This is a genomic window from Streptomyces fructofermentans, from assembly GCF_014651055.1.
Taxonomy (GTDB): domain Bacteria; phylum Actinomycetota; class Actinomycetes; order Streptomycetales; family Streptomycetaceae; genus Streptomyces; species Streptomyces fructofermentans.
Window position 1 is genome coordinate 115,343 of the sequence record NZ_BMWD01000015.1, and the last position, 57,671, is coordinate 173,013.

Genomic DNA, 57,671 nt, shown 5'->3' on the forward strand with positions numbered 1-57,671 from the left:
CTTGGTGGCCTCTCGACCGATGACAGCGAAGCTGCCGTCGCTGAGCTCAAAGATGTCGGGGCACGACTGACCAGTAGCGCTCCCGCGCTCGCGTGGTGAAGCCCCGACACGTCGCACGATCTTCACGGATAGTTTCCAACCTTATAGCTCGATGAATGGCTTTTCTCCGAGCTGTGCAGGTTCCTCGGAGCGTGCGGACTCCGAGATTCGTGGTCGTCGGAGGCGATCTCCGAGCGCGTTGGGTGGTCGTCGGAGTGCCCGACCACACAGGGAGGGCAGCGAAGGCAACAATAGCCATCCGGTTGCTCGTGGTGTGTGAGAAACGGCATGTGGCCCAGTGAACTTTTCCGGCCTTCCTTGACGTCAGGTGGCGTTGGGATGATTAGCGCCCATTGGGGCCGTTGACCGTTGCAAGGAAGCGCGGACGCTGTGCACCGAGACGTGAACGGCGAGCGTGGGGAGTGGAGCGTTCGGGACGTTACGAGGGCTCGTCGGGCGGCTCACCGACGACCCACCACTCGTCGGTGTCGGAGTCGGCCTGTTCCTGTATCAAGTCGTCCATCATCTGCCCGAGTTCGGCTTCCTCGGAAGCGTCCGGGAGGCTCTCCCGATGGTGCCGGGTCGCGGACCAGTACTCCTGGAAGATCCGGTTCTGGCACATGATGCGGAAGTGCCCGTGGAGCTCGCGCCGCGTCAGGGCGCCTATGCGATGGAAGTACAGGGCGTTCACATAGAGGGCGTTGGCGAAGAGGTACTGCCGTTGCTTCTCCGGCGTGACGTCGCTCTCGTAGGTGTTCAGCACGGCGGCGAGAGCGGGGTCGTCCATGGCCTTGCACAGCAGGTCGAAGTGGAGTCGGTGCTGTTCGGTGAGGGCGGCGCGCCTTCGGTGCCGGCTGCCCGCCACCGCGACGGAGTCGCTCGCGGACGCGAACCTGGACCGAGCGGCCGCGAGCCGCCCCTTCCACAAACTCTGTCTGGCCATGTCAACCCCCGAGTCAGGCGACCGTCCGGCAGTCGTCGGGTGCGGGCGACACGGAGCGGTGGGCGGCGCGCTTGCCGTCTCCCAAGGGTGCCGAGCGGCTCTGATCGGCGGGGAGGCGGAGAGGAGGCGCACGGGGGGAAGCGCGGGTCGCGCAACTCGGCGCCATGTCAGACGTGTGCCCCGCGAGCGCCGCTAACAATCGTTCACTTCGTGGCGTTTCCACCGTCTCGTATCCTGGATCGGCATTCGTTTCCCGTCGTGAGAGCCGGTTCGTGAGCCGGTGCACGCAATGGTGTGAGAGAGGTCGCGCGTTGAGTCAGGCGAGCCCCCAACAGATTCCGGTCCTCGTTCTCGCCGGCTTCCTGGGCTCCGGGAAGACCACCTTGCTCAACCACCTCCTGCACCGCAGCGGAGGCAGCCGGATCGGCGCGATCGTCAACGACTTCGGGGCGATCGAGATCGACGCCATGGCGGTGGCGGGTGCCCTCGGCGACTCCACCGTCTCCCTGGGGAACGGGTGCCTGTGCTGCGCCGTGGACGCCAGTGAACTCGACGTCTACCTGGACCGGCTCGCCCAGCCCTCGGCGCGTATCGACGTCATCGTCATCGAGGCGAGCGGCCTCGCCGAACCGCAGGAGCTGGTGAAGATGCTCCTGGCCAGTGAGAACCCGCGCATCGTCTACGGCGGTCTCGTCGAGGTCGTCGACGCCGCCGAGTTCGACGCCACGCGCGAGCGGCATCCCGAGATCGACCGGCACCTGGCCATCGCCGATCTCGTCGTGGTCAACAAGGCGGACCGCGCCGCGGACCTGGAGCGCGTGACCGGGCTGGTCCGCACGCTCAGCGACCGCGCGGCCGTCGTGCCCGCCTCGTACGGGCGCGTCGACCCCGAGTTCCTCTTCGACTGCCGTCCGTCGGAGGAGCGCATCGGGCAGCTCTCCTTCGACGACCTTCCGCACGACCGGGAGGAGGCCGAGGCCGAGGACGAGGCGGAGGGCGGGGCCGAGTCGGGAATCGGGACGGCCGGCGGGGAGGGGGACGCGCACCGCGGCCATCTGCACTCCGCCTACACGTCGCTCTCGTTCGTCTCGGAAGTACCGCTGGGGCCGCGGCGGTTGATGGAGTTCCTCGACAGCAGACCGGAGGGCCTCTACCGGATCAAGGGGTACGTCGACCTCGGTCCCGCCGACCCCCGCAACCGGTACGCGGTGCACGCGGTGGGCCGCTTCCTGCGCTTCTACCCGGAGCCGTGGCCCTCGGGCGAACGCCTCACCCAACTCGTCCTCATCGGCTCGGGCATCGACACCCCGGCCCTCGCCAAGGAGCTGGAGGGATGCAAGGACGACGCCCCACACGCCGACGAGCACAGCATGTGGGGCGTCCTCCGCTACGTGCAGGAGCGGGACCCGGAGGTGGGCCCGCACCCGGAACCGGACCTGGACCTGGCCCCGGACGCTCAGGCGTCGGGCGACGCGGACGCCTGAGCCGGGGGTCCGTCAGGCCTGGACGGGGCCCGCCACCACCGAGACGGTCTTCGCCAGCGAGACACCCGAGCCGTCCCGGCGCGGGTCCATCTCCGGCAGTTGCGCGGGCGTGCCGTCCTTCTGCGCGGCCCGCGCGGGAGAGGGGCCGGCCCATCCGAGGCTCAGGCAGTCCTCGCCCTTGAGGAAGCGCTGGCAGCGCACTCCACCCGTGGCCCGGCCCTTGCGCGGGTACTGGTCGAAGGGTGTCAGCTTCGCCGTCGTCTGGACCGAGTCGTCGAGCGTGCCGCGCGAACCCGCGACGGTGAACACGATCGCGTCCACGGCGGGGTCCACCGCGGTGAACGAGATCACCTTGGCGCCCTCCGTGAGCTTGACGCCCGTCATGCCGCCGGCGGGACGGCCCTGCGGGCGCACCTGGGAGGCCTGGTAGCGCAGCAGTTGGGCGTCGTCGGTGATGAAGACCAGGTCCTCCTCGCCGGTGCGCAACTCGGTCGCGCCGACGATCCGGTCACCGTCCTTGAGCGTGATGACCTCCAGCTCCTCCTTGTTGGAGGGATAGTCGGGCACCACGCGCTTCACGACACCCTGCTGCGTGCCGAGGGCCAGCCCGGGCGACGACTCGTCGAGCGTCGTCAGGCAGACGATGCCCTCGTCGCCCTCCAGGGTCAGGAACTCGGAGACCGGGGCGCCGCCGGAGAGGGTGGGCGCCGCCGCCGTCTCGGGCAGCTGAGGCAGGTCGATGACGTTGATCCGCAGGAGGCGTCCGGCGGACGTCACAGCGCCGATCTCGCCCTGCGCCGTCGCCGGGACGGCGGAGACGATCAGGTCGTGCTTGGCCCGCTTGCCGTCGCCCTCGCCGAAGGGGTCGCCGTTGGCGGTGCGCGCGAGCAGTCCGGTCGACGACAGCAGCACACGGCACGGATCGTCGGCCACCTGGAGCGGCACGGCAGTGGCGGCGGTGCCCGCGGACTGCAGCAGCACCGTGCGCCGCTCGGTCCCGAACTTCTTGGCCACGGCGGCCAGTTCGGTCGACACCAGTTTGCGCAGCTCGGCGTCCGAATCCAGGATGCCGGTCAGCTCGTCGATCTCGCCGTTGAGCCGGTCGCGCTCGGTCTCCAGCTCGATCCGGTCGAACCGGGTCAGCCGGCGCAGCGGCGTGTCCAGGATGTACTGCGTCTGGATCTCGCTCAGCGAGAAGTGCTCGATCAGGCGCTCCTTGGCCTGCGCCGAGTTCTCGCTGGAGCGGATGAGGCGGATGACCTCGTCGATGTCGAGCAGGGCCACGAGCAGGCCCTCGACCAGGTGCAGCCGGTCGCGCTTCTTGGTGCGGCGGAACTCGCTGCGGCGGCGCACGACCTCGAAGCGGTGGTCCAGGTACACCTCCAGCAGTTCCTTCAGCCCCAGCGTGAGCGGCTGGCCGTCCACCAGCGCCACGTTGTTGATGCCGAAGGACTCCTCCATCGGCGTCAGCTTGTAGAGCTGCTCAAGGACGGCTTCGGGCACGAAACCGTTCTTGACCTCGATGACCAGACGCAGGCCGTGCGCGCGGTCGGTGAGGTCCTTCACGTCGGCGATGCCCTGGAGCTTCTTCGAGCCGACCAGGTCCTTGATCTTGGCGATCACCTTCTCCGGGCCGACGGTGAAGGGCAGTTCGGTGACGACGAGGCCCTTGCGGCGGGCCGTCACGTTCTCCACGGACACCGTGGCGCGGATCTTGAAGGTGCCCCGGCCCGACTCGTACGCGTCCCTGATGCCGGAGAGGCCGACGATGCGGCCGCCCGTCGGCAGGTCGGGGCCCGGCACGTACCTCATGAGCGTCTCGAGGTCGGCGCCCGGGTGGCGGATCAGGTGCCGGGCCGCCGCGATGACCTCGCCGAGGTTGTGCGGCGCCATGTTGGTCGCCATGCCGACCGCGATGCCCGACGCGCCGTTCACCAGGAGGTTCGGGTAGGCGGCCGGAAGGACCTGGGGCTCCTGCTCCTGGCCGTCGTAGTTCGGCGCGAAGTCGACGGTGTTCTCGTCGATCGACTCCGTCATCAGGGAGGTCGCGTCGGCCATCCTGGCCTCGGTGTACCGCATGGCGGCCGGCGGGTCGTCGTTGCCCAGGGAACCGAAGTTGCCGTGGCCGTCCACCAGGGGCAGGCGCATGGAGAACGGCTGCGCGAGTCGCACCAGGGCGTCGTAGATCGACGCGTCGCCGTGGGGGTGGAGCTTACCCATGACCTCGCCGACGACCCGGGCGCACTTCACGTAGCCGCGATCGGGGCGCAGACCCATCTCGTTCATCTGGTAGACGATGCGGCGGTGCACGGGCTTGAGGCCGTCGCGGGCGTCCGGCAGGGCTCGGGAGTAGATGACCGAGTACGCGTACTCGAGGAAGGAGCCCTGCATCTCGTCGACGACGTCGATGTCGAGGATGCGCTCCTCGAAGTCGTCGGGCGGCGGGGTCTTCGTGCTGCGGCGGGCCATCGCTGCTGCGGCTCCTTCACAGTCTCTGCCGGGGCATGAACGGGTGTCTGACGCGGTCCATTGTGGACCGGCGTACTGACAACGTGGACCACGACCCGTCCGTTGGCGTCCCGCGGGCCCCCCGCCCGACCTCCGGAAGCGGCCCGGAAGTGGCCTTGTCGCACCTCCGGAAGCGGTCCGGGAGTCGCCTCGTCACACCTCCGGAAGCGGTCCTGGGGACGTGCTGCCCCACATCCCGAAGCGGTTCTGGAGACGTCCTTCCGGGTCGGTGGCGGGAGTCCCCGACTCCGCACCCCCGTGGCACGCGAGCCCACGGGACCGGGCCGCGGAGGACGCCGCGCCACCCGCCCGGTCACGGTGCGCCACACTCACCGGGGGCACCACACTCACCACACTCACCGGAGGCACCGGAGGCACCGGAGGCACCGGAGGGTCACTCGCGCAGGCGCCCCGCACCACCCGCCCCGGGCACGGCGGACCGCCCGGCCGTACGGGTGTGCGGACCACGGGCCCGGTGCGCGTTCTCGCTCTCGGCGTACCCGACGCGGGAACTTCGCCGACTGTCCGCGCGCTTGCATACAGTGGCACGACCAGTAGCAATCCAGCAGTTCTCCGCGATCGAAGGGACGTACATGCCCATGGGTCACACGGCCACAGCCGAGGCCGGTTCCGGCGGCCTGACAGCGACCGAGCACCGCCTGGCCAACGGGCTGCGTGTGGTGCTCTCCGAGGACCACCTGACCCCGGTCGCGGCGGTGTGCCTCTGGTACGACGTCGGATCGCGCCACGAGGTCAAGGGCCGCACCGGGCTCGCCCACCTCTTCGAGCACCTGATGTTCCAGGGTTCGGGCCAGGTGAAGGGCAACGGCCACTTCGAACTGGTCCAGGGCGCAGGCGGCTCGCTCAACGGCACCACCAGCTTCGAGCGCACCAACTACTTCGAGACCATGCCCACGCACCAGCTGGAGCTCGCGCTCTGGCTGGAGGCCGACCGCATGGGCTCGCTGCTCGCCGCGCTCGACGACGAGTCGATGGAGAACCAGCGGGACGTCGTCAAGAACGAGCGGCGCCAGCGGTACGACAACGTCCCGTACGGCACCGCGTTCGAGAAGCTGACAGCCCTCGCGTACCCGGAGGGCCACCCGTACCACCACACGCCGATCGGTTCGATGGCGGACCTGGACGCGGCCACCCTGGAGGACGCGCGCGCCTTCTTCAGGACCTACTACGCGCCCAACAACGCGGTCCTGTCCGTCGTCGGGGACATCGACCCCGAGCAGACCCTCGCCTGGGTGGAGAAGTACTTCGGCTCCATCGCGGGCCACGACGGCAAGCCCGCCCCGCGTGACGGCGCGCTGCCGGAGACCATGGGCGGGCAACTGCGCGAGGTCGTCGAGGAGGAGGTCCCGGCGCGTGCGCTGATGGCCGCCTACCGGCTGCCCGAGGACGGCACGCGCGCGTGCGACGCGGCCGACCTCGCCCTGACCGTGCTCGGCGGCGGCGAGTCGTCCCGGCTCTACAACCGGCTCGTACGCCGGGACCGTACGGCCGTCGCGGCCGGGTTCGGGCTGCTGCGCCTCGCGGGAGCGCCCTCCCTGGGGTGGCTCGACGTGAAGACGTCCGGTGACGTCGAGGTGCCGGTGATCGAGACGGCCGTCGACGAGGAGCTAGCCCGGTTCGCCGAGGAGGGCCCCACGGCCGAGGAGATGGAGCGCGCCCAGGCCCAGTTGGAGCGCGAGTGGCTGGACCGGCTGGGCACCGTCGCCGGCCGTGCCGACGAACTGTGCCGGTACGCGGTCCTGTTCGGCGACCCGCAGCTCGCGCTGACGGCCGTCCAGCGCGTCCTGGACATCACGGCCGAGGAGGTCCAGGAGGTCGCCAAGGCCCGCCTGCGCCCCGACAACCGCGCGGTGCTGGTGTACGAGCCGATCGCCCCCGACGAGGCCGACACGGAAGCAGCCACCGACGCCACCGACGCAACCGATGAGGAGGCGGCCAAGTGACCGAGCTCGCCACGATGGAGTTCCACCCGCAGCCCCAGGCCGGCGAGGCCAGGCCCTGGGCGTTCCCGGAGCCCGGGCGCGGCACGCTCGACAACGGCCTGACGGTCCTGCGCTGCCACCGGCCCGGCCAGCAGGTCGTGGCCGTCGAGGTCCTCCTGGCGGCGCCGCTGGACGCCGAGCCGCAGGGTCTCGACGGCATCGCCACGATCATGGCGCGCGCGTTCTCCGAGGGCACCGACAAGCACTCCGCCGAGGACTTCGCCGCCGAGCTGGAGCGCTGCGGCGCCACCCTCGACGCGTATGCCGACCACCCCGGCGTGCGGCTCAGCCTCGAAGTCCCGGTCTCCCGGCTGCCGAAGGCCCTGGGACTGCTCGCCGACGCCCTGAGGGCGCCCGCGTTCGAGGACAGCGAGGTCGAACGGCTGGTGCGCAACCGGCTCGACGAGATCCCGCACGAGACCGCGAACCCGGCCCGCCGTGCCGCCAAGGAGCTGTCCAGGCAGCTCTTCCCGGCGTCCGCGCGCATGTCGCGCCCGCGCCAGGGCACCGAGAAGACGGTCTCGGCGATCGACTCGGCCGCGGTACGCGCCTTCTACGACAGCCACGTACGGCCCGCCACCGCGACGGCCGTGGTCGTCGGCGACCTCTCCGACGTCGACCTCGACGCCCTGCTCGGCGAGACGCTCGGCGCCTGGACCGGTTCGCAGGCGCAGGCCCGTCCGGTGCCGCCGGTGACCGCCGACGACACGGGCCGCGTGGTCATCGTCGACCGTCCGGGAGCGGTCCAGACGCAGTTGCTCATCGGCCGTGTCGGCGCGGACCGGCACGACCGCGTGTGGCCCGCCCAGGTGCTCGGCACGTACTGCCTCGGCGGCACCCTCACCTCCCGCCTGGACCGCGTTCTGCGCGAGGAGAAGGGATACACCTACGGTGTGCGGGCGTTCGGCCAGGTGCTGCGCTCGGCTCCGGACGGCACGGGTGCCGCGATGCTCGCCATCAGCGGGTCCGTGGACACCCCGAACACGGGGCCGGCGCTGGACGACCTCTGGAAGGTGCTGCGCACCCTCGCGGCCGAGGGGCTGACGGACGCGGAGCGCGATGTCGCCGTGCAGAACCTCGTCGGTGTGGCGCCCCTGAAGTTCGAGACCGCGGCCGCCGTCGCGGGCACGCTCGCCGACCAGGTCGAGCAGTACCTGCCGGACGACTACCAGGCGACGCTGTACCAGCAGCTCGCCGCCACCGGCACCGTGGAGGCCACGGCCGCCGCGGTGAGCGCCTTCCCCGTGGACCGTCTGGTGACCGTGCTCGTCGGTGACGCCGCGCAGATCGAGGAGCCGGTACGGGCCCTCGGAATCGGTGAAGTCACCGTCGTGACCGCCGAGTAGACGCGGCGCGGGCGCGGTCGGGACACCGGCTGGACCCCGCGTGGACGCGGGGGAGCGCGGACGTTTCCCCGGGGGCCCGGGTGACTGAAGAGTCACCCGGGCCCCCGTTTGTCCGTATTGCCACGGAGGTTGCCTTTCTGCCCTGTGGCGTGCGCTACAAAAGCCCTGTTCCGTTTGTCGATTGAAAGAGGGTCCGTCTAGCGTCGATCCGGCTGTTCGTCAGGCAGTGCGCCGCGCCCGCGGCACCGGACAGTCATCGCCGAGTCCCCGTACGGCGCGAGCCAGGGGAGCCGGGGACCCGTACGCAGTCCCTGGGGTGAATCGGACGCCCTTCCCGAAGGGGGTCCGTAGGAGACCTTCCTGCTCCGAACCCGTCAGCTAACCCGGTAGGCGAGAAGGAAGGAAAGGACCAGCCACTTCATGGCGTTCACCCGCGCCACCGGGAAGCACCGTCGTCCCAGCCGCATGAACCGCACCACCAGCAGGACGATGGGCGTCGCCGCACTCGCCACCAGCGGCGTCGTGGGCACCCTGGCCGCTCCGGCGTTCGCCGCCGAGAGCGCGGTCGAGACGACCGGTCTCACCCAGGCCATCACCATCGGCGACTCGGTCGCCGAGCAGATCGACGCACAGGCCGCGGCCCAGCAGCACGCCGCGGACGAGACCGCCGCACGCGAGAGGGCCGAGGCCGCCGCGAAGCAGCGCGCCAAGGAGGCCGCGGCCAAGGCCGAGAAGGAGCGCGAGGCCAAGGTCCGCGCCGCCCGGGAGGCCGAGCGCAAGCGCCTGAACGCGTTCACCTCCCCGATCAGCGGCTCCTATGTCTCCATCGGTTACCAGGCGGGCGGGGCGGTCTGGTCCTCCGGGAGCCACACCGGCATCGACTTCCACGCCGCGAGCGGCACGGCGGTGCACTCCGTCGGCGCGGGCACCGTCGTGGAGGCCGGCTGGGGCGGCGCCTACGGCAACCAGATCGTCGTCAGGATGAACGACGGCACGTACACCCAGTACGGGCACCTGTCGTCGATCGGCGTCTCCGTCGGCCAGACGGTCGCCCCGGGCGCGCAGATCGGCCTCTCCGGTGCCACGGGCAACGTCACCGGAGCGCACCTGCACTTCGAGGCGCGGACTAGCGCGGAGTACGGCTCGGACATCGACCCCATCGGCTACCTCCGTTCGCACGGTGTGAGCCTCTGACGCGTACGGCGTCCCCCCCGGCGGCCCCCCGAGGCCGCGTCGGACGTCCAAGGCCCCGGCTCACCGAGCCGGGGCCTTCGCGCGTCCGCGTTCGGACCGGTGTCCGCCCCCCGTCCGCCGCCACCTCCCTTCCTCTCCAGCCCCCACCCTTCCTCCCCAGCACCCTCCTCTGCCGCCCGCTCTTCCGGCTCCGATCCTCCTCCGTCGGCATAAGTCCCATTCCGTCCGGCGCCGCACTCCCGCGCGTGCATCCGTACCGGAGGACTGCCTGTTCAGAGGTGGGGTGTGTCCAAAAAATAGCCATGGATTCCAGCCCGGCATCGGAATTTCCCGCCCACTGCAATAGAGTCACCGAACAGGCGTCAATCGACCGCGTTTCGCGGGGGTTAAGGCGGAGGTCCGGTCATGCGTATTCCCGCGCACTCGGTATGCACGGCGATCCGTGACGACATCGTCTCGGGTGTCTACGAGCGCGGCGGTCGGCTCACCGAGGAACTGCTCGCGCGTCGCTACGGCGTCTCGCGCGTCCCCGTGCGCGAGGCGCTGCGCACCCTGGAGGCGGAGGGCTTCGTCGTCACCCGCAGGCACGCCGGCGCGTGCGTGGCGGAACCCAGCGAGCAGGAGGCCGGGGATCTGCTGGAGATGCGGATGCTGCTGGAGCCCCTCGGGGCCGCGCGCGCCGCGCAGCGCCGCACGGAGGCTCATCTGAAGGTCCTGCGGGGCCTGGTCAGGCTGGGGCAGGAGCGGGCGAGGCGGGGCAACAGCGAGGATCTGCGCTCGCTGGGCGGCTGGTTCCACGAGACGCTCGCCCAGGCCTCCGGCAGCGCCTCGCTGACCTCGATGCTCACGCAGTTGCGGCACAAGATCGCCTGGATGTACTCGGTCGAGGCGCCGCTCGACCCGGCCGAGTCCTGGGTCGAGCACGGCGCCATCGTGGACGCCGTGGCGCGCGGCGACAGCGACCGGGCGCGCAGTGCCACGGCGCTGCACGCCGAGCGGTCGGCGACGGCGCACCGACTGCGCTTTCCCGGCACCGGCGATCGCGCGGAGCGTGTGAGGACCTCGCAACATCCTGTAAACACGGCGGGCCTGCGGAATTAACAGTGGAGCCGTATACAAAGAGAGATATTCGGCAGGAGCGCATTTCTGCTGCCTATTTCTCCGCGTGCCCGGAATTTCCGGGCGCGTCATTTCCGTACGCTGTGAAGAGCGGTGGCGGCGACCACGGGGAAATGGCTCGGAGCCTTCGGGAAACCCGGTTCACCCCGGCTCCCGCGGGGATCTCCGCCACCCGCGGTGAGGAATGCGCCGCGGTGGGCAGCGCGGCGCGGTGAGCAACGCGGCGGCGGTCCGGGCCGCGCGACGGCCCGCCGCCGGCCGCGGTGGACCGTCCGGGGTCCGTCCCGCTGCCGAGCCCGCGCGCGGAGTCGTGCGCGGACCGCCGGGAGCCCGTACGCGGACCGCGCGGAGCCCGTTCACGGACAGGGGGCGTGAACGGGCCGGCGACGCGGGGCGTACGACGGCGGAGGGGCGGCACCCGGACCGGGTGCCGCCCCTCCGCCGTCGTACGGCCGTGAATCAGACGGTCTCGGGGAGCTCGTCGAGACCCTCGGCGACCAGCTTGGCCAGGCGGTCGAGCGCGGCGTCGGCACCCTCGGCCTCGGAGGCCAGCACGATCTCCTCGCCGCCCTGGGCGCCCAGGCCGAGGACCGCGAGCATCGAGGCGGCGTTGACGGGGTCGCCGTCGGCCTTGGCGATCGTCACGGGGACGCCGGAGGCCGTGGTGGCCCGGACGAAGATGGAGGCGGGGCGGGCATGGAGGCCCTCGGCCCAGCCGACGTTGACGCGGCGCTCAGCCATGTGATGCTGCCCTTCAGGTGGCTCAAGGTTGTCTAGACCAGTGTTTCACACCGCGGGGCGTGCCCCAGGGGTGCGGGGGCCGTGCCCGGGACCGCCCCGGCCCCCAAGACTGCCTCGGGCCGCTGCCGTACGCGAGCCCTCCGGCGTCCCGCGCGCGGCGGCGGTCGGCGTGCACGGGCCCGCCGTTGTCGCATCAGAGCCGTACTCTGGGGGCCATGGAGACCGAGCCCGACCGGCACGAGTACCCCGCTCACTGGGAGGCCGACGTCGTGCTGCGCGACGGTGGCACCGCACGCGTGCGGCCCATCGAGGCCGACGACGCCGAGCGCCTGGTCAGCTTCTACGAGCAGGTCTCCGACGAGTCGAAGTACTACCGCTTCTTCGCGCCCTACCCGCGCCTGTCCGCGAAGGACGTCCACCGCTTCACGCACCACGACTTCGTGGACCGGGTGGGCCTCGCGGTCACCGTCGGCGGCGAGTTCATCGCCACCGTGCGCTTCGACCGCATCGACGCCGACGGCCGGCCCGCCTCCGCCCCGGCCGACGAGGCCGAGGTCGCCTTCCTCGTGCAGGACGCCCACCAGGGCCGCGGTGTCGCCTCGGCCCTCCTCGAACACATCGCCGCCGTCGCCCGCGAGCGCGGCATCCGGCGCTTCGCCGCCGAGGTGCTGCCCGCCAACAACAAGATGATCAAGGTGTTCACGGACGCCGGGTACCAGCAGAAGCGCAGCTTCGAGGACGGAGTCGTACGCCTGGAGTTCGACCTCGAACCCACCGACCGGTCGGTGGCGGTGCAGCGCGCCCGCGAGCAGCGCGCCGAGGCGCGGTCGGTGGCCCGGCTCCTCGCCCCCGGCTCGGTCGCCGTCATCGGTGCAGGCCGCAACCCCGGCGGGGTGGGCCGCAGCATCCTGGACAACCTGCGGGACGCCGGGTTCACCGGCCGCCTGTACGCGGTGAACGGCGCCCTCCAGGAGGAGGAGCTGGCCGGCGTGACGGCCCACCGCTCCGTGCGCGACATCGCCGAGCCCGTCGACCTGGCCGTCGTCGCCGTCCCCGCGGACCGGGTCCCCGACGTCGTCGACGAGTGCGGCGAGCACGGGGTGCAGGGCCTCGTGGTGGTCTCCGCCGGGTACGCCGAGAGCGGCCCCGAGGGCAGGGAGCGCCAGCGCGCCCTGGTGCGCCGGGCGCGCACGTACGGGATGCGCATCATCGGACCGAACGCGTTCGGCGTCATCAACACCTCCCCGGCCGTGCGGCTCAACGCCTCCCTCGCGCCGGAGATGCCGCGCCCCGGGCGGATCGGCCTCTTCGCCCAGTCCGGTGCCATCGGGATCGCGCTGCTCTCCCGGCTGCACCGCCGCGGCGGCGGGGTCACGGGTGTGACGGGCGTGTCGACGTTCATCTCCTCGGGCAACCGCGCGGACGTGTCCGGAAACGACGTCCTGCAGTACTGGTACGACGACCCGGACACCGACGTCGCGCTGATGTACCTCGAATCGATCGGGAACCCCCGCAAGTTCACCCGCCTCGCGCGCCGCACGGCGGCGGCGAAGCCACTGGTCGTCGTGCAGGGCGCGCGCCACGGCGGGGCCGCCCCGCAGGGGCACGCCGTACGGGCCACGCGGCTGCCGCACGCCACGGTCTCCGAGCTGCTGCGGCAGGCCGGGGTGATCCGGGTCGACACGATCACCGAGCTGGTCGACGCGGGTCTGCTGCTGGCACGCCAGCCGCTGCCCGCCGGACCGCGGGTCGCCATCCTCGGCAACTCCGAGTCGCTCGGGCTGCTGACCTACGACGCGTGCCTCGCCCAGGGGCTGCGCCCGCTGCCGCCGCGCGACCTGACGACCGCCGCCTCGGCCGAGGACTTCAGGGCCGCGCTGTCGAAGGCGCTGGCCGACGACGGCTGCGACGCCGTCGTGGTCACCGCGATCCCGGCGGTCGGCGAGACCTCGGCGGGAGACGCGGCGCTCGCCGAGGCGCTCCGGTCTGCCTCCGCGTCGGCCCCCGCCAAGCCGGTCCTCGTCGTCCACGTGGAACTGGGCGGACTGGCCGCCGCACTCTCCGCGGCCACCAGCACCGCACCCCCCGCGGGCCGCCCCGCGGCCATGCCCGGCACCGGCACCGGCGCAACCCCGCCCGGCACCGCCTCAGGCGGCACCGGCACCGCCACGACCGGCACCACGCGCGACGGCACCGGCACCACCGGAGCCCCCGCGCCCGACGACGACCGGTCCGGCCGCGCCCTAGAGCGCCCCGCCGACCGCGCGGCCGAGGGACGGGCCGCAGCCGGCAGCCTCACCGCCGCCGCCGACGGACCGGCCGCCGCCGAGGCCGAACCGGTGGCCGACACCCGCCTCATCCCGGCCTACCCAGCCGCCGAGCGGGCGGTCCGCGCGCTCGCCGAGGCCGTCAGGTACGGCCAGTGGCGGCGCGAGGCCGCCAACCCGGCACGCGTGCCCGAGTACGAGGACATCGACGAGAGGGGTGCAGTCGAGCAGATCCACCGGCTCCTCGGCCCCGACGACGGCCCGGCCGACACGGCGGGTCCGGCCGTGGGGGAGGGCGGCGGCACCACCCTCGGCCAGGACGACGCCTGCGCCCTGCTCGCGCGCTACGGCATCGACGTCCGCCGAGCCCGCCCCGCCCCCACCCCCGACGAGGCCGCCGCCGCAGCCGCGAACCTCGGCTACCCGGTGGCGCTCAAGACCACCGCCCCGCACCTGCGGCACCGCGCGGACCTTGGCGGCGTACGGCTCGATCTCGCGGACGAGGAGCAACTGCGCCGGGCGTACGCCGAGTTGACGAACCTCTTCGGGAAGCCGGAGGAGCTCCGCCCGGTCGTGCAGGCGATGGCCCCGCGCGGCGTCGACACCGTCGTGCGCGCGGTCATCGACCCGGCGGCCGGAGCGGTGCTCTCGTTCGGGCTCGCGGGAGCCGCGTCCGAGCTGCTCGGGGACACCGCGCACCGGCTGGTCCCCGTCACCGACCGGGACGCGGCCTCGCTGGTCCGGTCGATCAGGACCGCGCCCCTGCTGTTCGGCTGGCGGGGCTCGGCACCGGCCGACACCGCGGCCCTGGAAGAGCTGCTGCTGCGTGTGTCCCGGCTCGTCGACGACCACCCGGAGGTCGCCTCGGTGTCCCTGGAGCCCGTCGTGGTCGCCCCGCACGGCCTGAGCGTCCTCGGCGCGGCCGTGCGGCTCGCGCCGCCGCCCGCGCGCGACGACCTCGGCCCGCGCACCCTTCCTGTGTACTGAGCGGTGCCTCGCAGTCAGTGCGCCCCCGTAGGATGGACGTCATGGCCAAGACCAGTACGACGACCCAGGGGCTGCGAGCGGCGATCGAGCGCAGCGGCTACTACCCGGCCCTCGTGGCCGAGGCTGTGGAGGCCGCTGTGGGCGGCGAGCCCATCCGGTCGTATCTGGTCCACCAGGAGACGACGTTCGACGCGAACGAGGTGCGCCGCCATGTGACGGTGCTCGTCCTCACGGGCAACCGCTTCATCGTGAGTCACACCGACGAGCAGGCGGCGGACAGCACGTCCCCGACGCCGTACGCGACCACCTCCACCGAATCCGTGAAGCTCGGCCGCATCTCCTCGGTCGTCCTCAGCCGGGTCGTCGCGAACCCGGAGAAGTACGTTCCGGGGACGCTGCCCCGCGAGGTCGTCCTCACGATCGGCTGGGGCGCGGTCGCCCGCATCGACCTGGAGCCCGCCGCGTGCGGCGACCCCAACTGCGAGGCGGACCACGGCTACACGGGCAATTCGACGGCCGACGACCTGAGCCTGCGGGTCAGTGAGGCGGGCGACGGGCCGGACGCCGTGCGGCAGACACTCGCCTTCGCCCAGTCCCTCTCCGAGGCGACCGCGGACGTCACGCGCTGATGGCACAGCCATTCTGGGACCACCCGGAACCGCTCGCCGTCGAGTCGGCCCCCGTGCCCGAATACGGGTCGGGCTCCCTGGCGGACCTGCTGCCCACCCTGGCCGCGGGCATGGGCGTGCCGGGCATGGCCGCCCCGCTGGCCGAGCTGGGCCCGGCCGACCGGAACTGCGTCTTCCTGATCGACGGCCTCGGCTGGGAGCAGCTCAAGGCGCACCCGGACGAGGCGCCCTTCATGAGCTCTCTTTTGTCCGGTTCCCGCGGCGGCACCGGCCGGCCCATCACGGCCGGGTACCCCGCGACCACCGCCACCTCACTGGCCTCGGTCGGCACCGGACTGCCGCCGGGCGCCCACGGCCTGCCCGGCTACACGGCACGCAACCCGGAGACCGGCGAGCTGATGAACCAGCTCCGCTGGAACCCGTGGACGGCGCCCCAGGTGTGGCAGCCGTACCCCACGGTGTTCCAGCTCGCCGACGCGGCCGGAGTGCACACCGCCCAGGTCTCCTCGCCGACCTTCCAGAACACCCCGCTCACCAAGATCGCCCTCAGCGGCGGGACGTTCCACGGCCGGCTCTCCGGCGAGGAGCGCATGGACCTCGCCGCCGGGCAACTGGCCGCGGGGGACCGCTCCCTGGTCTACACGTACTACGCCGAGGTCGACGGCAAGGGCCACCGCTTCGGCGTCGACTCGGACGCCTGGCGCGGCCAGCTCATGTACGTGGACCGGCTGGTCCAGCGGCTCGCGGAGCAGCTCCCGCCGCGCGCGGCCCTCTACGTCACCGCCGACCACGGCATGATCGACATCCCGTTCGACGAGCAGCACCGCATCGACTTCGACGAGGACTGGGAGCTGCGCGCGGGTGTCGCCCTGCTCGGCGGCGAGGGGCGCGCGCGGCACGTCTACGCGGTGCCGGGAGCCCAGTCGGACGTGCTGACCTGCTGGCGCGAGGTGCTCGGCGAGCAGTTCTGGGTGGCCTCCCGGGACGAGGCGATCGCCGCGGGCTGGTTCGGCCCGCAGGTCGACGACCGGGTGTACGGCCGGATCGGAGACGTGGTCGCGGCCGCCCGCGACGATGTCCTGATCACCGCCTCGGAGCGCGAGCCGAAGGAGTCGCTGATGGTCGGCAACCACGGTTCGATGACGCCGGCCGAGCAGCACGTCCCGCTCCTCGAAGTGCGGTCCTGAGCCCCTTGTCAGCCTTGTCCCTCTCGTCCCTGTCGTCCCCCTTGCATCGCTTGCCTTCGTTTCCTTCCTTGCCCCTGTCGTCCCCCCGCGTCACTCACACCGAAAGGTGCTCACTCCACCATGCCCGAGCTGGTGTTCTTCTCCGGAACCATGGACTGCGGGAAGTCGACGCTGGCTCTGCAGATCGAGCACAACCGTTCGGCGCGCGGCCTCCAGGGGATCATCTTCACGCGTGACGACCGCGCGGGCGAGGGCAAGCTGTCCTCCCGCCTGGGCCTGGTCACCGACGCGGTGGAGGTCGAGGACGACCAGGACATGTACGCGTACCTCGTCGACCACCTCTCGCAGGGCGGCCGGGCGGACTACGTGATCGCGGACGAGGCCCAGTTCCTCGCCCCCGAGCAGATCGACCAGCTCGCACGGGTCGTCGACGACCTGGGCGTCGACGTCTTCGCCTTCGGCATCACGACGGACTTCCGCTCCAAGCTCTTCCCCGGCTCCCAGCGCCTCGTCGAACTCGCGGACCGGGTCGAGGTCCTCCAGGTCGAGGCCCTGTGCTGGTGCGGCGCCCGCGCCACGCACAACGCCCGTACCGTGGGCGGGCACATGGTCGTGGAGGGCGCCCAGGTCGTGGTCGGCGACGTCAACCAGGCGGAGGACATCGGGTACGAGGTGCTGTGCCGGCGCCACCACCGCAAGCAGGTGACCTCGTCGACCGCCAGGGCCGGTGCGCTCTCGCCCGACGTGCTGCCGGTGGACGCGCTGTCCCGGCGCTGAGGCACTGGCCCGTTCGGAGTACCGGCCCCGCGCGCGCGGGACTCGCCGGCCGGCCCGCGGGGTGTCGCTGCGCGGCCGGGTCAGTCGCTGTGCCGGCTCGTGCGCACGATCGAGAACACCGCGCCCTCCGGGTCCGCAACCGTGGCGATGCGGCCGTGCGGGGTGTTCCGGGGCTGCTTGAGCGTGTGCCCTCCGAGGTCGGCGACGTGCGCGACCGCCGCGTCCACGTCCGCGACCTCGAAGTACGTCATCCAGTGGGGTCCGCGGTCGCGGGGGAGCGCGTTGCCGACACCGTGGATGCCGGCCACCGGACGTCCCTTGATGTGCAGGGTGATGTAGTCGAAGTCGGCCGAGATGACGGGCTCCTGTTCGAAGCCGAAGACGGTCTCGTAGAACTTGACCACGCCCGAGGAGTCCCGGGTGATCAGCTCGTTCCAGTTGGGCGTGCCGGGGACGCCGGTGATGGCGGTGCCCAGGTGGCGCGCTGCCTGCCAGACGCCGAAGACGGCGCCCGAGGGGTCCGAGGCGATGGCCAGGCGGCCCGCCTCCGCCACGTCCAGCGGACCGACGCCGACGGTGCCGCCGCACTGCCGGACCGAGGCGGCCGTCTCGTCCACGTCGTCCGAGGCGAAGTACGGCGTCCACGCGATGGGCAGATGCAGGTCGGGCGGCAGCTGTCCGATGCCCGCGACCTCCTGGCCGTCGAGCTGCGCCCGCAGGTAGGAGCCCAGTTGGTGCGGTCCCGGCTGGAACTCCCAGCCGAACAGTTCCCCGTAGAACTCCTGGGTCGCGGCCATCCCGTGCACCATCAGGCTCACCCAGCAGGGTGTGCCGGGCGCGTACGCAGTGTCGTCCGGGCCGGCCGATCCCCATGCCTCGGTCATCGTCACCCTCTCCTCGGCGCCTCGTGGGGCCGTCTGACTTCCGCTTCCGAAACGCGCGTACCGCCGACGCGCGCGCTGCCGACACGTACTGGTGCACCCGGTGCCGATGGTCGCACCAACGGGCCCGTGGCGCGCTCCGGCCGAACGGCCCACCGGCGCACGGATGCCCGCATTGCTGTTTCCCGTCCGTTTCCCGATGATTGCCCGCCGATGTCGGTTCGGCAGCACGGCGCGTGGTCGTTCCCGCACGCCTCGTGTTCGGGGCGGCCCGGCCGAGCAGAGTAGCCCGACATGGACGATGCGGCCACCCCGTGCGCGAGGATGGTGGCCATGAACGCCATCATCTCCGCCACCGAACTCGCCGGCGACCTGGCTGGTCCGACCCCTCCCGTGGTGCTGGACATCCGCTGGCAACTGGGGGGTCCCAACCTGCGTACCGCCTACGAGGAGGCGCACATCCCGGGTGCCGTCTACGTGGACCTGGACTCGGAACTCGCTGCTCCGGCGGGTGCCGGGGGCCGGCACCCGCTGCCCGATCCGCAGGTGTTCGGCGCCGCCGTGCGTGCGGCGGGGGTGTCCGTGGACCGGGACGTCGTCGTGTACGACGGAGGGCTCGGCTGGGCCGCCGCACGGGCCTGGTGGCTGCTGCGCTGGACGGGTCATCCCTCGGTGCGCGTGCTTGACGGCGGCCTCGCTGCCTGGAGCGGTCCGGTCGAGTCCGGCCCGGCGGCTCCGGCCGCGGGGACCTTCGTGCCGGTGCCCGGAGGGATGCCGCTCCTGGACGCCGACGGGGCCGCGGCACTGGCCCGTACCGGTCTGCTCCTCGACGCGCGGGCCGCCGAGCGCTACCGGGGGGACGTGGAGCCCATCGACCGCGTGGGCGGGCACATTCCCGGCGCGGTCTCGGCGCCGACCACCGGGAACGTGACCGAATCCGGCCTGCTCCTGCCCGCCGCCGAGCTGGCGGAGCGCTTCACTTCGCTGGGCGCGGCCGACGCGTCCGGGGTCGGCGTCTACTGCGGTTCCGGAGTCTCCGGCGCGCACGAGGTCCTGGCGCTGGCGGTCGCGGGAATCCCGGCGGCGCTGTACGCGGGTTCCTGGTCGGAGTGGTCGCTGGACGAGAAGCGCCCCGTAGCGACGGGACCCGACCCGCAGTGACGGCGGCGCCCGGCGGGCGGCGCGACCGGGGGGCACGGGACCTGGGGGCACGTGACCTGGTGCCGCGAGGGGCGTCCGTCCGGGGGCGGTGACGGCGGAGAGGGCCCGCACCACGGGGGTGCGGGCCCTCTCCACGTCCTGGTTCCTAGTCCTGCTTCTTGCGGCGGGTCCCGAAGACGATCTCGTCCCAGCTCGGCACGGCCGCCCTGCGTCCGGGGCGCACCCCGTCCGCCTCGGCCTGCCGGTCGGTGGAGCCGACCAGCCGGTCCCGGTGGCTGCCCACCGAGCGCGGCATCAGCACGTCCGCGTAGGCGGAGCCCGCCGAGGCCGCGGGAGCCGGGGGCTCCTCCGCCTCGGGCTCCTGTACGGGCTGCTCCTCGCCCGGGAGTTCCGTCGCGGACGCGGCGGAGGCCGTGGAGCCGACGGCGGGCCGCTCGGGCACCACCATGTCGCCGCGGAAGCTCGGCACCGCCTCCAGGAGGCTGGTGAGCGAGTCGCGTTCGGCGGCTCTGTCGTCGAGGTCCGACTCGGACGCCTGCGAGGGCAGGGCGGGCCGCTCGGTCTGCCGGTCCAGGGCGCGGTCCAGCGGACGGTCGCGGGGCAGCCGGGCGATACGCGGCACGAAGGGGAAGCTGGGCTCGGCCGCCGCGAGGTCGTCGGACTCGCCGATCAGCGAGCGCGCCTCGTCGTCGACGGCCTGGACGAGCCGCCGCGGCGGGTCGTAGGTCCAGCTCGCCGAATGGGGTTCGCCGGCCACCAGGTAGACCAGCAGGACTTCCCAGGTGCCGTCGTCCCGGCGCCAGGAGTCCCACTGGACGGTCTCCTTGTCGGCGCCGCGCAGCAGGAGCCTCTCCTGCACCGCCTCGCCGAGCTGGGGACCGGTCGTCTCGCCTGGGCGGCGGACAGGAGTCTTCCGGGCTCGCTCCGCCATGAAGGCGCGCTCGGCGAGAACCGGACCCTCGAAACGGCGCACACGGTCGACGGGGATACCGGCGAGCTGGGCGACCTCTTCGGCGGACGCTCCCGCACGTATGCGCGCCTGGATGTCCCTGGGGCGGAGGTGGCTCTCCACCTCGATCTCGATCTGGCCGAGGCGGGGACGGTCGCCGCGGACGGCGGCGCGCAGACGCTCATCGATCGGAAGCGTGTACTCCGTGCTGTCCGCAGCCTTCAGCACCAGCCGTGTGCCGTCATTGGAGACGGCCACGACACGCAGTTCGGGCATGGGGACCTCCCGGGTGGTGCCTGCCGACGTCACGTGCGTCGCTGCTTCCGCTAGTCGAGTGTGGCCTGCCCGGGTGCAGCCTGCCACAACCTTGCCGAGTTGCCCGGCGTGTCGGGCATGGGCCCGGGATCGCCGTTATGGCACGGTTACCATTTCGCAACGCTAAGTGACGAACCTCATCACCCTGTGCAACGAGCCCCCTCCCGGCGGTCCTGGAAGGCCCCGGACGCCCTGGCGAGTGTCCGGACCCAGGGCTCGCAACAGTACTCCATTCGGGCCACTTGCGTGGATCAGCACGCCGCCGAACTTCTGTCCGGGGGCGGGAGTTGGCCACCCGGGGCGACGTTTCGATGACCATGGCGCGCGGTGCGCCGCACGGAATCACCGTAAATGCAGCTGAATCGAACCGATTGCTCTCGCCCGCGCGTCCCTCGCTGGTCTCTCCGGCTTCTCCGGCCCCGGGTGCGAACGCCCGCGCGTCCTCCACCGGCCGGGTGAACTCCCTTGCTGCGTCACACGCGAGGGTCCGCGCGAGCGGACCCCCCGCGGTCAGGCTCCGAGCACCCGGCGCAAGTAGTCGTTCCCGAAACGCCGTTCCGGGTCGAGCCGGTCCCTCAGTTCGGTGAACTCCCCGAAGCGCGGGTAGGCCCCGGCCAAGTACTCCGCGTCGCGCGTGTGCACCTTGCCCCAGTGCGGCCGGCCCTCGTGCGCGGTGAAGATGTGCTCGGCGGCGCTGAAGTAGGCCTGGTACGGCGTCCCGCGGAACATATGGACGGCGATGTACGCGCTGTCCCGGCCCGATGCCGTGGAGAGGGTGATGTCGTCCGCCGGCGCCGTGCGCACCTCGACCGGGAAGCTGACGCGCAGCCGGGAACGGTCGACCATCGCCTTGAGTTCGCGCAGTGTCTCCACGAGCGCGGCGCGGGGGACCGCGTACTCCATCTCCGTGAAGCGCACCCGGCGCGGGGACGTGAAGACCTTGTACGGAATGTCCGTGTACGTGCGCGCGGAGAGCGCGCGGCTGGATATCCGGGCGATGGCGGGGATCGTCGCGGGTACGGCCCGGCCCACCTGACTGGCCACCTGGAACACGCCGTTGGAGAGGAACTCGTCCTCGAAGAAGCCGCGCAGGGCGCCGACCGGCCGCTCGGGACCGGCGCTGCGATTGTTGCGCTTGGTGTTGCAGTTCCCGGTGTGGGGGAACCAGTAGAACTCGAAGTGCTCGTTCTCCGTGACGAGTTCGTCGAAGGAGCTCGTGACCTCGTCGAAGCTCATCGGCTCCTCGCGGGCCGACAGCAGGAAGATCGGCTCCACCGCGAACGTGATCGCGCTGATGACGCCCAGGGCGCCGAGACCGGTCCGCGCCGCCGCGAAGACCTCGGGGTTCTCCTTCTCCGAGCAGGTGAGCACCGAGCCGTCGGCCGTCACCAGTTCAAGACCCTTGATCTGGGCGGCTATCGAGGCGGAGTCGCGGCCGGTGCCGTGGGTGCCCGTGCTGGTCGCGCCGGAGACCGTCTGCTCCATGATGTCGCCCATGTTCGTGAGCGACAGCCCCTCGCGGGCCAGGGCCACGTTGAGGCGCTTCAGCGGGGTGCCGGCCTCCACGGTGACCGTGCCCCCCTCGCGGTCGATCCGCCGGATGCCGGTGAGCAGGTCGGGGCGGACCAGGACGCCGTCGGTCGCGGCCACCGCCGTGAAGGAGTGGCCGGTCCCCACGGGCTTCACCCGCAGTCCGTCCTCGGCCGCCCGGCGCACGACGTCGGAGAGTTCCTCGACGGAGGCCGGAGAGACCTCGCGGGCCGGCCGGGCGGTGACGTTCCCCGCCCAGTTACGCCAGGTGCCGCTCTTCCCGCTCACTGTGCTGCTCATGGGTCCCTCCCCGCTCCGGAACCGGCCTGCTCAGCCGGCGATACCCCAGGAAACCGACCGCGACCGCGACGGCCCCGGCCGCGACCGGAACCCCGTACCCGGCCCGCGCCCCGGCGGTGTCGATCACCCAGCCGGACAGTGAGGACCCGAGCGCCACCCCGACCGCGAGTCCGGTGCTCACCCACGTCATGCCCTCGGTCAGTTTCGCGCGCGGTACGTGCTGCTCGACGAGGGCCATCGTCGTGATCATCGTCGGCGCGATGGACAGGCCCGCAAGGAACAGCGCCACGGCCAGGAACAGCAAGTTTCCGACCAGTAGGAGGGGGATCATACTCACGGCCATCGCGCAGACGCCCAGCACCCACCTGCGGGCGGGCGCCCCCTTCGGGCGCAGCAGCCCGAACACGGCTCCCGCCGCGCAGGAGCCCGCCGCGTACACGGCCAGCACGACGCTCGCGGCGCCCTTGTGGCCCTCCTCGTCGGCGAAGGCCACGGTGACCACGTCGACCGCGCCGAAGATCGCTCCCGTCGCCACGAACGTGGCCACCAGGACCTGCAGCCCGGCCGAGCGCAGCGCCGAGCCGCCCGTGTGGTGCTCACGCGGGTGCGGCGGCGGCTCGGTGGCGCGCTGGGACGTCAGCCAGAACACGCCCGCGGCCAGGAAGCAGGCCGCGAGCAGCGGCCCCGCCTCGGGGAACCAGACCGTGGAAAGGCCGATGGAGATGATCGGCCCGAAGATGAAGCAGACCTCGTCGACGACCGACTCGAAGGCGTACGCGGTGTGCAGTTCCGGACGGTCCCGGTAGAGGAACGCCCAGCGGGCCCGGGTCATCGCGCCGACGCTCGGCACGCAGCCGATGCCCGCCGAGCAGAGGAACAGCACCCAGTCCGGCCAGTCGAAGTGCGCCGCCAGGAGCAGTCCGCCGGACGCGGCCAGCGCGAACAGCGTCGCGGGCCGCAGGACGCGGCGCTGCCCGTGCCGGTCCACCAGGCGTGAGATCTGCGGGCCGAGCACCGCGGCGGACAGCGCGATGGTCGCCGACAGCGCCCCCGCGAGTCCGTACCGGCCGGTGAGCTGGGAGATCATCGTGACCACGCCGATGCCCATCATCGACAGCGGCATCCGGCCGAGAAGGCCCGCGGTGGTGAAGCCCCTGGAGCCGGGGGCGGCGAACAGGGCGCGGTAGGGGCTGGGCACGAGGTCTCCGGTCGGATCCGGTAAGGCGTGAATAGGGCTGATACAGCTTACGAGTTAGGTGACCCTAACGCATTCACGGCCTCCGGGCGCCTCCCCGTCCGCCTGCCGTCCGGCCCCCCGCCGTTGTCCCTCCGCCGGAGCCGGGTGGCAGGATCGAGACATGCGAGACGCGCTCGATGCAACCCCCTACGACGCCCTGCTCCTGCTCTCGTTCGGCGGCCCCGAGGGTCCCGACGACGTGGTCCCGTTCCTGGAGAACGTGACGCGCGGAAGGGGCATCCCCAAGGAACGCCTCAAGGAAGTCGGACAGCACTACTTCCTGTTCGGCGGGGTCAGCCCCATCAACGCCCAGAACCGCGCCCTGCTGGAGGCCCTCCGCAAGGACTTCGCCGACCACGGGCTGGACCTCCCGGTCTACTGGGGCAACCGCAACTGGGACCCGTACCTCACGGACACCCTGCGCGAGATGGCCGCCGACGGCCGCCGCCGGATCCTGGTGCTCGCCACGAGCGCGTACGCCTCGTACTCGGGCTGCCGGCAGTACCGGGAGGACCTCGGGGCCGCCCTGACGACCCTGGAGGGCGAGGGCCTGGAGCCGCCGCGTGTCGACAAGCTGCGGCACTACTTCAACCACCCGGGATTCCTGGAGCCGATGATCGAGGGAGTCCTGGCGTCGCTCGCCGAGCTTCCCGAGGACGTCCGCGCGGGCGCGCACATCGCCTTCACGACCCACTCGATCCCGGACGTGTCCGCGGACACCTCGGGGCCCGTGGAGGGCCACGGCGAAGGCGGCGCGTACGTACGCCAGCACCTGGACGTCGCCACGACCGTCGCCGACGCCGTGCGTGAGCGGACCGGCACCCCGCACGAGTGGCGGCTCGTCTACCAGTCGCGCTCCGGAGCCCCGCACGTCCCGTGGCTGGAGCCCGACATCTGCGACCACCTCGAGGCGCTGCACGGCGAGGGCGTGCCCGCCGTCGTCATGGCGCCCATCGGGTTCGTCTCGGACCACATGGAGGTCCTCTACGACCTCGACACCGAGGCCACCGCCAAGGCCGCGGAGCTGGGTCTGCCGGTGCGCCGCTCGGCGACCGTAGGGGACGACCCCCGGTTCGCCGCCGCGATCCGCGAGCTGGTCCTGGAGCGGGCCGCCACCGAGAGCGGCACGGCCGTGAAGCCCTGCGCCCTCGGCGCGCTGGGCGCGAGCCACGACCTGTGCCCCGCGGGCTGCTGCCCGGCCCGGACCCCCAGGCCCGCCGCCGCGGGCGCCGACAGCCCGTACGCGTGAGGAGCGACATGACCGCCACAGCGGACGACCGCCTGAAGGCCGAACTCCTGGAGACGGCTCTCGACGCGGCGCTTCGCGCGGGAGCCTTCCTGCGCGACGGCCGCCCCGACGACCTCGGCGTGGCCGCCACCAAGTCCAGTGACGTCGACGTCGTCACCGAGATGGACATCGCCTCCGAGAAACTGATCACCGGACTGCTCGCCGAGCGCAGGCCGCACGACGGAGTGCTGGGCGAGGAGGGCGCCGACACCGAGGGCACCAGCGGCGTCCAGTGGGTCATCGACCCGCTCGACGGCACGGTCAACTACCTCTACGGGCTGCCCGCCTGGGCCGTGTCCATCGCCGCCCGCAAGGACGGCGAGACGCTGGTCGGGGTGGTGCACGCGCCGATGCGCGGGGAGACGTGCCGGGCCGTGCTGGGGCAGGGCGCCTTCGTGAACGACCGCCCCGCGCGCGTGCGGCCCGCCCCAGCCTTCGGGCTGGCCCTCGTCGGCACCGGCTTCGGCTACCTCGCCGCGCGCCGGGCGCGCCAGGCGGAGGTCGTCGGCCGCCTGATCCCGCAGGTCCGCGACATCCGCCGCGGCGGCTCGGCCGCGATCGACCTGTGCGACGTCGCCACGGGCCGCCTGGACGCCTACTACGAGCGGGGCCTCAACCCGTGGGACTACGCGGCCGGTGACCTGATCGCCAGGGAGGCGGGCGCGCTGACCGGCGGGCGCCCCGGGGACCCGGTCTCCACCGGGCTGACCGTCGCGGCCCCTCCAGGCCTCTTCGAGCCGCTCCAGGCCCGCCTGGAGGAACTCGGCGCCTGGCACGACTGACGCCGCCCGCCGGGCCGCCGCTCACGGGGACGACCGGGCCGCGGGGCCGTCCCGCACGGTTCGGGGACCCCGGGCACGAGAGGCCGCGGCCCGGCCCCACGCACGAGAGCGGGGCCCCGTCCGGATCCGCCGGGGCCCCGCTCTCGTACGAACCGGTCAGACGTGTGACACGCCGACCTGAACACCGTGCTCGGCTGCGAGGCGGTGCAGGTCGTCGAGCTCCGCCTGCTCGACCTCGGCGAGGAAGTCGTCGCCGGTCTCGCGCGCCATCGTCAGGTCGGACTCGGTCGCCCTTATGCGCTGCAGAAGTCCTGCGGTGAAAGCGTCCATGCTGCGCCCCCTCGTCCTGGGTCGTGGGTCGGTGGCACGGGGGTGTGCCGTCAAGAAGGGGCGATCACGTCTCGGGGTGCCCAGCGCAGCCCGGCCGGGCGGCGACGGTGCCGGACACCCACGCCCGCCCTGCGGAAGCGGACCGTTGCGTACCGCATGGTGGTGCGGCAAAAGCAGAGCGTGATCGCGGGGTGTAAAGCCGTCCTCCCCCCGCTCCCTTCCGCGGAAACCTCAACCCCGCGAGAAAATCTCCCATTCCCGGCCCCCGCGGCCGCCTTACAGCCGACTTATGGCCGAAAAGGGCAGGATGGGGTCCCACCCTCCCCACCCTCGGCTGCACTCGGGCGCGGGGACCCCCAAGTCAGACCCCGCCGGCGGGCGCGCGAGGCGCTACGCGGGTGGACAGAGGAAGGACAAGCGACGTGCGCGTACTCGTCGTCGAGGACGAGCAACTGCTCGCCGATGCCGTGGCCACCGGGCTGCGCCGCGAGGCCATGGCCGTCGACGTCGTGTACGACGGCGCGGCCGCCCTGGAGCGCGTCGGCGTCAACGACTACGACGTGGTCGTCCTCGACCGGGACCTCCCGCTGGTGCACGGCGACGACGTGTGCCGCAGGATCGTCGAACTCGGCATGCCCACGCGCGTACTGATGCTCACGGCCTCCGGAGACGTCAGCGATCGTGTGGAGGGTCTGGAGATCGGGGCCGACGACTACCTCCCGAAGCCCTTCGCGTTCAGCGAGCTGACGGCACGCGTGCGTGCACTCGGCCGGCGTACGAGCATGCCGCTGCCGCCCGTCCTGGAGCGCGCCGGCATCAAGCTCGACCCCAACCGCCGCGAGGTCTTCCGCGAGGGCAAGGAGGTCCAGCTCGCGCCCAAGGAGTTCGCCGTCCTGGAGGTGCTGCTGCGCAGTGAGGGCGCCGTCGTCTCCGCGGAGCAGCTCCTGGAGAAGGCCTGGGACGAGAACACGGACCCGTTCACCAACGTCGTGCGCGTCACGGTCATGACCCTGCGCCGCAAGCTCGGGGAGCCGCCGGTCATCGTCACCGTGCCCGGCTCCGGCTACCGGATCTGATGGTGGTGGCCACGACGCCCGCGCCCCCGAAGGCGCCCCCGAAGCCGACCTGGGACCCGAGACGGCCGGAAGCCCCGTTCCCCTGGCTGCGCCCGACGATCCGGATACGGCTCACGCTGCTGTACGGCGGCATGTTCCTGATCGCCGGCATCCTGCTGCTGTCGATCATCTACCTGCTGGCGGCCCAGGCGATCAACACCGGGAGCGAACCGCTCTTCAAGATCGTCGGCGGCGAGGAGATCAAGGTCACCAGCGAGACCTGCCGCGCGGCCAACGCCAGCCAGCAGCTCAACGAGTTCAACGAGGCGATCGCCAACTGCATCGACCACCAGCGCCAGGTCGCCCTCGACAACCTGCTCAGCCGCTCCCTGCTCGCGCTCCTCGGCCTCGCCGTGATCGCGTTCGCCTTCGGCTACGCGATGGCGGGCAGGGTCCTCTCCCCGCTCGGGCGGATCACCCGCACCGCGCGCGCGGTGGCGGGCTCCGACCTGTCGCGGCGCATCGAGCTGGACGGCCCCGACGACGAGCTCAAGGAACTGGCGGACACCTTCGACGACATGCTGGAGCGGCTGCAGCGCGCCTTCACCGCCCAGCAGAGGTTCGTCGGCAACGCCTCGCACGAGCTGCGCACGCCCCTGGCCATCAACCGCACGCTCCTCGAAGTGCACCTGTCCGACCCGGCGGCCCCCGTCGAGCTCCAGCAGCTCGGCAGGACGCTGCTCGCCACGAACGAGCGCAGCGAGCAGCTCGTCGAAGGGCTTCTGCTGCTCGCCCGCAGCGACAACCAGATCGTCGAGCGCAAGCCGGTCGACCTCGCCGAGGTCGCCTCGCAGGCGGTCGACCAGGTGCGCGGCGAGGCCGAGGCGAAGGGCGTGGAGGTCCGCGGGGAGCGTGCCGCGGCCGTCGTCCAGGGCAACGGCGTCCTCCTGGAGAGGATCGCCCTGAACCTGGTTCAGAACGCAGTCCGGTACAACGTGGCGCAGGATGGATGGGTCGAGGTCACCACGGAGATCAGGAACGCACAGGCGGTCCTGACCGTCTCCAATACGGGACCCGTGGTCCCCGCGTACGAGGTCGACAATCTGTTCGAGCCGTTCAGGCGGCTGCGGACGGAGCGGACGGGCAGTGACAAGGGCGTGGGCCTCGGCCTCTCGATCGCCCGGTCGGTGGCCCGTGCGCACGGCGGCCACATCGTCGCGGAACCGCGCGAAGGAGGTGGACTGGTGATGCGAGTCACCCTGCCTGTCTGAGAGCATGTCGCCGACATACGGGGATGTTCGCTTTGCGCGGAATTTTCTGGGCGGGCGACTACCACCCCCGTGTGTGATCGATCACAAGGGCGATTTTCCGCTCATCCACTCTCCGTGATCAAGGTTGTCCCCGGAAAGCCCGGAAAATCCGGGTTTTCGAGGGTCCAGATCACGGGAAGTACACGGTGAGGCGCCTTTGAAGTGCGGCATTCGGACCGTGTACGGTCCCGTTCGCCATCCAAGCCGATCACTCTTCGCGAGTCCGGTTGGGTGTCGATTGAGTAACAGACCTTGATGTGAGGCAAAATCTCCGCCTCAGGTCGGGCACAAGTCCGGCCTCTCACGCGTTACGTGCGCTGGAGACACCGCAGACACCCAGAGGGGGAGAGCGACATGGCAACGGATTACGACACTCCACGCAAGACCGACGACGACGTCGATTCGGACAGCCTTGAGGAACTGAAGGCCCGCAGGAACGACAAGTCGACGTCGGCTGTCGACGTGGACGAGTTCGAGGCCGCCGAAGGCCTGGAACTGCCCGGTGCGGACCTCTCGAACGAAGAGCTGGCCGTCCGGGTCCTGCCGAAGCAGCAGGACGAGTTCACCTGCATGAGCTGCTTCCTGGTCCACCACCGCAGCCAGCTGGCCCGCGAGAAGAACGGCCAGCCGATCTGCCGCGACTGCGACTGAGGCAGGGTCGGCCGTGACTGGCTCGACCCCGCCCTGGAAGCGCCGCTTCCGCGACCAGGGAGCGGCCGGTCCGTCTTCGGACGGCGTACGTGATGACGAGCGGGGCCACCCGGCCTCGCTCGAACCAGTGGACGCGACAGGCGCCTCCGGTGCCCTTGAGGTGCCGGTTCCCGAGGCGTCTGTCGCCAAACGCCGGGTGGCCGCCGTGGGCCACGGGGTGAGGGAAGGCGTCCGCAAGGGCGGCAGCCGGGCCAGAGCGGCTCTGGCGTACCTCACCGACCGGATCATCGAGAACGCCCCGCGTATCCCCGTACGGGACCTCGAGGCGCTCCGCAGGCAGTTCCCGGGCCTGGGGCCCGAGCAGCTCGCCGACAAGCTCGTCGCGGGCGCGTGCAACGCCACGTCCACCGTGGGCGCCGGCGTCGGCGCCGCCGCGATGCTGCCCGTTCCGCCCGCCATGCCCACGGAGCTGGCCGCGGAGATCACCGGCGTCGCCGCGATCGAGATGAAACTGATCGCCGAGTTGTACGAGGTCTACGGCCTGCGGCCGCCGGGCAACCTCAAGCAGCGCACCACCACCTACCTGAGTTCGTGGTCGGAGGAGCGCGGCATCGACGTGACCAAGCCGTCGACGCTCAACGCGGCCCTCGGGGGCCAGATGAAGCGCGAACTGCGCCAGCAGATCATGAAGCGCATGGTCCGGAACCTGCCGAACCTGATGCCGTTCATGGTCGGGGCCGCGGTGGGGGCGCTCATGAACCGACGTGACACGAGGAAGCTCGCCGAGCGCATCCGCAAGGACCTCCGCAAGGCGCAGGTCCCGTGGGACGCCCTGCCCGCCCAGCCGCGTCTGGAGCGGCCGGAGCATCCGCTCACGATGGACGACATCAACCGGGAATTCGATCGCTGAGCCGCCCGGGCGCCCCTGCCCGCCGCATCCGGCAAAGATCCGGTCCGTGAAAGGGAAAATCTCCGTTCGGACCGACGCCGCGGGGACCGGCTCCGCGAAGGGCTGGACGGACCGGTTCCGGAACCTGTTCCAGCTACGGACTTCTCCTGCGACCGGCGATTCGGCGACCGGCGACGGATGTGCGGCGTCGGCTCGGCGTTCGACCTCCGGTCGGACCGACTCGCGACCTCTCGAACGGGCTGTCGATCGCCCGGCCGCCCGGCGAGGGGCACATCCGTGCGGGCGCGTCCGGACCGATCCGGGACCGATCGGGACCGATCCGGTTCGAGGCCGGTTCCCGTCCGGGCGCCGGACGGGGCTACGCGGAGGCGCGGGCGGTCTCCAGCGCCGCGGCGAGACCCTCCGGGTCGCGCGTCGACAGATACGCGTACGGAGTCGGGTCGGCGGGGTCCGTGATCTCCACGCGCACGGCCGTCGGGACGTAGGCGCGCAGCAGCATGAACGCACGCCCGTCGGCCTTCACCGTGCGCCAGGCGCGGGCCTCCTCGGGGTCGAGGACATGGCACTCGCCCAAGGCGGAGACGGGGATCCGGGCATCGCCCGCGATCAGGGAGCCCGCCACCACGCGGATCCGCGCGGAGCCGTACGAACTGGCGACCACCGCCGCGGCCGCGGTGCCGCCGACCAGGCCGCCCAGCAGCGGCAGCGTGCCGAACGGCAGCAGGATCAGGGCCATCGAGACACCCACCATGAGGCAGATGAGCCACCAGGAGCGGGGGGCTGTCAGACGTTCTTCGTACGGCGGGGCGGAAGGCTGCATACGGCCTAGCCTGCCACGGTGCGTACCGTCCGCTGACGCGGAGGTAAGGTCTGCGCCTGTGAGTGGTACATCTTCAGCTCTGCGGCCCCCGGCCGACGCCGTGGCGCCGGTGCGCCATCCCGACGCGCCCGCCCCCGGGGAGTTGCTCGGCGCGCACTACGACCAGTGCTTCGGCTGCGGCGGCGGGCAGCCGCACGGCCTGCACCTGGAGGCACGCGCCGGCGACGGGGTGAGGATCACCGCCGAGTTCACCGTCAAGGCCGCCCACCAGGGCGCGCCGGGCCTCGCGCACGGCGGGGTGCTCGCGAGCGCCCTCGACGAGACCCTCGGTTCGCTGAACTGGCTGCTGCGCACCATCGCGGTGACCGGACGGCTGGAGACCGACTTCGTGCGGCCCGTGCCTGTGGGGACGGTGCTGCACCTGGAGGCCGAGGTCACGGCCGTGGCCGGACGCAAGATCTACTCGTCGGCCACGGGGCGCATCGGCGGCCCCGACGGCCCGGTGGCCGTCCGCGCGGACGCCCTCTTCATCGAGGTCAAGGTCGACCACTTCATCGACAACGGCCGCCAGGAGGAGATCCGGGCGGCCATGGACGATCCCGACCAGGTACGGCGTGCCCGCGCCTTCGAGGTGAACCCGTGACCGGGGCTCCCGTGGGCGTGCTGATCAAGCGCGTCGATCCGGACGTACCGCTTCCGGAATACGCGCACCCCGGTGACGCCGGAGCGGATCTGCGGACGACGGAGAGCCGGGTGCTGGAGCCCGGTGAGCGGGCCGTACTGCCGACGGGCGTGTGCATCGCGCTCCCCGAGGGCTACGCGGCCTTCGTGCACCCCCGGTCCGGGCTGGCCGCCCGCTGCGGTGTCGCTCTCGTGAATGCCCCGGGGACGGTGGATGCCGGGTACCGTGGAGAGATCAAGGTGATCGTGGTGAATCTCGACCCGCGCGAGTCCGTGCGGTTCGAGCGCTTCGACCGGATTGCCCAACTGGTCGTTCAGCAGGTCGAGAAGGTGCGCTTCCAGGAGGTTGCGGAACTTCCCGACTCGGCGCGGGCCGCAGGGGGCCTCGGGTCCACTGGCGGGCATGCCGCCGTGGGCGGCACAGCGGGTGGGAATCGATACGCTTCGGTCGTATCCGACCGGGAAGGACAGTGACGTGTTCGGACGTCGCAAGAAGGGCAGTGCCGCCGAGGACGCGGCGGGCGAGGCCGAGCAGGTCGTCGACGGCGTCGACAGTGCGGACGGGGCGGAGCGCGAGCGCGTGAGGCTCGAGCCGGAGCCGCGCCCCGACGGACCCTGGGACAGCACCGAGGTCCGCGAGCCGGCCGAGGGCCGGGTCGACCTGGGCGGACTTTTCGTGCCCGGGGTCGACGGCATGGAGCTGCGTGTGGAGGTCGCGGGCGACGCGATCGTCGCGGCCACCGTGGTCCTGCGGGACAGTGCCGTACAGCTCCAGGCCTTCGCCGCTCCCAAGCGCGAGGGCATCTGGGGCGAGGTGCGCGAGGAGATCGCCACCGGAATCACCCAGCAGGGCGGTGTCATCGACGAGGTCGAGGGCCCGCTCGGCTGGGAGCTGCGCGCCCAGGTGCCGGTGCAGCTGCCGGACGGAACGGGCGGCTTCCAGGTCGTCCGGTTCGTGGGCGTCGACGGCCCCCGCTGGTTCCTGCGCGGAGTGATCTCCGGGCAGGGCGCGGTGCAGCCGCAGGCCGCCGGTCTCCTGGAGCAGATCTTCCGGGACACCGTCGTGGTGCGCGGCGAGGGTCCGATGGCCCCGCGCGACCCCATCGTCCTGAAGCTCCCGGACGACGCGCAGATGGTCGCCGAGGGCGTCCAGCAGGAGGAGCAGGCCGGGTCCCGCTTCTCCGGCGGCATGGGTCAGCTCCAGCGCGGACCGGAGACCACCGAGGTCCGCTAGCCGCGGCGGAATCCGCAGCACGGAAGTGCGCGACGGGCCGCACTCCCTCCGGGGAGTGCGGCCCGTCGCCGTTCCCCCGGCCGGTTCCTGATCGGTGACTGCCCCCTGACCGGTGACCGTCCGTGCACTCGGGGCACTCGGGGCACTCGGGGCCCTCAGTCTCCTGGCGTTCGCGGGGCCCTTGGGGTTCGCGGGCTCGTAGGGCCCTCGGAGCTCAGAGGCGCCTCGGGCGGGCGGCACGGGGCACCGAACCCTCCTGCCCTCGCGGGATGCCGCTCGCCGTGCAGGTCCGGCGCGCCGGACTCCTTCGCACCGGCCCTCTTCGCACCGGCCCCCTTCGCACCGGACCCTTCGTGCCACCGGCGCCGGCGGCGGGACCTGGAGTCCGTGACCGGGTCCAGGTGCCGGCGCGGGCCCGCCCGGTGGCCGGGGTTCACGTTGGAGTGAACATTCGCCGGATCCGGACGCGCGACGACTACGCCCCGTCACCCTGGGAATCGGTGGGGCGACGGCGTCTTTCGGCCATCAACTCGTTCGCCCCCACCAGGACTTGATGACCTGTGCACACGCCATGGGGGACTGAATGAGCACGATCTGGATCGAGAAGGCGCAGCGCCTGGGGGACGGGACCATCGGAGGCGCGATGGACCACGCGTCGGTCCCGGGCCGCGTCGTCTGGCACACCACCGAGAGCGGCACGGGCGACGACGCCTTCCGTGCCGTCGCGGCGCATCTCATCCGCGTCACCGCCGAGCCCCACCTGCTCTACGACCCGACGACCGACCGGCTCGGCCAGTTCGGCCCGTTGAACGCGAGCGCCCGGGCGTTGCGCAACGACGGCGCGACCCGGTCCAACCGCGTCGGGAAGGTCTGCATCCAGATCGAGGTGCTCGGGCGGGCGGCCAAGCCGTTCACGGACACCTGGAAGCCGGGACCGAAGTACAGGGCGATGATGGCCGCCATCCGCTCCTGGGGGATCCCGGACACGTTCCCGGCGGGCCGGCTCGCCGCGACGGCCGCCGAGGCGAACAACCGCCCGCGTTCGGTCTGGATGGCCAGGGGCGGCCACTACGGCCACGCGAACATCCCCGGCAACGACCACTGGGACCCGGGCGCCATCGACCGGTCGGCCCTCTTCGAGGCCGCACCGGTGCCGCCCAAGCCGGGCCCGGGCTCCGGCGCCGCGCCCACGGGACCCGCGAAGCCGGTCGTCGACCTCGGCAACCTGGTGGCCGCGGCGATGCGCGATCCTGCGCTGCCGCAGGGCGGCAAGACGCACAAGGCGGACGTCCTGGTCGTCGAGAAGGCACTCGTCGCGGAGGGGCTCCTGCCCGCCCAGTGGGCCGACGGGTCGTTCGGCTCCCGGACCGTCGAGGCGTACGCGGCCCTCCAGCGCCGGTACGGGTTCGACGGCGCCGACGCCAACGGCATTCCGGGGCAGACCACCCTGCGCCGGCTCGGAAAGGAGCACGGCTTCACCGTCAAGCCCTGAGCCTGAGCCCTGACCCGGAGCCCTGACCCGGAGCCCGGAGCCCCGGGGTCTCTGATCCTCCGGCCCTGAGCCCGGAGCCCGCCCGGTCCCGTTCCGGGAATTCGCCCGCTCGGCCCGTGGTGCCCGGACGTCGTTCCGGCGCCACGGGCCGTCGTGCTGCCCCGCCGACCGCTCCTCTTGACGCGGACATGGTCTGTACCTATGGTCACGGCTCAACGCCTGTGTTCACAGAGGCATTCCAGGTTCACATACAGGAATGGATGGCTCCCCCACGATGCCGAACACCCCCACTCCGTCACGCCCCCGCCGCCGTCCCGGATCGCGTTCCGCGCTGTTCGTCACCGCGGCCGCACTCCTCGCGAGCGTTCTCACCTGGCCCGCGGCCGACCGCGCCGAGGCCGCGCCCGCCGCCTTCGCCCACCCCGGAGTCACCGTCTCCCGGGGCCAGCTGGACTTCGCCCGGCAGCAGGTGAACGCGGGCGCCCAGCCGTGGAAGGGCGCGTACGACCAGATGATGGCCGGCAAGTACGCCTCGCTCTCGCGCACCCCCAAGCCCCGCGCGGTCGTCGAGTGCGGCTCGTACTCGAACCCCAACAACGGCTGCACGGACGAGCGCGAGGACGCGATCGCCGCGTACACCCAGGCCCTCGCCTGGTACGTCACCCGGGACGCGCGCCACGCGAGGAAGGCGATCGAGCTGATGGACGCCTGGTCGGCGACCATCCAGGACCACACCAACAGCAACGCGCCGCTGCAGACCGGCTGGGCGGGTTCGTCCTGGCCCAAGGCCGCCGAGATCATCAAGTACACGTACGACGGCGGCTGGGCGAACTCCGGGCGCTTCGCGACGATGCTCCGCACCGTCTACCTGCCCGAGGTCATCAACGGCTCGAACTCCAACGGCAACTGGGAGCTGTCGATGATGGAGGCCGCCGTCGGCATCTCCGTCTTCCTGGAGGACAAGACGTCGTACGACAGGGCGATGGCCAGGTTCCGCACCCGCACGGCCGCCTACGTCTACCTCTCGTCCGACGGCGCGCTGCCGAAGACCGTGCCGAGCCAGAACCTCGACACCACGCAGAAGATCGTCAACTACTGGCAGGGCCAGTCGACCTTCGTCAACGGGCTCACCCAGGAGACCTGCCGCGACTTCACGCACACCGGGTACGGGATCTCCGCGATCTCGCACATCGCCGAGACCAGCCGCATCCAGGGCCAGGACCTGTACGGCACCGACGTCGGCGAGCGGCTGCGGCACGCGCTGGGCTTCCAGGCGAAGTACCAGCTCGGCGAGGCCGCCCCGGGCTGGCTGTGCGGCGGGTCCCTGCACCTCGGGCTCGGACCGGTCACCGAGGTGGGGCACAACGCCCTGCACAACCGGCTCGGCCACGCCATGACCAACACCGAGCGGCTGACCGCGCAGAACCGCCCGGCCGCGAGCAACAACCTCTTCGTCGCCTGGGAGACCCTCACGCACGGGGACAACCCGAACTGACCGGGTGTCCGGGGCCGGGTGGCGGGCGTGCGGACCGCCGCCCGGACCCCGCGGCCTGCCCCCGGGACCCCGCTGTCGCTGCCGGCGGCCCGGCCCCGGACCCGGTGGTCGGCACCCCGGCCCCGGACCCGGCGGTCGGCACTCCGCCGCCCGGAGCCCGCCCCGGCGGCCCGGCCGGACGGGGGCTCCGGCGTATCAGGGATGCGTCAAGGACTGCCGCCCACACGCCCCGCGCCCGATTTGTCGGGACTTCCGGTCGTAGGGTCGACCCGGCGTACGCAGTGCGTTTGGGAAGACAATGAGGCCATGGGACGCGGCAAGCTTCGGATCTACCTCGGTGCGGCACCGGGCGTCGGCAAGACGTACGCGATGCTGGCCGAGGCGCATCGCAGGGTGGAACGGGGCACGGACTGCGTGGTGGCCCTCGTGGAGCACCACGACCGGCCGCGCACGGAGGTGATGCTGCACGGCCTGGAACAGGTTCCGCGCGCGGAGCTCGGGCACCGCGGCGGGCTCTTCACCGAGATGGACGTCGACGCCGTGCTGCGGCGCGCCCCGGCCGTCGCCCTGGTGGACGAACTGGCCCACACCAATGTCCCCGGCTCGCGCAACGCCAAGCGCTGGCAGGACGTGGAGGAACTGCTCGCGGCCGGTGTCGACGTGGTCTCGACGGTCAACATCCAGCACCTGGAGTCGCTCGGGGACGTCGTCGAGTCCATAACCGGCGTCCGGCAGCGGGAGACAGTCCCGGACGAAGTGGTCCGGCGGGCCGACCAGGTCGAGCTGGTCGACATGTCGCCGCAGGCACTGCGCCGCCGGATGGCCCACGGGAACGTCTACCAGCCGGACAAGGTCGACGCGGCCCTGTCCAACTACTTCCGGCCCGGCAACCTCACCGCCCTGCGCGAGCTGGCGCTGCTGTGGGTCGCCGACCAGGTGGACGCGTACCTCCGGCAGTACCGGGGCGAGCACGGCATCCGCTCCACCTGGCAGGCCCGCGAACGCATCGTCGTCGGACTGACCGGCGGACCCGAGGGGCGCACCCTCATCCGGCGGGCCGCCCGCCTCGCCGAGAAGGGCGCCGGCGGCGAGGTCCTCGCCGTCTACATCGCCCGCAGCGACGGCCTGACCTCCGCCTCTCCCAAGGAACTCGCCGTCCAGCGCACCCTCGCCGAGGACCTCGGCGGCACCTTCCACCACGTGGTCGGCGAGGACATCCCGTCCGCGCTCCTGGAGTTCGCGCGGGGCGTCAACGCCTCCCAGATCGTCCTGGGCTCCTCGCGGCGCAAGACCTGGCAGTACGTGTTCGGGCCCGGCGTCGGCGCCACGGTCGCCCGGGACTCGGGACCCGACCTCGACGTCCACATCGTCACGCACGACGAGGCGGGCAAGGGGCGCGGCCTGCCGGTCGCGCGCGGCGCGCGGCTGGGCAGGACCCGTATCCTCGCGGGCTGGCTGGTCGGGGTCGCCGGACCGGCGCTCCTGGCCCTGCTGCTCACCCACAGTGACGCGGACCTCGGGCTCGCCAACGACATGCTGCTGTTCCTGACGCTGACGGTGGCGGCGGCCCTGCTGGGCGGACTCCTTCCGGCGCTCGCCTCGGCGGCCTTCGGCTCACTCCTGCTGAACTACTTCTTCACCCCGCCGATGCACCGGCTGACCGTCGCCGACCCCAAGAACCTCGTGGCCATCGTGATCTTCTTCGGGGTCGCGGTGTCCGTCGCCTCCGTGGTCGACCTCGCGGCCCGCCGGACCCACCAGGCCGCCCGGCTGCGCGCGGAGTCCGAGATCCTCTCCTTCCTGGCCGGCAGCGTCCTGCGCGGCGAGACCAGCCTGGACGCCCTGCTGGAACGGGTCCGCGAGACCTTCGGCATGGAGTCCGTGGCCCTCCTGGAGCGCGGCGGCGACGTGGAGCCGTGGCGCTGTGCCGGCAGCGTGGGCCCGCACCCGCCCGCGCTGCCCGAGGACGCGGACGTGGACATGCCGGTCGGCGACCACACCGCGCTCGCCCTCTCCGGACGGGTGCTGCCCGCCGAGGACCGGCGTGTCCTCGCCGCCTTCGCCGCCCAGGCCGTCGTCGTCCTGGACCGCAAGCGGCTCCAGCAGGAGGCGGAACAGGCCCGCGCGCTCGCCGAGGGGAACCGCATCCGTACGGCCCTGCTGGCGGCCGTCAGCCACGACCTGCGTACGCCGCTGGCCGCGATCAAGGCCGCCGTGTCGTCCCTCAGGTCGGACGACGTGGCCTGGTCCGAGGAGGACGAGGCCGAGCTGCTGGAGGGCATCGAGGCGGGCGCGGACCGGCTCGACCACCTGGTGGGCAACCTGCTCGACATGTCCCGGCTCCAGACCGGCACGGTCACCCCGCTGATCCGCGAGATCGACGTCGACGAGGTCGTCCCCATGGCCCTCGGCGGCGTCCCGGAGGGCAGCGTCGACCTGGAGATCCCCGAGACCCTGCCCATGGTCGCCGCCGACCCCGGCCTGCTGGAGCGGGCCGTGGCCAACATCGTCGAGAACGCCGTGAAGTACAGCCCCGAGGGCCGGCGCGTCCTCGTCTCCGCCAGCACGCTCGGCGACCGTGTCGAGGTCCGTGTGGTGGACCGCGGCAGGGGCGTCCCCGACGAGGCCAAGGAGCGGATCTTCGAGCCCTTCCAGCGGTACGGGGACGCCCCGCGCGGTGCCGGGGTGGGCCTCGGTCTCGCGGTCGCCCGCGGCTTCGCCGAGGCCATGGGCGGCACCCTCGGCGCCGAGGACACCCCCGGGGGCGGCCTCACCATGGTCCTCACCCTCAGTGTGGGCCCGTCCCGCACCCGTGCGCCCGCGCGAGCCGCGGCACCCGCCCAACCGGAAAGGCAGGCTTCATGACCCGCGTCCTCGTGGTCGACGACGAGCCGCAGATCACCCGAGCCCTCGTGATCAACCTCAAGGCACGCAAGTACGAGGTCGACTCGGCGGGCGACGGCGCCACCGCGCTCCGGCTCGCCGCCGCCCGCCACCCCGATGTCGTCGTGCTCGACCTGGGCCTGCCCGACATGGACGGCGTCGAGGTGATCAGAGGGCTGCGCGGCTGGACCCGGGTGCCGATCCTCGTGCTGTCCGCGCGCCACTCCTCCGACGAGAAGGTCGAGGCCCTCGACGCGGGCGCCGACGACTACGTGACCAAGCCCTTCGGGATGGACGAGCTGCTCGCCCGGCTGCGGGCCGCCGTCCGGCGGGCCGAGCCCACCGGGGCCGGCGAGGACGACGTCGTCGTCGAGACCGAGACCTTCACGGTCGACCTCGCCGCGAAGAAGGTCCACCGGGACGGCCGCGACGTGCGGCTCACCCCCACCGAGTGGCACCTCCTGGAGGTCCTGGTGCGCAACGCCGGCCGCCTGGTCGGCCAGCGGCAGCTGCTCCAGGAGGTATGGGGCCCCTCCTACGGCACCGAGACCAACTACCTGCGGGTCTACATGGCACAGCTCCGCCGCAAACTGGAGGCGGACCCCTCGCACCCCCGGCACTTCGTCACCGAGCCGGGGATGGGTTACCGGTTCGAGCGGTGAGCCGCGGCGAGGGGTCCCGGTTGGGGCGGCGGAACCACGGGTACGTAGCTGTCAGCGACCCCCGGTACGCTTCAGACATGAGCGCTGTCCCTCGTTCCGAAAAGCCGGTGGGCCGGTTCCGGCGCATGCTCGACCGGCTCTCCTCGTCGCAGGAGGACCTGGAGTCGGAGGAACTGCGCGAGGACACCGAGACCGCGGGATGCACGCGCATCTGTGACTGCCACGACCGACAGGTGGTCACGGTTGCTGGTACGTTGCGCACGGTCACGCTGCGCCCGAGAGCCGGTGTCCCGGCCCTGGAGGCCGAGCTGTTCGACGGTTCGGCCCCCCTGGACGTGGTGTGGCTCGGCAGGCGCTCCATCGTCGGGATAGAACCGGGACGCAAGCTGATCGCGTCGGGCCGGATCTCGATGAGCCGGGGCCGCCGCGTGCTGTTCAATCCGAAGTACGAACTCAGACCCCTCGGACGGGAGTAGCCGGTGACGTCGCTCGACAAGCCGACCGAAGACGCCCAGGACTCGCGGGCGGTGACCGAGGCCGCTCTCTTCGAGGCGTTCGGCGGTCTGCGGGGCATGATCGAGACGGTCCTCCCGGGCCTGCTCTTCGTCACGATCTACACGATCAACAAGGATCTGCACTCGGCCGCCATCGCGGCCGTCGGCGTCTCGATCCTGCTCGTCGTGGTGCGCCTCGTCATGAAGGACACCGTCAAGCACGCCTTCAGCGGCGTCTTCGGCGTGGCCTTCGGCGTGGTCTTCGCGATGATGACGGGCAACGCCAAGGACTTCTACCTGCCGGGCATGATCTACACGCTCGGCCTCGCCCTCGCCTACATCGTGACGACCCTCGCGGGCGTGCCCCTGATCGGCCTGATCCTCGGCCCGGTCTTCAAGGAGAACCTCTCCTGGCGCACCCGCAACCCGGGCCGCAAGAAGGCGTACGCGAAGGCCAGCTGGGCCTGGGGCCTGATCCTGCTCGCCAAGTGCGCGATCCTCTTCCCCCTCTACTGGTGGGCCGACACCACCCAGCTCGGCTGGGTCCTGGTCGCGCTGAAGATCCCGCCCTTCCTGCTCGCGGTCTGGCTCACCTGGGTCTTCCTCGCCAAGGCTCCGCCGCCGATCGACGTCTTCGCCGAGATGGAGGCCGAGGAGCGCGCGGCGAAGGAGCGGGAGTCCGCCGGCCGCTCGGCCGACTGAGTCCACCGCTTCGACCGAGTCCTCCACGCGTACGTGGAAGGGGGCGCCCCGGAAACCCGGGGCGCCCCCTTCCACGTACACGAGAGCGCGGGGTCAGCCGGCCGTGTCCTGGCGGCGGACGGACAGCAGGTCCTCCAACTGCTCCTCGCGGGCCTGGGCGGCCACGAAGAGAAGTTCGTCGCCCGCCTCCAGGGAGTCCTCGCGGGTCGGGGTGAGCACGCGGGTACCGCGGATGATCGTGACCAGGGACGTGTCCTCGGGCCACTCCACGGCGCCGACCCGCGTCCCCGCGAGCGCCGACTCGGGCGGCAGGGTCAGCTCGACGAGGTTGGCGTCGCCGTGGCTGAAGCGGAGCAGCCGGACCAGGTCGCCGACGCTCACCGCCTCCTCGACCAGGGCGGACATCAGACGCGGCGTGGAGACGGCGACGTCCACACCCCACGACTCGTTGAACAGCCATTCGTTCTTGGGGTTGTTGACGCGGGCGACGACGCGCGGGACCCCGTACTCGGTCTTCGCGAGCAGCGACACGACGAGGTTGACCTTGTCGTCACCGGTGGCCGCGATCACCACGTTGCAGCGCTGGAGCGCCGCCTCGTCCAGGGACGTGATCTCGCAGGCGTCGGCGAGCAGCCATTCCGCCTGCGGCACCCGCTCGACCGAGATGGCCGTCGGCGCCTTGTCGATCAGCAGGATCTCGTGCCCGTTCTCCAGGAGCTCGCCCGCGATCGAGCGGCCCACCGCGCCGGCACCGGCAATGGCGACCCTCATCAGTGACCGCCTTCCTCATCAGGGCCCTCGGCGAACGCCGCCTCGACCTTGTCGACGTCGTCCGTACGCATCATCACGTGCACGAGGTCGCCCTCCTGCAGCACCGTCTGCGAGGTGGGCAGCACCGCCTCGCCCAGCCGGGTGAGGAAGGCCACGCGCACACCGGTCTCCTCCTGGAGCCGGCTGATCCGCTGACCGACCCACGCCGTCGAGGCGTGCACCTCGGCGAGCTGCACACCGCCGGTGGGGTCGCGCCACAGCGGCTCCGCGCCCGACGGCAGCAGACGCCGGAGCATCTGGTCGGCGGTCCAGCGGACGGTGGCGACGGTCGGGATGCCCAGGCGCTGGTAGACCTCGGCGCGGCGCGGGTCGTAGATGCGGGCCGCGACGTTCTCGATGCCGAACATCTCGCGGGCCACCCGGGCGGCGATGATGTTCGAGTTGTCGCCGCTGGAGACGGCGGCGAAGGCGCCGGCCTCCTCGATGCCCGCCTCGCGCAGGGTGTCCTGGTCGAAGCCGACTCCGGTCACACGACGGCCGCCGAACCCGGAGCCGAGTCGCCGGAAGGCGGTGGGGTCCTGGTCGATGACGGCGACCGTGTGCCCCTGCTGCTCCAGGGTCTGGGCGAGAGCGGATCCCACTCTGCCGCAGCCCATGATGACGATGTGCACGACCGTCCTTCCGGTGTGAAAAATTGCTGCTCAGGCTGAAACAGGGTCTCAGACCGACGCCCAAGCTACACACGCGCGGTCCGCCAGGGGCACCCTTGTGCACGTTCGCCGCGGCTCCCGGCGATCAGCGGCGGCTGATGCTCCGCACACTCATGAGGGTCAGAACGCCGAGCCCGACGAGTCCGGCGGCGGCGCCGATGAGTTCCGCGGTGGCATGCATGGGACCTCCATGAACGGGCAACGGAAGGCAAAGATTTGGCCTTTTTCATATAGGCACGGAATCCGACTTCGCCGTGGAATCCGCAACCGGACGCCCGTGGGATTTCACTCGGAGGGCAGAACCCGGACAAACGTCACCACGATCGGTCGCCGCCGAGTGCGGGGGAGGGTGGGCGAGGCCGTGTGCGACCGCTTACGATCCTCTCCGTGTCCAAACTGACCGACCTGCCCAAACGGATCCTGATCGGGCGCGCCTTGCGCAGTGACCGGCTCGGAGAGACGCTCCTGCCGAAGCGCATCGCACTCCCCGTCTTCGCGTCCGACCCGCTCTCCTCCGTCGCGTACGCGCCCGGAGAAGTGCTCCTCGTGCTGTCCATCGCGGGCGTGTCGGCCTACCACTTCAGCCCCTGGATCGCCCTCGCGGTCGTCGTCCTCATGTTCACCGTCGTGGCCTCGTACCGGCAGAACGTGCACGCCTACCCGAGCGGTGGCGGCGACTACGAGGTGGCCACCACCAACCTCGGCCCCCGGGCCGGCCTCACCGTCGCCAGCGCGCTCCTCGTCGACTACGTCCTGACCGTCGCCGTGTCGATCGCCTCCGGCATCGAGAACCTCGGCTCGGCCGTCCCCTTCGTCGTCGAGCACAAGGTGCTCTGCGCGACCGCCGTGATCGTGCTCCTCACGCTGATGAACCTGCGCGGGGTCAAGGAGTCCGGAAAGCTCTTCGCGATCCCGACCTACGTCTTCGTGACCGGCGTCTTCCTCATGATCGCCTGGGGCGCGTTCCGCGGACTCGTCCTCGGCGACGAGATGAAGGCGCCCACCGCCGACTTCGAGATCAAGCCCGAGCACCAGGGCCTCGCCGGCTTCGCCCTCGTGTTCCTGCTGCTGCGCGCGTTCTCCTCCGGCTGTGCCGCGCTCACGGGCGTCGAGGCGATCAGCAACGGCGTGCCCGCGTTCCGCAAGCCCAAGTCGAAGAACGCGGCGACGACGCTCGCGATGATGGGCCTGCTCGCCGTCACCATGTTCTGCGGCATCATCGCCCTGGCCATGACGACCAACGTCCGGATGGCCGAGAACCCGGCGAAGGACCTCTTCGACAACGGCGTCGCCGTCGGCTCCGACTACGTCCAGAACCCCGTGATCTCGCAGGTCGCCGAAGCCGTCTTCGGTGACGGCAGCTTCCTGTTCATCGTGCTCGCCGCGGCGACCGCGCTGGTGCTGTTCCTGGCCGCCAACACCGCGTACAACGGCTTCCCGCTGCTCGGCTCGATCCTGGCGCAGGACCGCTACCTGCCGCGCCAGCTGCACACCCGCGGCGACCGCCTCGCGTTCTCGAACGGCATCGTGCTGCTCGCCGGCGCGGCCATCCTGCTGGTGTGGGTCTACGGCGCCGACTCGACCCGCCTCATCCAGCTCTACATCGTCGGCGTGTTCGTGTCCTTCACGCTCAGCCAGACCGGCATGGTCCGGCACTGGAACCGCCACCTGGCCACCGAGAAGGACCAGGCCAAGCGGCGCCACATGGTCCGCTCCCGGGCCATCAACGCGTTCGGCGCCTTCTTCACCGGGCTCGTGCTCGTGGTCGTACTGAGCACCAAGTTCACGCACGGCGCCTGGGTCGCGCTGCTCGGCATGGTCATCTTCTACGCGACGATGTCCGCGATCCGGAAGCACTACGACCGGGTCGCCGCGGAGATCGCCGCGCCCGAGGGGCCGTCCGACGACAGCGTGCGCCCCTCGCGCGTCCACTCCGTCGTACTGATCTCCAAGATCCACCGGCCGACCCTGCGCGCCCTCGCCTACGCCAAGCTGATGCGCTCCGACACGCTGGAGGCGCTCAGCGTCAAGGTGGACGCCGCGGAGACCAAGGCCCTGCGCGAGGAGTGGGAGCGCCGCGGCATCACCGTGCCGCTGAAGGTCCTCGACTCGCCGTACCGCGAGGTCACCCGGCCGGTCATCGAGTACGTCAAGGGACTGCGCCGCGAGTCCCCGCGCGACGTCGTCTCGGTGATCATCCCCGAGTACGTCGTCGGCCACTGGTACGAGCACCTGCTGCACAACCAGAGCGCGCTGCGGCTCAAGGGGCGGCTGCTGTTCACCCCGGGCGTCATGGTGACGTCCGTCCCCTACCAGCTGGAGTCCTCGGAGGCCGCCAAGAAGCGGGCCGGCAAGCGGCAGAACTGGAACGCGCCCGGTTCCGTACGCCGCGGTCCCGCCGAGCAGCGCCCGAAGGAGCCCTCGGCCCCCAAGAAGGGCTGAGCCGAGGCCCGGGACGTTCGGAGCCGGTGCGGGGGCCTGGTTGTCCGGGCGCGGGCACGGGTGTGTTCGTGGTGAGCGGTGAGGTCGGTCGGACGCCTTCGTGGTGAGCGGCCGGGCGACGTCCACGTAGACTGGTGGGCTGTTGTCCGGCCGTTCCCCATTTCGCATCTGGAGTCACCCCGCCATGCAGGCAGAACCGAAGAAATCGCAGGCGGGGTCGCTGGTCGGGCAGGAGTACGAGGTCGAGATCGGCCCGGTCGCCCACGGCGGACACTGCATCGCCCGCACCGACGGGGGCCAGGTGCTGTTCGTACGGCACGCGCTGCCCGGCGAGAAGGTCGTCGCACGGGTCACCGAGGGCGAGGAGGACTCGCGCTTCCTGCGCGCGGACGCCGTCACGGTCCTGGAGGCCTCCAAGGACCGGGTCGAGGCCCCGTGCCCGTACGCCGGGCCCGGCCGCTGCGGCGGCTGCGACTGGCAGCACGCCAAGCCGGGCGCGCAGCGCCGCCTCAAGGGCGAGGTCGTCGCCGAGCAGCTCCAGCGGCTCGCCGGCCTCACCCCCGAGGAGGCCGGCTGGGACGGCACCGTGATGCCCGCCGAGGGCGACAAGCTGCCCGCGGGCCAGGTGCCGCAGTGGCGCACGCGCATGCAGTACGCGGTGGACCCGGACGGCAACGCGGGTCTGCGCCGCCACCGCTCGCACGACGTCGAGCCCGTCGAGCACTGCATGATCGCCGCGCCCGGCGTGTCCGAGCTGGGCATCGAGGAGCGCGACTGGTCCGGCATGGAGTCGGTCGACGTGATCGCCGCGACCGGTTCGCACGACCGCATGGTGATCCTCGAACCCAGGCCCGGTGCCCGGCTGCCCCTCGTCGAACTCGACAGGCCCGTCTCCGTGATGCGCGTCGAGGAGCACGACGGCGGCATCCACCGCGTGCACGGCCGCGGGTTCGTCCGCGAGCGCGCCGACGACCGCACGTACCGCGTGGGCAGCGGCGGCTTCTGGCAGGTCCACCCGATGGCGGCCGACACCCTGGTGAAGGCGGTCATGCAGGGGCTGCTGCCGCGCAAGGGCGACATGGCCCTCGACCTGTACTGCGGGGTCGGCCTGTTCGCCGGCGCGCTCGCCGACCGCATCGGTGACAAGGGCGCCGTCCTCGGCATCGAGTCCGGCAAGCGCGCCGTCGAGGACGCCCGGCACAACCTCGCCGCGTTCGACCGCGTCCGGATCGAGCAGGGCAAGGTCGAGGCGATCCTCCCGCGCACCGGGATCTCCGAGGTCGACCTCATCGTCCTCGACCCGCCCCGGGCGGGTGCGGGCAAGAAGACGGTCCAGCACCTGGCCTCGCTGAAGGCCCGCAAGATCGCGTACGTCGCCTGCGACCCGGCGGCCCTCGCCCGCGACCTGGCGTACTTCCGGGACGGCGGCTACAAGGTGCGGACGCTCCGGGCGTTCGACCTGTTCCCGATGACGCATCACGTGGAGTGCGTGGCGATCCTGGAGCCGGTGAAGAAGGACGCCTGACCCGCCGTCGCGCGTCCAGGCGTCGGCGCCGGGCGTCACCCGCCGGGTCCGGGGGTGGTGGGGGACTGGCACTGCGACGGTGCCGGCGGGAATGATCGGGCCCCATGGGACAACGGGGACGCTGGGTGGCACGCGCCGTCATCGCCGTATGCGCGGCGGCCGCGGTGTGGCTGCTGGTGACGGCGGTTCGTGACGGCTGGGGTGTCGCCGACCCGTTGGCGAGCGTCCTCGGCTCGACGGCGGGGCTGGTCGCCCTGGCGGTCTCCCTGCGCGCGGTGCCGGGCGCGCACCCGGCCGCGACCACTCGTCCGGCGCCGCCCGACGTGCCGGAGTGGTGGGTGGACAGGGACGAGGCGGCCGCCGTCGTCCGGGCCGTCCGCGGGCGTGCCGGGCGCTGGGGGAGCGGCGCCCCGGTGGCGATCACGGCCGGGCTGCACGGGGCCGGCGGGTTCGGGAAGACCAGTCTGGCGAGATACGTGGCCGCCCAGCGTTCCGTGCAGCGCCGGTTCCCGGGCGGCGTGCACCTGATCACCATGGGCCGGGACGTGCGCGGCCGTGCGGCCGTCGCCGCGAAGGTCGCCGAGGAGACCCGCCTGATCACCGGCGACACCACCGAGGCCGGTTCGGACCCCGAGCGCGCCGGAGCACACCTGGGCACGCTCCTCGCCGGCCGGCCGCGCACCCTGCTGATCATCGACGACGTCTGGGAACGGGAGCAGCTCACCCCGTTCCTGCGGGGTGCCGAGCGGTCCTGCGTGCGGCTGGTGACCACGCGCCGGCCCGATGTGCTGCCGGCCGCCGCCGTACGGATCGAGGTCGACCGCATGACGGTGGAGCAGGCCAGGCTCCTGCTCACCCGCCGCCTCCCCGCTCCGCCGCGCCGCGAGGCGGTGGACGAACTGGTCGCGGCGACGGGACGATGGGCGCTGCTGCTGGGCATCGCGAACAAGTTCATCGCCGATCAGACGGCCACCGGAGCCGATCCCACCGCCGCGGCCGAGACGCTCCTGCGGCGGCTGCGCGCCGAAGGCCCCGCCGTCCAGGACCCCGGCGGCAGCCTCGACCTCAACAACCCCGACCGGCGCAACACCGCCGTACGGGCCAGCATCCGCGCCGCCTCGACCCTCCTGTCGTACGAGGAGGCCGAGCGGCGCTTCCACGAACTCGGGATCTTCGCCGAGGACGAGAGCGTGCCCGTCGACCTGGTGGCGACGCTGTGGCGGGCCACCGGGAACCTCGACGAGACCGCGACCCGCGCCCTGTGCAAGCAGATGGCCGACCTGTCGCTGCTCGGCATCGGGACCACCGTGCCCGGTGGAGCCGTCACCGTCCACGACGTGGTCCGCGACTACCTGCGTTCGGAACTGGGTCCCGCCGGGCTGGGCGCGGCGAACGCCGCTCTGCTCGACGCCGTCGAGGCCTCCCTGCCCGCGGCCGAGGACGGCGCGGCGCCCTGGTGGCGGGTCACCGACGGCTACCTGCTGGACCATCTCGTGGAGCACTTCCTCGACGCCCGCCGTTCCGAGGGCGCCCTCGCCCTCGCCGGTGACTTCCGGTGGATGCGCGCCCGCCTGCACCAGCGCGGCCCCACCGCCCCGTGGCGCGACCTCGACCGCCTGGGCGCTGCGGGCCGGCCCCTCGCACGCCAACTGGCCCAGGCCGCCCACCTGCTCACCCCCACTACCCCGCCGCACGCCCTCGACGCGGTCCTGCGCAGCCGGGTCACCGGCGCCCCGCACCGGCCCGCCCGTCCGGTGCCCGCCGGCACTCCCGTCCTCGTCGACCGCTGGCCCCCGCCGGACCTGCCCGACCCGGCCCTGATGCGCACCCTGACCGGCCACCGCGGGCCCGTGCACGCGGTGGCGTACAGCCCGGACGGCGAACGCGTGGCCACGGGCAGCCGCGACACGACGGCACGGATATGGAGCTCCGCGACCGGGGAGGCCCTGCACATCCTGACGGGCCATCACGGTCCCGTGCGCGCCGTGGCCTTCAGTCCCGACGGCCGCCTGCTGGCCACCGGCGGCCGTGACGCGACCGTGCGGATCTGGGACGCGGCCACCGGCCGGGCCGTACGGACCGTGACGGGGCACGACGGAGCGGTCCTCGCGGTGGTGTTCAGCCCGGACGGCACCCTCCTGGCCACCGGGGGCAGCGACACGACGGTGCGGATCTGGGACCCGGCCACCGGCGAACCGCTGCACACGGCGACGGGGCACGGGGGTCTCGTGTCCGCGGTGGCGTTCAGCCCGGACGGCTCGCGGCTGGCCGCCGGCGGCGCGGACGCGACCGCGCGGATCTGGGACGTCGTGGCACTCGGCCGGGGCCGCGGACCGGGTGGCGGGCCCGCCACCGGCGTCGGGGCGCCGCGCGTGCTGACCGGACACCGCGGGCCGGTGCGCGCGCTGGCGTTCAGCCCTGACGGCTCCCGCCTGCTGACCTGCAGCAATGACCGCACCCTGCGGATCTGGGGGCCTGGTGGGGAGGAGGCCCTGCACGAACTGTCCGGGGTGGTGCGGGCGGCGGGCTTCAGCCCGGACGGCTCCCGCCTCGCCACCGGCAGCCATGTCGCCGCGCTGCGGATCTGGGACACCGCGACCGGCGGCACGGTCAGCACCCTGACCGGACACCGCGGTGCGGTGCTCGCGGTGGCCTTCGGCCCGGACGGCACCCGCCTCGTCACCGGTGGGAACGATCGCATCGCCCTGGCGTGGGACCCGACCTCCAGCGGCACACCGGTACGGTCGACCGGCCGCTCCGACCAGTTGTACGCCGTCGCCGCCGCCCCGGACGGTTCCTGCGTCGCCACCAGCAGCCGCGAGACCTCGGTGCCGGTCTGGGACCCCGCCACCGGCGAGGTCGCCCGTACCCTGCGCGGGCACGGGGGAGCGGTGCTGGCGGTGGCGTTCAGCCCGGACGGCACCCGGCTGGCGACCAGCAGCAGCGACCGGACCCTGCGGCTGTGGGACATGGCCACCGGGGCGACGGTACGCACCCTGCGGGGACGCACGGACCAGCTCGACGCGCTGGCGTTCAGCCCGGACGGCACCCGCCTGGCCACCGGCAGCAGGGACGCGACGGCACGGCTCTGGGACCCTTCGACCGGCGACATGGTCCGCATACTGAACGGCCACCGCGGGCCGGTGCGCGCCGTCGCCTTCAGCCCCGACGGCCGCCTGCTGGCCACCGCCAGCCACGACGCGACGGTGCGGCTCTGGGACACGTCCACCGGCGACACCGTGCGCACCCTGACCGGCCACACCGACCAACTGCACACGGTGGCCTTCAGCCCGGACGGCTCGCTCCTGGCCACGGGCGGCGGCGATACGACCGTGCGGCTCTGGGACCCGTCCACCGGGGCCGTGACCCGCCTGTTGACCGGTCATCGCGCGCCGGTGCGGGCGGTCGCCTTCAGCCCCGACGGCTCCTGCCTCGCGACCGGCGGCGCGGACGAGACCGTACGCGTCCACGCCCCGGCGAGCGGGGAGGTCCTGACCATGATGCGCACCGACAGCGGTGTGTGGTCGTGCTCCTGGTCCGCGGACGGCCGGGCGTTGTTCGCGGGCACGACGGCCGGGCTGTTCGCCTTCGAGTACCTGGCCGCCGTCTGACGGCTGCGGACGGCCGCCGGTGCCGAAGGCAACCGCCCGCCCCGGGCTCACGTCGACGTGCCGCGCGGCCAGGGTCGGGCGTCGTGGCGTTCGAGGTCCCGGTTCAGGCGGCCCAGCAGCGACCCGAACTCCGCCACCTCCTCGGGGGTCCAGTCGGCCAGCACCCGTTCGAGGCCCGTGACGTTGCGCGCGCGGTCGGAGGTGAGCCGGCGCTCGCCCTCGGCCGTGATGGCGAACTTGCGGGCGATGCCCCCGGCCGGGTCCGGGATGCGTTCGACGACACCCGCCCGCGCCATGGCGGCCGTCTGCCGGTTGAGGGTGGAGACGTCGAGGCAGAAGGCCGCGCTGAGCTCGCCGATCGACATCGGCCCCTGTGCCCGGATGCGGCTCATCAGGAGGTACGCGCTGCGGTCGAGCCGTCCGTCCAGGCCCCGCGCGTGCGGGGTGAGCAGGTGCAGGTGGCGGCCGAGCAGCATGGCCTCGAACTCGATGAGGGCGGTCGGATTCTCCATGTGGGTCCTTCGGCTTCCGGCCCGGCCGCCCCCCGGAAGCGCACGGCCGTCCGGATGGAGCGGTGGTTGCGATGTGTAAGATGCACTCGAAGTGCATGATGCACATTCTATGCACGATGCAATCTGCCCGCGTGGTGCCGTCGCGCCATGGTCCGGAAACGTAGAAGGAGTCCCCGTGGATGGACTGGACACCGACAGTGTCGACAGTTCCCAGGCCGAGCGGCGCCCGGGCGGTGTCGTCGCCATCCTCGCCTTCGCGGGCATCGTGGCCGCGATCACGCAGACCCTCGTGGTCCCGCTGATCGGCGAACTGCCCACCCTGCTCGACACCAGCGCCTCGAACGCCTCCTGGGTCATCACCGCGACCCTGCTCGCCGCGGCCGTCGCGACCCCCGTCGCCGGACGGCTCGGCGACATGTACGGCAAGCGCACGATGCTGCTGGTCTCGCTGCTCCCGCTCGTCGTGGGCTCGGTGGTCTGCGCCCTGTCCTCCACCGTCGTCCCGATGATCGCCGGACGGGGCCTCCAGGGCCTCGGCATGGGCGTCGTGCCCCTCGGCATCAGCCTCCTGCGCGACATCGTGCCCGCGGAGAAGCTCGGCTCGTCCATCGCGATCATGAGCGCGTCCCTCGGTGTCGGCGGCGCGCTCGGCCTCCCGTTCTCCGCGGCGATCGCCGAGAACGCCAGCTGGCGCGTGCTGTTCTGGGTCGTCGCCGCGCTGGCCGTCGCCGTCGCCTCCCTGATCTGGTTCCTGGTCCCCGCGGACCGGGCGAACACCGCCGCGGGCGGCTTCGACCTGCTCGGCGCGCTCGGCCTGGGCGCCGGACTGATCTGCCTGCTCCTCGGCGTCTCCAAGGGCGCCGACTGGGGCTGGGGGAGCGCCACCACCCTCGGGCTGCTCGGCGCCGCGGTCGCCGCGCTGCTCGCCTGGGGCTGGTGGGAGCTGCGTACCCGCGACCCGCTGGTCGACCTCCGCGTCACGGCCCGTCCGCAGGTCCTGATGACCAACGCGGCGTCGATCCTGGTCGGCTTCGCGATGTACGCCCAGTCCCTCGTCGTGCCCCAGCTGCTGCAGCTTCCCGAGGCGACCGGATACGGGCTCGGCCAGTCGATGCTGGCCATGGGCCTGTGGATGGCTCCGGCGGGCCTGATGATGATGCTGATCTCGCCGATCGGCGCCAAGCTCTCGGCCGCCCGCGGCCCCAAGATCACGCTGACCGTGGGCGCCCTGATCATCGCCCTCGGCTACGGAGTCTCCCTGCCGCTGCTCGGCTCCACCGGCGGCCTGCTCGTCGTCACGCTGGTCTGCAGCACGGGTGTGGGCTTCGCGTACGGGGCGATGCCCGCCCTCATCATGAGCGCGGTACCCCAGTCCGAGACGGCGTCGGCCAACAGCTTCAACACGCTCATGCGCTCGATCGGCAGCTCGGTGTCCGCCGCGGTGATCGCCGTGGTCCTGGCGCAGATGACGACGGACTTCGGCGGATTCGCGCTGCCGAGCGAGGACGGATTCCGCGTCGCCATGCTGATCGGCTGCGGTGTGGGCCTCGTCGCCGCCGCCGTCGCCTTCCTCATCCCGGTTCCCAGGCCGGGCGCGCTGCCGGGCCCCGGAACGGCCCCCCTCGCCGCCCCCGGCACGGCGGAGAACGCCGGGACCGCCTTCGAGGCCAAGGCCTGAGCCGGTGGCGTCCGGGCGCCGCCGAGTCCGACGCCCGGACGCCACCGACCGGCGTACGCCCCGTCTTCACGGCTTCACGGCTTCACGGCTTTACGGCTTCAGGGCCTCAGGGCTTCACGGCCTCACGGACGCGCACCGGCCCGCGACCCCGGCACCGGCCGCCCCGCACCCCGGCGGGGCGGCCGCTCGCGTGTGCGGCGCCCGGAGCCGGCCGCGCACGGCCGTCGGCGCCACCGGTGGGAGACGGTGGGGGCTGGACGGGGGCTGAGGGCGGGGCGCCGGTCAGTACACGTCGCGTACGTACCGCTTCTCCGCCGCCAACTGCTTCACGTACGCGGCAGCCTCCGCGTCGCCCAGGCCGCCGTGCGTGACGGCGATGTCCCGCAGGGCGCGGTCGACGTCCTTCGCCATGCGGGAGGCGTCGCCGCAGACATGGAACCGGGCGCCGTCGCGCAGCCAGGACCACAGTTCGGGGCCGTGCTCGCGCATCCGGTCCTGGACGTAGACCTTGGCGCGCTGGTCGCGGGAGAACGCCGTGTCCAGCCGCATCAGCGTGCCGTCCCCGACGAACGCGGCGAGTTCGTCCTCGTAGTAGAAGTCGGTGGCCCGGTGCTGCTCGCCGAAGAACAGCCAGTTCGGCCCCCGGTGCCCCTGGGCCCGGCGCTCCTCGAGGAAGCCGACGAACGGCGCGATCCCGGTGCCGGGGCCGACCATCACCATCGCCGCCGCCGGGTCCTGCGGGGGCCGGAAGTGCGGTGAGCGCTGTACGAACACCGGTACGGACGTGCCCGGTTCGGTGTCCGCGAGGAAGGCTGAGCAGACTCCGCCGCGGGCCTGCCCGCCGACGCTCTCGTACCGGACGACGGACACCGTCAGCGACACGAGGTGCTGGTCCGTGAGCGGGCTGGAGGATATCGAGTACAGGCGCGGCTGGAGCCGCTTCAGGACTCCGGCCCACTCGGCGGCGTCCGCCCGCACCGGATGCTCGGTGAGCACGTCGACGGCCTGTCGGCCCCAACTCCACTGCGCCAGGCCGTCCTTGTTGTCCGGTCGCAGAAGCCGCCGCAACTCACGCCGGTCGCCGGTGCGTTCGGCGACGAAGCGCAGCAGGTCCGGGGTGATCCGCGTGATGTCGAGATGCCGGCCGAGCGCCTCGCCGAGCGTGGTCCCGCCGACTCCCTCGACCTCCACGGCGGCCGAGGGCGCGCAGCCGGTGGCCTCCAGCCATTCCCGCACCAGCGCGGGGGAGTTGACCGGACGTACGCCGAGCGCGTCGCCCGCCTCGTACAGCAGCGGGGAGCCGTTCTCGCCGGTGTCGAAGGTGAAGCGGCGTACCTCCTTGCCGGCCCCGGGCCGGCTGAGCAGCCGGTTGCCGACGAGCCGGGCGGTGACCGGCGAGGCCCTGCCCGGCCTGGTGACGGGAGCGGCGACGGGCCGCTCGCGGACGACCGGCGCCGGTGTCCGTGCCGGGGAGACCCCCTGATTGCCGGAGCCGGAGCCGGAGCCGGAGCCGGAGCCCAAGCCGGAGCCGGAGCGGGAGCCGGGGCCGGTTGCCTCTGCGCCCGGGACCGGTTCCTGCCCGCCGGGGGCGAGCGCGGTCAGCACCTGGTCGAGCCAGGCCCGCGCGCCGGTCTCGAAGTCCGGTTCGCAGTCCGTGCGCGGAGCGAGCCGTACACCGCCCAACTCGCCCATCCTGCGGTCGAGTCGGCGGCCGTGCCCGCAGAAGTCGTCGTACGAGGAGTCGCCGAGGGCGAGCACGGCGTACCGCACACCGTCCAGGCTGGGCGGTTCTGGAGTGTCCAGTGCCTCCCAGAAGCCGGAGCCGTTGTCGGGAGCGTCCCCGTCGCCGAACGTGCTGGTGATCAGCAGCAGGTCCGCGCCCCGCGGCAGCGCGTGCGGGTCCGTGTCGTCCATCCCGGCGAGGGTCGCCCGGTGCCCGGTCGCGACGAGCCGTTCCGCGGCGGCCGCCGCGAACTCCTCGGCGTTGCCGGTCTGCGAGGCCCACAGCACGACGACCTCGCGGACCGGCGGGGCCGCGGACCGGGGGGTGTCCGCCGAGCGCGAGTACATCCCGGCCAGCAGGCCGTTCACCCACAGGGCGTGCCCGGGGTCGAACGGGGCGTCGGACGGCAGGACGGGGACGCCGGTGGCGCCCGACGGGATGCCCGCGAGGAAGCCGGCCAGGTAACGGCGTTCGCGCGAGGTGAGGACGGGCGGCGGAGCGGCATCCACGCCGAGGGCCGCCGCGGTACGGGCCGCCACCCCCGCGGGCGTCCCACCCGCCGGACCCGCGACACCTGCTGCAACCACGGCGCCCGCACCATCCGCGCCACCAGCACCATTCGCGAGACCCGAGGCGCCCGGCACCACGGCCGTAGGGGTGAGGGCGCCGGCCGGGACCCCGCCCGAACCCGGGGCCGCGCCGCCGGGAGACGTACCGGTCGGGGTGGCCGCCGCACCCCTTCGGCCCCCCGGCGCCGCGTCCACCGGACCGCCCACCTTGGTGAGCGCCACCGCGCACACCTTCAACTCCGGCTGGAAGGACACCGGGTCCACCGCGTCGCTCGTCACCGCGTTGATGCTCAGGTACTCGCCGAACAGGTCGTTCCAGTGGAACGGCGCGAACAGGCAACCGGGTTGGACCCGGTCCGTCACCACCGCCGGAAGCACCGCCCGTCCGCGCCGCGACGCGACCTCCAGTCGGTCGCCGTCGCCGACCCCGAGCGCCTCGGCGTCGCTCGGGTGCACCTCCACGAACGGTCCGGGATCGAGCCGGTTGAGCCGGGCCACCCGGCCCGTCTTGGTGAGCGTGTGCCACTGGTGCTGCAGGCGCCCGGTGTTCAGGACGAACGGGAAGTCGTCGTCGGGCATCTCCGCCGGGGGCAGGTGCGGGCGCGCGTGGAACACGGCACGTCCGCTCGCCGTCGGGAAGAGCGGAGTCCCGCTCTCGACGTACCGGATCGGATTGCGGTCGGGGCCGTCCTCGCGCGCGGCCGGCCACTGCACGGGCGTCTCCCGCAGCCGCTCGTACGTGACACCCCGCAGGTCCCACCCGGTCCTCGGGTTCCAGGCCCGCTTGATCTCCTCGAAGACCTGTTCCGCGCTGTCGTACGAGAACCCCTTCTCGTACCCCATCGCGCAGGCCACCCGGGCGATCAGCCGCCAGTCCGCGAGCGCCTCGCCGGGCGGTTCCACGGCCTGGCGCGCCAGCGTCAGATTGCGCTCACTGTTGACGAGGACGCCCTCGGCCTCGGTCCACATCGCACCCGGCAGCACCACGTCCGCGTACGCGTTCGTCTCGGTCTCCGCGAAGACGTCCTGGGTGACGACGAACTCCGCGGCCTCCAGGCCCTCGATGACGGTCCGGCGGTTGCCCACCGAGGCGACCGGGTTGGTGCAGACGATCCAGCACGCCTTGATCGCCCCGTCGGCCATCCTGCGGAACATGTCGACCGTGCCCGTGCCGGCCCCGTCCTCGCGGAGCGTGCCGGGCGGCAGGTCCCACAACTCCTCGGTGAACGCGCGCTCCTCCTCGACGAGTACGGACCGCTGTCCCGGCAGCCCCGGCCCCATGTAGCCCATCTCGCGACCGCCCATCGCGTTGGGCTGCCCCGTGAGGGAGAACGGGCCCGACCCGGGCCGGCAGATCGCACCGGTCGCGAGGTGCAGGTTGACGAGGGCGTTCGTGTTCCAGGTCCCGTGCGTCGACTGGTTGAGGCCCATGGTCCACAGGCTCATCCACTCGCCCGCCCCGCCGATGAGCCGCGCCGCCTCCCGGAGGTCCGCCTCCGGTACGCCCGTCGTCTCCGCGACGGCCGCGGGTGTGTACGCGGAGAGGAAGGCGGGCATCGCCTCCCAGCCCTCGGTGTGCGCGGCGACGAACGCCTGGTCCGTGTGCCCGTTCTCGTGGAGCAGGTGCAGCAGCCCGTTCAGCAGGGCCAGATCCGTGCCCGGCCTGATCCGCAGGAACAGGTCGGCCTTGTCCGCGGTCGCGGTGCGCCGCGGATCGACGACGACCACCTTCGCCCCCGCCGACCTCACCCGCTCCATCATCCGCAGGAAGAGGATGGGATGGCAGTCCGCCATGTTCGAGCCGATGACGAGGAAGACGTCCGCCTTCTCGAAGTCCTGGTACGAGCCGGGAGGCCCGTCGGCGCCCAGCGACAGCTTGTAGCCGGCGCCCGCGCTCGCCATGCAGAGCCGGGAGTTGGACTCGATCTGGTTCGTCCCCACGAACCCCTTGGCCAGCTTGTTCGCCAGGTACTGGGCCTCCAGGCTCATCTGCCCCGAGACGTAGAACGCGAAGGCGTCCGGCCCGTGCTCGTCGATGATCGCGCGCAGCCGCCGCGCGGTCTCGGCGATCGCCGCGTCCACGGGAGCGGGCACCGGCTCGGCGCCGCGGTCGTCCCGCACGAGCGCGGTCGTCAGCCGCCCCGGCGCGGCCAGCATGTCCGCGGTGGTCGCGCCCTTCGTGCACAGCCGGCCCCGGTTCGCCGGGTGCGCCTTGTCCCCGGACGCCTTCAGGACCGTACGCCGTCCGTCCGGACCCGCCCCGATGTCGAGGACCATGCCGCAGCCCACGCCGCAGTACGAGCAGACCGTGCGGACCCGCGTCGTGGGGGTGGTCGTGGTCACACGCTGCCCTTCTCCGTACGTTCCCTGTGCCGCCCCGCGCCGCGCCCGGTCCGTCCACGGACCGGCGCCCGAACGGGGCCTCGGTCCGTGAGCGTACGAATTGCCCGTTACGCCTGTGTCACGTGGCGCGATCATGAAGAGTTACGCCCGCCACACAGCGCCCGCGGGGCCGGTGTGAGGGAACCCGTGGCGGGCGTCACCGGCTGCGGTCCGTGTCGTTATTGGGCCGAACGGGTGACCATGCGTAAGAATTGGTCGGTGCAGGCAATCAGTGCGAGTCAGGTCGGGGGGAGCCGGTGAACAGCCACGACGTCACCGATGAACAATGGGAAGGGCTCGCCCAGGTCGTGCCGCTGCGGGGCCGCGACGCATGGCCTTCGGCGGTCGACCACCGGTCGATGCCCGAGGCGCGGACCGAGGCGAGGCGCCGTTTCGTGGTGCTCCGGGTCAATGTCTTCGCGGACGCGCGCGAGGTCGCCGAGACCCTGATGGCGGGCGTACCGGTCCTCCTGGACCTCAGCAGCGCCGAGACGGACGTCGCCAAGCGGGTGCTGGACTTCAGTACGGGCGTCGTCTTCGGGCTGGCGAGCGGGATGCACCGGGTCGACCGGAACGTGTTCCTGCTCACGCCGCCCGGCACCGAGGTGGGCGGACTCATCCAGGGGGCGGGGATACCGGGCGCGTGAACACGGGTGGGGTCCCCGGGGCTCTCTGATTCGTCGGGGGTCGCCGGAGGCGTTGCGGGCGGCCGGGTCGGCGGGGCCGGACGGGTTCGTCGGGGCGGCCGGACTCGCGGGGGCCGCCGGGTTCTTGCGGGCCCGGCGGCCGTGGGGCGTCCCGGGGCGACCGGCCGTGAGGGGCTTCCGGGCCGTGACGGGCTTCCGGGTGTCCGGTCGTGAGGCCGCTCCGGGGGCAATCCGGCGCTGCGTGCTCGGGAGTGCTCGGGAGTGCTCGGGAGTGGGTGCCGGATCGGCGGGGCGTCCCGCCGGGCGTACTTCGGCGTCCGGTACCCCGTTCGTAGGAAGATCGTCGGACGAAACGGTTCGGCCTTCACCCGGAGCCCTACCGTCCGGATATGACCCCGACAACTCCCGCGAACCGGGCGGAGGCCGTGGCGCGCCCCCAGCGGGCCCACCCGGAACGGCCCTGCGTCACCGAACTGCGGCTCTCCTCCTTCGCCACGCACCGCGGCGCCGGATTCCCCCTCGGCCCGCTCAGCCTCTTCGCCGGGCCCAGCGGCAGCGGCAAGTCCAGCGCCCTGCGCGCGTACGAGGCGCTCGCCCGGCTCGGCGGCGGCGCCGAGCTCGGCGAGGTGTTCCCCGACCCCGTCGCCTGCGTACCCGAGCGGGCCCGCCCCGACGCCCAGCGGCGGCGGGGCTTCCGCATCGGCTGCACGGCGGA

General features: G+C 72.3%; 45 protein-coding genes and 1 riboswitch (2 of these 46 running past the window's edge). Of the genes, 31 read left to right on the top strand and 14 right to left on the bottom strand.

Annotation, left to right across the window (positions count from 1 at the left end):
- Nucleotides 1-126, bottom strand: the 5' portion of a protein-coding gene (locus tag IE265_RS21240; RefSeq protein ID WP_190037234.1) for a hypothetical protein. The gene continues 111 nt to the left of window position 1, outside the view; only the first 126 of its 237 coding nucleotides appear in the window; it begins with the start codon at nucleotides 124-126; its stop codon lies off the left edge, out of view.
- Between the two features lie 352 nt (nucleotides 127-478).
- Nucleotides 479-982: a DUF6082 family protein gene (locus IE265_RS21245; protein ID WP_190037235.1), complete on the bottom strand. Its 504-nt coding sequence runs from the start codon at nucleotides 980-982 to the stop codon at nucleotides 479-481.
- Nucleotides 983-1,293: 311 nt separating this feature from the next.
- Here IE265_RS21245 and IE265_RS21250 point away from each other — a divergent pair, with 311 nt between their 5' ends.
- Complete coding sequence (locus IE265_RS21250) at nucleotides 1,294-2,466, top strand: CobW family GTP-binding protein (protein ID WP_190037236.1); 1,173 nt, start codon at nucleotides 1,294-1,296, stop codon at nucleotides 2,464-2,466.
- Nucleotides 2,467-2,478: 12 nt separating this feature from the next.
- Here the strand turns inward: IE265_RS21250 and IE265_RS21255 are convergent, their stop codons facing one another.
- Nucleotides 2,479-4,935, bottom strand: a complete 2,457-nt coding sequence (locus IE265_RS21255) for a DNA gyrase/topoisomerase IV subunit A (protein ID WP_190037237.1) — start codon at nucleotides 4,933-4,935, stop codon at nucleotides 2,479-2,481.
- A gap of 638 nt (nucleotides 4,936-5,573) precedes the next feature.
- Between IE265_RS21255 and IE265_RS21260 the strand changes: the two genes are divergently transcribed.
- From IE265_RS21260 to IE265_RS21275, 4 genes are all read left to right on the top strand, one after another.
- On the top strand, nucleotides 5,574-6,938 hold the full coding sequence (locus IE265_RS21260; RefSeq protein WP_190037300.1) for a M16 family metallopeptidase: 1,365 nt from the start codon (nucleotides 5,574-5,576) through the stop codon (nucleotides 6,936-6,938).
- Entirely contained in the window at nucleotides 6,935-8,323 is a 1,389-nt protein-coding gene (locus IE265_RS21265) for a M16 family metallopeptidase (protein WP_190037238.1), read from the top strand. The genes IE265_RS21260 and IE265_RS21265 overlap by 4 nt, the downstream gene beginning before the upstream one ends.
- A 247-nt stretch (nucleotides 8,324-8,570) precedes the next feature.
- Nucleotides 8,571-8,730: riboswitch (cyclic di-AMP (ydaO/yuaA leader) on the top strand.
- A gap of 13 nt (nucleotides 8,731-8,743) precedes the next feature.
- Complete coding sequence (locus IE265_RS21270) at nucleotides 8,744-9,517, top strand: M23 family metallopeptidase (protein ID WP_190037239.1); 774 nt, start codon at nucleotides 8,744-8,746, stop codon at nucleotides 9,515-9,517.
- Nucleotides 9,518-9,922: 405 nt separating this feature from the next.
- Nucleotides 9,923-10,618, top strand: a complete 696-nt coding sequence (locus IE265_RS21275; RefSeq protein WP_190037240.1) for a GntR family transcriptional regulator — start codon at nucleotides 9,923-9,925, stop codon at nucleotides 10,616-10,618.
- Nucleotides 10,619-11,095: 477 nt separating this feature from the next.
- Here IE265_RS21275 and IE265_RS21280 read toward each other — a convergent pair whose 3' ends face one another.
- The gene (locus tag IE265_RS21280; protein ID WP_190037241.1) at nucleotides 11,096-11,377 is read right to left on the bottom strand and encodes an HPr family phosphocarrier protein; all 282 of its coding nucleotides are present in this window, start codon (nucleotides 11,375-11,377) and stop codon (nucleotides 11,096-11,098) included.
- Between the two features lie 215 nt (nucleotides 11,378-11,592).
- Here IE265_RS21280 and IE265_RS21285 point away from each other — a divergent pair, with 215 nt between their 5' ends.
- The 4 genes from IE265_RS21285 to IE265_RS21300 all read left to right on the top strand — a co-directional run bounded on the left by IE265_RS21285 (nucleotide 11,593) and on the right by IE265_RS21300 (nucleotide 17,224).
- Complete coding sequence (locus IE265_RS21285) at nucleotides 11,593-14,631, top strand: bifunctional acetate--CoA ligase family protein/GNAT family N-acetyltransferase (RefSeq protein ID WP_190037242.1); 3,039 nt, start codon at nucleotides 11,593-11,595, stop codon at nucleotides 14,629-14,631.
- Nucleotides 14,632-14,663: 32 nt separating this feature from the next.
- Nucleotides 14,664-15,260, top strand: coding sequence for a DUF5998 family protein (locus IE265_RS21290; RefSeq protein ID WP_190037301.1), 597 nt, complete (start codon nucleotides 14,664-14,666; stop codon nucleotides 15,258-15,260).
- Nucleotides 15,260-16,447 (top strand): alkaline phosphatase family protein, encoded by a 1,188-nt coding sequence (locus tag IE265_RS21295; protein ID WP_190037243.1) that lies wholly within the window; start codon nucleotides 15,260-15,262, stop codon nucleotides 16,445-16,447. The genes IE265_RS21290 and IE265_RS21295 overlap by 1 nt, the downstream gene beginning before the upstream one ends.
- A gap of 120 nt (nucleotides 16,448-16,567) precedes the next feature.
- Nucleotides 16,568-17,224, top strand: a complete 657-nt coding sequence (locus tag IE265_RS21300; protein ID WP_190037244.1) for a thymidine kinase — start codon at nucleotides 16,568-16,570, stop codon at nucleotides 17,222-17,224.
- Nucleotides 17,225-17,304: 80 nt separating this feature from the next.
- Here the strand turns inward: IE265_RS21300 and IE265_RS21305 are convergent, their stop codons facing one another.
- Nucleotides 17,305-18,108 (bottom strand): VOC family protein, encoded by an 804-nt coding sequence (locus IE265_RS21305; RefSeq protein WP_190037245.1) that lies wholly within the window; start codon nucleotides 18,106-18,108, stop codon nucleotides 17,305-17,307.
- 330 nt (nucleotides 18,109-18,438) lie between these two features.
- Between IE265_RS21305 and IE265_RS21310 the strand changes: the two genes are divergently transcribed.
- Nucleotides 18,439-19,266 carry a sulfurtransferase gene (locus IE265_RS21310; RefSeq protein ID WP_190037246.1) on the top strand — a complete coding sequence of 276 codons (828 nt, stop codon included), beginning with the start codon at nucleotides 18,439-18,441 and terminating at the stop codon, nucleotides 19,264-19,266.
- Nucleotides 19,267-19,411: 145 nt separating this feature from the next.
- On the opposite strand, the gene sepH is transcribed toward IE265_RS21310, so the two are convergent.
- The 3 genes from sepH to IE265_RS21325 all read right to left on the bottom strand — a co-directional run bounded on the left by sepH (nucleotide 19,412) and on the right by IE265_RS21325 (nucleotide 23,558).
- Nucleotides 19,412-20,491 carry a septation protein SepH gene (gene sepH / locus IE265_RS21315; protein ID WP_190037247.1) on the bottom strand — a complete coding sequence of 360 codons (1,080 nt, stop codon included), beginning with the start codon at nucleotides 20,489-20,491 and terminating at the stop codon, nucleotides 19,412-19,414.
- Nucleotides 20,492-21,040: 549 nt separating this feature from the next.
- Nucleotides 21,041-22,360 (bottom strand): D-arabinono-1,4-lactone oxidase, encoded by a 1,320-nt coding sequence (locus IE265_RS21320; RefSeq protein ID WP_190037248.1) that lies wholly within the window; start codon nucleotides 22,358-22,360, stop codon nucleotides 21,041-21,043.
- A complete protein-coding gene (locus IE265_RS21325; protein ID WP_190037249.1) occupies nucleotides 22,320-23,558 on the bottom strand; it encodes an MFS transporter in 1,239 nt (412 codons plus the stop codon). Before IE265_RS21325 ends, IE265_RS21320 begins: the two co-directional genes overlap by 41 nt.
- A gap of 160 nt (nucleotides 23,559-23,718) precedes the next feature.
- On the opposite strand from IE265_RS21325, the gene IE265_RS21330 reads away from it, so the two are divergent.
- Both IE265_RS21330 and IE265_RS21335 read left to right on the top strand, forming a co-directional pair.
- Nucleotides 23,719-24,846 carry a ferrochelatase gene (locus IE265_RS21330; RefSeq protein WP_190037250.1) on the top strand — a complete coding sequence of 376 codons (1,128 nt, stop codon included), beginning with the start codon at nucleotides 23,719-23,721 and terminating at the stop codon, nucleotides 24,844-24,846.
- A gap of 8 nt (nucleotides 24,847-24,854) precedes the next feature.
- A complete protein-coding gene (locus tag IE265_RS21335; RefSeq protein WP_190037251.1) occupies nucleotides 24,855-25,667 on the top strand; it encodes an inositol monophosphatase family protein in 813 nt (270 codons plus the stop codon).
- A gap of 156 nt (nucleotides 25,668-25,823) precedes the next feature.
- On the opposite strand, the gene IE265_RS21340 is transcribed toward IE265_RS21335, so the two are convergent.
- Nucleotides 25,824-25,997 (bottom strand): hypothetical protein, encoded by a 174-nt coding sequence (locus IE265_RS21340; RefSeq protein ID WP_169801958.1) that lies wholly within the window; start codon nucleotides 25,995-25,997, stop codon nucleotides 25,824-25,826.
- 422 nt (nucleotides 25,998-26,419) lie between these two features.
- Here IE265_RS21340 and IE265_RS21345 point away from each other — a divergent pair, with 422 nt between their 5' ends.
- The 4 genes from IE265_RS21345 to IE265_RS21360 all read left to right on the top strand — a co-directional run bounded on the left by IE265_RS21345 (nucleotide 26,420) and on the right by IE265_RS21360 (nucleotide 29,923).
- The gene (locus IE265_RS21345) at nucleotides 26,420-27,073 is read left to right on the top strand and encodes a response regulator transcription factor (protein WP_190037252.1); all 654 of its coding nucleotides are present in this window, start codon (nucleotides 26,420-26,422) and stop codon (nucleotides 27,071-27,073) included.
- Between the two features lie 5 nt (nucleotides 27,074-27,078).
- Nucleotides 27,079-28,323 (top strand): sensor histidine kinase, encoded by a 1,245-nt coding sequence (locus tag IE265_RS21350; protein WP_190037253.1) that lies wholly within the window; start codon nucleotides 27,079-27,081, stop codon nucleotides 28,321-28,323.
- 393 nt (nucleotides 28,324-28,716) lie between these two features.
- Nucleotides 28,717-29,013 carry a DUF4193 domain-containing protein gene (locus IE265_RS21355; protein WP_005481602.1) on the top strand — a complete coding sequence of 99 codons (297 nt, stop codon included), beginning with the start codon at nucleotides 28,717-28,719 and terminating at the stop codon, nucleotides 29,011-29,013.
- A gap of 13 nt (nucleotides 29,014-29,026) precedes the next feature.
- Entirely contained in the window at nucleotides 29,027-29,923 is an 897-nt protein-coding gene (locus IE265_RS21360) for a hypothetical protein (RefSeq protein WP_190037254.1), read from the top strand.
- A 358-nt stretch (nucleotides 29,924-30,281) separates the two neighbouring features.
- Here IE265_RS21360 and IE265_RS21365 read toward each other — a convergent pair whose 3' ends face one another.
- Nucleotides 30,282-30,743 carry a DUF3093 domain-containing protein gene (locus IE265_RS21365; RefSeq protein ID WP_190037255.1) on the bottom strand — a complete coding sequence of 154 codons (462 nt, stop codon included), beginning with the start codon at nucleotides 30,741-30,743 and terminating at the stop codon, nucleotides 30,282-30,284.
- Between the two features lie 58 nt (nucleotides 30,744-30,801).
- On the opposite strand from IE265_RS21365, the gene IE265_RS21370 reads away from it, so the two are divergent.
- The 9 genes from IE265_RS21370 (at nucleotide 30,802) to IE265_RS21410 (ending at nucleotide 40,386) form a co-directional block, all read left to right on the top strand.
- Nucleotides 30,802-31,386, top strand: a complete 585-nt coding sequence (locus tag IE265_RS21370; RefSeq protein WP_190037256.1) for a PaaI family thioesterase — start codon at nucleotides 30,802-30,804, stop codon at nucleotides 31,384-31,386.
- On the top strand, nucleotides 31,383-31,898 hold the full coding sequence (gene dut / locus IE265_RS21375) for a dUTP diphosphatase (RefSeq protein WP_190037257.1): 516 nt from the start codon (nucleotides 31,383-31,385) through the stop codon (nucleotides 31,896-31,898). Before IE265_RS21370 ends, dut begins: the two co-directional genes overlap by 4 nt.
- A gap of 1 nt (nucleotide 31,899) precedes the next feature.
- Nucleotides 31,900-32,658: a DUF3710 domain-containing protein gene (locus tag IE265_RS21380; RefSeq protein ID WP_190037258.1), complete on the top strand. Its 759-nt coding sequence runs from the start codon at nucleotides 31,900-31,902 to the stop codon at nucleotides 32,656-32,658.
- 583 nt (nucleotides 32,659-33,241) lie between these two features.
- Complete coding sequence (locus IE265_RS21385) at nucleotides 33,242-34,150, top strand: peptidoglycan-binding domain-containing protein (protein ID WP_190037259.1); 909 nt, start codon at nucleotides 33,242-33,244, stop codon at nucleotides 34,148-34,150.
- Nucleotides 34,151-34,424: 274 nt separating this feature from the next.
- Nucleotides 34,425-35,645 (top strand): alginate lyase family protein, encoded by a 1,221-nt coding sequence (locus tag IE265_RS21390; RefSeq protein ID WP_444545247.1) that lies wholly within the window; start codon nucleotides 34,425-34,427, stop codon nucleotides 35,643-35,645.
- A gap of 306 nt (nucleotides 35,646-35,951) precedes the next feature.
- Nucleotides 35,952-38,510, top strand: a complete 2,559-nt coding sequence (locus IE265_RS21395; RefSeq protein WP_190037261.1) for a DUF4118 domain-containing protein — start codon at nucleotides 35,952-35,954, stop codon at nucleotides 38,508-38,510.
- Entirely contained in the window at nucleotides 38,507-39,190 is a 684-nt protein-coding gene (locus tag IE265_RS21400; RefSeq protein ID WP_190037262.1) for a response regulator, read from the top strand. Before IE265_RS21395 ends, IE265_RS21400 begins: the two co-directional genes overlap by 4 nt.
- A 77-nt stretch (nucleotides 39,191-39,267) precedes the next feature.
- Nucleotides 39,268-39,666: an OB-fold nucleic acid binding domain-containing protein gene (locus IE265_RS21405; RefSeq protein WP_190037263.1), complete on the top strand. Its 399-nt coding sequence runs from the start codon at nucleotides 39,268-39,270 to the stop codon at nucleotides 39,664-39,666.
- A 3-nt stretch (nucleotides 39,667-39,669) separates the two neighbouring features.
- The gene (locus tag IE265_RS21410; protein WP_190037264.1) at nucleotides 39,670-40,386 is read left to right on the top strand and encodes a DUF3159 domain-containing protein; all 717 of its coding nucleotides are present in this window, start codon (nucleotides 39,670-39,672) and stop codon (nucleotides 40,384-40,386) included.
- A gap of 93 nt (nucleotides 40,387-40,479) precedes the next feature.
- On the opposite strand, the gene IE265_RS21415 is transcribed toward IE265_RS21410, so the two are convergent.
- Together IE265_RS21415 and IE265_RS21420 are read right to left on the bottom strand one after the other, a co-directional pair.
- Nucleotides 40,480-41,157, bottom strand: a complete 678-nt coding sequence (locus IE265_RS21415; protein ID WP_190037265.1) for a potassium channel family protein — start codon at nucleotides 41,155-41,157, stop codon at nucleotides 40,480-40,482.
- The gene (locus IE265_RS21420) at nucleotides 41,157-41,828 is read right to left on the bottom strand and encodes a potassium channel family protein (RefSeq protein ID WP_190037266.1); all 672 of its coding nucleotides are present in this window, start codon (nucleotides 41,826-41,828) and stop codon (nucleotides 41,157-41,159) included. Before IE265_RS21420 ends, IE265_RS21415 begins: the two co-directional genes overlap by 1 nt.
- A 426-nt stretch (nucleotides 41,829-42,254) precedes the next feature.
- Here IE265_RS21420 and IE265_RS21425 point away from each other — a divergent pair, with 426 nt between their 5' ends.
- The 3 genes from IE265_RS21425 (at nucleotide 42,255) to IE265_RS21435 (ending at nucleotide 49,445) form a co-directional block, all read left to right on the top strand.
- Nucleotides 42,255-44,309 carry an APC family permease gene (locus tag IE265_RS21425; protein WP_190037267.1) on the top strand — a complete coding sequence of 685 codons (2,055 nt, stop codon included), beginning with the start codon at nucleotides 42,255-42,257 and terminating at the stop codon, nucleotides 44,307-44,309.
- A gap of 184 nt (nucleotides 44,310-44,493) precedes the next feature.
- Nucleotides 44,494-45,834, top strand: a complete 1,341-nt coding sequence (locus tag IE265_RS21430; RefSeq protein WP_190037268.1) for a class I SAM-dependent RNA methyltransferase — start codon at nucleotides 44,494-44,496, stop codon at nucleotides 45,832-45,834.
- A gap of 104 nt (nucleotides 45,835-45,938) precedes the next feature.
- Entirely contained in the window at nucleotides 45,939-49,445 is a 3,507-nt protein-coding gene (locus tag IE265_RS21435) for a WD40 domain-containing protein (RefSeq protein WP_190037269.1), read from the top strand.
- A gap of 47 nt (nucleotides 49,446-49,492) precedes the next feature.
- On the opposite strand, the gene IE265_RS21440 is transcribed toward IE265_RS21435, so the two are convergent.
- The gene (locus IE265_RS21440) at nucleotides 49,493-49,957 is read right to left on the bottom strand and encodes a MarR family winged helix-turn-helix transcriptional regulator (protein WP_190037270.1); all 465 of its coding nucleotides are present in this window, start codon (nucleotides 49,955-49,957) and stop codon (nucleotides 49,493-49,495) included.
- A gap of 175 nt (nucleotides 49,958-50,132) precedes the next feature.
- On the opposite strand from IE265_RS21440, the gene IE265_RS21445 reads away from it, so the two are divergent.
- Nucleotides 50,133-51,635, top strand: coding sequence for an MFS transporter (locus IE265_RS21445; protein ID WP_229916364.1), 1,503 nt, complete (start codon nucleotides 50,133-50,135; stop codon nucleotides 51,633-51,635).
- A gap of 282 nt (nucleotides 51,636-51,917) precedes the next feature.
- Here the strand turns inward: IE265_RS21445 and IE265_RS21450 are convergent, their stop codons facing one another.
- Nucleotides 51,918-56,204 (bottom strand): bifunctional nitrate reductase/sulfite reductase flavoprotein subunit alpha, encoded by a 4,287-nt coding sequence (locus tag IE265_RS21450; protein WP_229916373.1) that lies wholly within the window; start codon nucleotides 56,202-56,204, stop codon nucleotides 51,918-51,920.
- A 362-nt stretch (nucleotides 56,205-56,566) separates the two neighbouring features.
- Here IE265_RS21450 and IE265_RS21455 point away from each other — a divergent pair, with 362 nt between their 5' ends.
- Both IE265_RS21455 and IE265_RS21460 read left to right on the top strand, forming a co-directional pair.
- Nucleotides 56,567-56,956 carry a cell division protein SepF gene (locus IE265_RS21455; RefSeq protein ID WP_190037273.1) on the top strand — a complete coding sequence of 130 codons (390 nt, stop codon included), beginning with the start codon at nucleotides 56,567-56,569 and terminating at the stop codon, nucleotides 56,954-56,956.
- A gap of 389 nt (nucleotides 56,957-57,345) precedes the next feature.
- Nucleotides 57,346-57,671: the 5' end (the start) of an AAA family ATPase gene (locus tag IE265_RS21460; protein ID WP_190037274.1), read on the top strand. Its footprint extends 856 nt past the window's final position; 326 of the gene's 1,182 nt are visible here — the first part of the coding sequence; the start codon lies at nucleotides 57,346-57,348; the stop codon falls past the right edge of the window.

Bases quoted from the DNA above. Each gene is read 5' to 3' on its own strand.
- IE265_RS21245 (WP_190037235.1), bottom strand. From the start codon at position 982: ATGGCCAGACAGAGTTTGTGGAAGGGGCGGCTCGCGGCCGCTCGGTCC.
- IE265_RS21255 (WP_190037237.1), bottom strand. From the start codon at position 4,935: ATGGCCCGCCGCAGCACGAAGACCCCGCCGCCCGACGACTTCGAGGAG.
- IE265_RS21260 (WP_190037300.1), top strand. From the start codon at position 5,574: ATGGGTCACACGGCCACAGCCGAGGCCGGTTCCGGCGGCCTGACAGCG.
- IE265_RS21270 (WP_190037239.1), top strand. From the start codon at position 8,744: ATGGCGTTCACCCGCGCCACCGGGAAGCACCGTCGTCCCAGCCGCATG.
- IE265_RS21275 (WP_190037240.1), top strand. From the start codon at position 9,923: ATGCGTATTCCCGCGCACTCGGTATGCACGGCGATCCGTGACGACATC.
- IE265_RS21280 (WP_190037241.1), bottom strand. From the start codon at position 11,377: ATGGCTGAGCGCCGCGTCAACGTCGGCTGGGCCGAGGGCCTCCATGCC.
- IE265_RS21285 (WP_190037242.1), top strand. From the start codon at position 11,593: ATGGAGACCGAGCCCGACCGGCACGAGTACCCCGCTCACTGGGAGGCC.
- IE265_RS21290 (WP_190037301.1), top strand. From the start codon at position 14,664: ATGGACGTCATGGCCAAGACCAGTACGACGACCCAGGGGCTGCGAGCG.
- IE265_RS21295 (WP_190037243.1), top strand. From the start codon at position 15,260: ATGGCACAGCCATTCTGGGACCACCCGGAACCGCTCGCCGTCGAGTCG.
- IE265_RS21300 (WP_190037244.1), top strand. From the start codon at position 16,568: ATGCCCGAGCTGGTGTTCTTCTCCGGAACCATGGACTGCGGGAAGTCG.
- IE265_RS21305 (WP_190037245.1), bottom strand. From the start codon at position 18,108: ATGACCGAGGCATGGGGATCGGCCGGCCCGGACGACACTGCGTACGCG.
- IE265_RS21310 (WP_190037246.1), top strand. From the start codon at position 18,439: ATGAACGCCATCATCTCCGCCACCGAACTCGCCGGCGACCTGGCTGGT.
- sepH (WP_190037247.1), bottom strand. From the start codon at position 20,491: ATGCCCGAACTGCGTGTCGTGGCCGTCTCCAATGACGGCACACGGCTG.
- IE265_RS21320 (WP_190037248.1), bottom strand. From the start codon at position 22,360: ATGAGCAGCACAGTGAGCGGGAAGAGCGGCACCTGGCGTAACTGGGCG.
- IE265_RS21330 (WP_190037250.1), top strand. From the start codon at position 23,719: ATGCGAGACGCGCTCGATGCAACCCCCTACGACGCCCTGCTCCTGCTC.
- IE265_RS21335 (WP_190037251.1), top strand. From the start codon at position 24,855: ATGACCGCCACAGCGGACGACCGCCTGAAGGCCGAACTCCTGGAGACG.
- IE265_RS21340 (WP_169801958.1), bottom strand. From the start codon at position 25,997: ATGGACGCTTTCACCGCAGGACTTCTGCAGCGCATAAGGGCGACCGAG.
- IE265_RS21355 (WP_005481602.1), top strand. From the start codon at position 28,717: ATGGCAACGGATTACGACACTCCACGCAAGACCGACGACGACGTCGAT.
- IE265_RS21365 (WP_190037255.1), bottom strand. From the start codon at position 30,743: ATGCAGCCTTCCGCCCCGCCGTACGAAGAACGTCTGACAGCCCCCCGC.
- IE265_RS21385 (WP_190037259.1), top strand. From the start codon at position 33,242: ATGAGCACGATCTGGATCGAGAAGGCGCAGCGCCTGGGGGACGGGACC.
- IE265_RS21390 (WP_444545247.1), top strand. From the start codon at position 34,425: ATGCCGAACACCCCCACTCCGTCACGCCCCCGCCGCCGTCCCGGATCG.
- IE265_RS21395 (WP_190037261.1), top strand. From the start codon at position 35,952: ATGGGACGCGGCAAGCTTCGGATCTACCTCGGTGCGGCACCGGGCGTC.
- IE265_RS21400 (WP_190037262.1), top strand. From the start codon at position 38,507: ATGACCCGCGTCCTCGTGGTCGACGACGAGCCGCAGATCACCCGAGCC.
- IE265_RS21405 (WP_190037263.1), top strand. From the start codon at position 39,268: ATGAGCGCTGTCCCTCGTTCCGAAAAGCCGGTGGGCCGGTTCCGGCGC.
- IE265_RS21415 (WP_190037265.1), bottom strand. From the start codon at position 41,157: ATGAGGGTCGCCATTGCCGGTGCCGGCGCGGTGGGCCGCTCGATCGCG.
- IE265_RS21430 (WP_190037268.1), top strand. From the start codon at position 44,494: ATGCAGGCAGAACCGAAGAAATCGCAGGCGGGGTCGCTGGTCGGGCAG.
- IE265_RS21435 (WP_190037269.1), top strand. From the start codon at position 45,939: ATGGGACAACGGGGACGCTGGGTGGCACGCGCCGTCATCGCCGTATGC.
- IE265_RS21440 (WP_190037270.1), bottom strand. From the start codon at position 49,957: ATGGAGAATCCGACCGCCCTCATCGAGTTCGAGGCCATGCTGCTCGGC.
- IE265_RS21450 (WP_229916373.1), bottom strand. From the start codon at position 56,204: ATGGTCCTCGACATCGGGGCGGGTCCGGACGGACGGCGTACGGTCCTG.